This window comes from Aequorivita sp. IT1183 (assembly GCF_058068265.1).
Genome location: NZ_JBYRHS010000002.1, coordinates 151,195 through 208,865 on the forward strand (window position 1 = coordinate 151,195; position 57,671 = coordinate 208,865).

A 57,671-nucleotide genomic window follows, 5' to 3' on the forward strand; every position below is an offset into this window, starting at 1 on the left:
GAATTGTAGCTCTTTTCTCCTATTTATTGGGCGGTCCTTTGGCAGACAGATTCCCTCCGCGTAAATTGATGGGTACGGCTTTAATACTAACCGCTTTGGGCGGATTAATATACGCAGACTCTCCTACTTTTCAAACATTAATCATTCTCTATGGTTTCTGGGGATTTACAACTATTTTCCTGTTTTGGTCGGCAATGATAAAAGCCACACGTGTATGGGGCGGGAGTAAAAATCAAGGAAAAGCATTCGGTTTTTTAGATGGCGGTCGCGGATTGGTAGGAGCGCTCTTTGGGTTATTGGGAGTGTTCGTGTTTTCGTTGTTCGTTTCAGACGCTCAAACAACATTAAACGAGCAAGCAGAAGCTTTTCATTATGTTATTTATGTATCCTCGGCGCTTGTTGCTTTAATAGGGATTATCGTATTCTTTTTTCTGAAAACAAACAAAACGGCAGAAGTTACCACCCTAGATAAAATAACTTTTAAGAATATAAAGTCAGTTCTAAAATTACCTGCAATCTGGCTGTTGATGATTATTATTATCTGTGCATACGTAGGTTATAAAATAACCGATATAATTTCACTTTACGCCAACGATGTAATGCTTTACAGTGAAGTGGATGCTGCCAAAACAGGAACATTTTTATTATTTATTCGGCCCATTGTGGGGGTTATTGTGGGATTTCTTGCAGATCGTTCCCGCGCATCTATTTACTTATGTATTGGTTTTTTACTTTCTATTTGTGGAGCAATGCTTTTTGCTTCAGGAATTTTAGATGAAGGCGCAGATATTTTGTTTTTTCTTTCAATAATCATCACCGCTATTGGTGTCTACTCGGCGCGTGTTCTTTATTTTGCAGTTATGGAAGAAGGCAATATTCCGTTGGTATTAACCGGAACAGCAGTTGGAATAATCTCTTTCATTGGCTACACTCCCGAAATTTTTGCTGGTCCCGTTATCGGGTATTTTTTAGACGCATCCCCCGGAAAGGAAGGACATCAATCAGTATTTTGGATGCTGGCAATTTTTTCTGTCGTAGGATTCGTAGCTTCTTTCATCTTTTATCGAATTTCAAAAAAAGTAGCCCCGGTTTAACTTTCTATTTTTAAAAAGTTGCAGGGATTAATTTGAAAATCGGCATTACTACTGCCCTAGTCAAAAAAATATTTTCTTCGGAATTTACGCTTCATTGTTGGAAATATTCCATAATTTTGGAATAAATCCAAAGCACATGTTTTTGAATTGCCACAGCTATTATAGTTTACGTTACGGAACCCTTAAAATCAGCGATTTGTTGCATTTGGGCCAGCAGAACGGAGCGGCTTCCATGGCGCTCACAGATGTCAATTCTACTTCCGCTTCTTTAGAATTTGTTCGCATTGCTTCAGATTATGGTGTAAAGCCAATTTTGGGTGTAGACTTTAGAAAAGGCGCGCAACAGCAATTTATTTTATTGGCAGAAAACAATGCTGGTTTTCAAAATATAAACGAATATCTGTCAGCTTTTCTTCATCAGCGGGAAAGCACTGAAAATGTAAATATTCCTTCTAAAGCCGAACAAATTGCCAACACATTTGTAATTTATCCGTATGCATCTTTTGAAGGTGAAACACTTTTGGAAAATGAATTTCTTGGTGTAAAGACAGAAGACATTAATTGTTTAAAATTTTCGCCGTGGAAAAATAGGCAAGATAAATTGGTGGTTTTGCAAACCGTGACTTTTCAGAATAAAAAAGGTTTTAATACACACCGATTGCTTCGTGCAATAGATAATAATACGTTGCTCAGCAAACTGCCAACTTCGGAACAAAGTAGTGAAAACGACGTATTTATTTCGGAAGAAAAACTAAAAAAAGCTTTTGAAGAATTTCCGCAAATTATTAAAAACACAGAGCAACTTTTAAAAAAGTGCAGTATTTCTTTCGATTTTTCGAAGGAAAAAACTTGCAACCAAAAATCGTATACTACTAATGAAGATTTAGATTTCCGATTACTGAAAAAATTGGCTTATACGGGAATCCATTACCGCTACAAACGCCCGGGCGAGCGAGTGATGGTGCGGATAGAAAAAGAGCTGGGTGTTATAAAAGAAAAAGGATTTGTTTCCTACTTTTTAATCAATTGGAAAATTTTAAAATACGCTCGCAGCAAAGGCTATTTCTACGTAGGTCGTGGCAGTGGCGCCAACAGTATTATTGCTTATTTGTTGCGAATTACAGATGTAGATCCTGTGGAACTCGATCTCTATTTTGAACGTTTTATAAATTTATACCGAAAAAATCCGCCCGATTTTGATATTGATTTTTCGTGGCAAGACCGCGACGATATTACCAGTTTTATTTTTAAAACATTTAAAAACACGGCGCTTATAACCGTTTATAACACCTTTAAATTTAAAGCTTCGGTACGCGAATTGGGAAAGGTTTTTGGGCTACCAAAAGAAGAAATTGATAAACTTTCTACACAAGATTGCGACTTTAAAACGCTAGACAAGATGTCGCAATTGGTAATTGTTTACAGTCAATACATTCAAGGTTTTCCGAACTATTTGGGAATTCACGCCGGTGGAATCTTGATTTCAGAAAAACCCATTCATCATTACACCGCCACTTTTATGCCGCCAAAAGGCTACGCTACTACGCAGTTTGATATGGTAATTGCAGAAGATATTGGGCTTTATAAATTCGATATTTTAAGTCAGCGTGGATTGGGAAAAATAAAAGATGCTGTGGAAATTGTAAAATACAATCATCCCGAAATACCGCCTTTGGACATTCACGACATAAAACGTTTTAAAAAGGACGAAAAAATAAAAACACTATTGCGCAATGCGCAGGCAATTGGTTGCTTTTATGTAGAATCGCCCGCCATGCGAATGTTGCTCCGCAAACTGCAAGTGGATGATTATTTGGGTTTAGTGGCGGCTAGTTCGGTAATACGACCGGGCGTTGCAAAAAGTGGCATGATGCGCGAATATATTTTGCGCTACCGTTTCCCCGAAAAAAGAAAAGAGGCACACCCCGTTTTACTGAATATTATGCCCGAAACTTATGGCGTAATGGTCTATCAGGAAGATGTAATAAAAGTAGCGCATCATTTTGGCGGCCTCGATTTGGGCGAAGCAGATATGTTGCGAAGAGGAATGAGCGGCAAGTTCCGATCGCGGGAAGAGTTTCAAAAAGTGAAAGATCAGTTCTTCAATAATTGTAAAAATTCGGGTAAAAATGAAACATTCACGGCAGATGTTTGGCGGCAGATTGAAAGTTTTGCTGGCTATGCTTTTGCAAAAGGACATTCCGCTTCGTATGCTGTGGAAAGCTACCAAAGTCTTTTTCTGAAAGCCTATTTTCCGTTGGAATATATGGTGGCTACACTCAACAACGGGGGTGGTTTTTACAGTGTAGAACTTTATGTGCACGAAGCGCGAATGCACGGCGGAAATATTTTGCAACCCTGCATTAACCGCAGTTACGGCGCAACTATTATTGATGGAAAGGATATTTATATTGGGTTCGGGTTTTTACAATCTTTGGAATCAAAACTTATTGAAAAAATAATTGTTGAACGTAACAAAAATGGCGCTTTTGAGAGTTTGGACGATTTTTTAGAACGTGTTTCCATCGGGATGGAGCAGGTAACAATTCTTATAAAAATAAACGCTTTTCGTTTCACGGGAAGAAACAAACGCGAACTACTTTGGGAAGCGTATATGAAAATAAATAAAGTGAGTTTTGAAGAAAATGTGTACACACTTTTTAAACCGAAAAAGATTAATTACAAAACCCCTTCCCTACCGCACACCACGCTGGAAGATGCTTTTGATGAAATGGAACTGTTGGGTTTTCCGCTGTGTAGTCCTTTTGATTTACTCACAAATTCTTCGGAAAATAAATTGCGGGCAACGCATCTTTCCCAACGTATCGGGAAAATAGTAACTATTGAAGGATATTTAATAACAACTAAAAGGACCCGAACGTCTAAAGGTGATTATATGTACTTCGGAAATTTTCTGGACCGAGATGGCGATTTTGTAGATACGGTACATTTTCCGCCGGTTGCCAATCAATATCGCTTCCGCGGAAAAGGAGTTTACAGTATTACCGGAAAAGTAACGGAAGAATTTGACTGTATAAATATTGAAGTTTTAAAAATGGAGCGGCTGGGGATAATTCAAGATCCGAGGTATGCTGCTGAAAAAGGACGTATGACCGCTTCGATGTAAAGACTTAAGACGGTAGGACGTAAGACCGCTTCGCTATAGGACATAATAGTAACAATTAAGAGATTCCCGCCGTAGTTTATCCTGAGCGGTAGTCGAAGGGCGGGAATGTATGAACGACAAAAGAAACATAGTACACATGGATTTGGACACATTTTTTGTGTCCTGCGAGCGCTTGTTAGATAGTAGGTTGATTGGAAAACCAGTGCTTATTGGCGGCACCAGCGATCGTGGCGTAGTGGCTTCGTGCAGTTATGAGGCACGCACTTTCGGGATCCATTCTGCAATGCCGATGAAGTTGGCCAGACAGTTATGCCCCGAAGCCATTGTAGTTCGTGGCGATGCCAGCACCTACAGCAAGTTTTCAGAAAATGTTACCGATGTTATAAAAGAAAGTGTGCCACTTTACGAAAAGGCTTCTGTAGATGAATTTTACATCGATTTAACTGGAATGGATAAGTTTTTTGGTTGCGAAAAATTAGCTTCAGAATTACGGCAGCGCATTATGAAAGAAACTGGACTGCCTATTTCTTTTGGGCTTTCAATCAACAAAACGGTTTCAAAAATAGCCACTGGCGAAGCAAAACCCAACAATCAAATTCATATTATAAAAGGCACCGAAAAACCTTTTCTTTCGCCTTTGGCAGTCAATAAAATACCAATGGTTGGCGAAGTTACTTACCGCGCTTTATGCGATCTAGGCATAAAACAGATAAAAACCATACAGGAAATGCCTGTGGAAATGATGGCGAAAGTTTTTGGGAAAAATGGGCAGACCATTTGGCAGAAGGCTAACGGTATAGACAATACGCCAGTAGAGCAATACACCGAACGCAAATCTATTTCAACCGAGCGCAGCTTTGACCGCGACACCACCGATGTAAAAAAACTGGAAGGTATTATTATTGCAATGGCAGAAAATCTGGTTTTCCAACTAAGGCGCGGCAACAAACTTACTGCCTGCGTAACCTTTAAAATTCGGTATTCAGATTTTCAGACTTATACTATGCAGCAAAAAATACCGTATAGTTCTGCAGACCATAAAATTATTCCAATAGTGATGGGGCTTTTTAAGAAACTATATCAACGCAGACTTTTAGTGCGGATGGTGGGCGTGCGGTTTAGCCATTTGGTGGAGGGCGGATTTCAGATAGATTTGTTTGACGATAACGAAAAAATAATCAATCTCTATCACGCTATGGACAAGATGCGGGACCGTTATGGCGATCGTGCTGTAATGCGCGCTGCGGGAATGGAAGCCAAGAGTATTGGCCGTTGGAATCCTTTTACGGGAGCACCGCCGCCGTTGCTGCCCAATAGACGACGCTGAATTAAAACCAAGTAGGCTCGCGAATTATCGCGTGCATCGAGTTTTCAATGATTTGATTTAAGGTTCAAGGTTCAAGGTTCAAGGTTCAAGGTTCAAGGTTCAAAAATAAAAATTCAGAATTCAGAATTCTTCATTCTTAATTAAATAAGATGCTATCTTTGTTTTTAAAAGAAAATTGAATGGAAAGCATTAGTGTTTTTGACATGTTATCGATTGGGGTTGGGCCATCAAGTTCGCATACCTTGGGACCTTGGCGCGCAGCATTACGTTGGATAGAGGAATTGAAAGAAAAAAATCAATTTGAAGAAGTTGTAGGTATCACCGTAGATCTGTATGGCTCACTGTCACTTACAGGAAAAGGTCACGCCACAGATATAGCAATAATGCTAGGTTTAACAGGGTTCGACCCCGTAACTTTTCCTATTGAAAATATTCAAAAAGAAATTGATTTCATTACTTCTGAAAACAAATTGAAACTAAACAATGAGTTGGATGTTCCATTTTTTCCGAAGGAAAACATAATTTTTAATCGGAAATTTCTCGAGTTTCACCCAAATGGAATGACTTTTAGAGCAACTTTGAAAAACGGTTCTGTAAAATCTTCTTCATTTTATTCAATCGGCGGTGGATTTACTGTAAAAGAAGAAAGAAAGAACAAAAAGATTAAACAAGATAAATTTGCAAAATTTCCATTTCCTATCGAAAAAGGTGCAGAACTTGCTGCATATTGCAAAGCTGAGAATAAAAGCATTTCTGAAATAGTACTCGAGAACGAAAAATCGCTCAGAACCGAAGCCGAAATAAACGACGGTCTAAAGAAAATATGGGATGTAATGTTAGATTCCATGTACGTTGGCGCCCATACCGAAGGCATCCTGCCAGGTGGACTAAACGTAACCCGACGCGCTTTTGAGATGAATAGAAATCTTATTGGTGAACATACTTACAACGGTGCAGATGAATGGGTTGCTGCAATTAGAAATACAGAAGTTAAGTTTAGACAAATATTGAAATGGGTTTCGTGTTTTGCATTGGCAGTAAACGAAGTTAATGCTTCACTTGGGAGAGTCGTAACAGCTCCAACCAATGGTAGTGCTGGCGTAATTCCTGCAGTAATGTTGTATTATATGGTTATAGAAAACCACGACGCTAATTTTGACGATGTGCGCAAATTCCTACTCACTGCAGGTGAAATTGGAAGCATTTTCAAAAAAGGTGCAACTATCTCTGCAGCAATGGGTGGTTGCCAAGCTGAAATTGGGGTATCATCTTCAATGGCGGCCGGAGCACTCTGCGAATTAATGGGTGGAACACCAGACCAATGTTTAATGGCCAGTGAAATTGCCATGGAGCATCACCTAGGTTTAACCTGCGATCCAATTGCTGGTTTGGTTCAAATTCCGTGTATTGAACGCAATGCAATGGGTGCCATAAAAGCCATAAATGCTTGTGAAATGGCACTAGACAGCGATCCGGCAAAAGCAAAAGTGCCACTAGATAAAGTGATTGCAACAATGTGGGAAACAGCAAAAGATATGACATCTAAATACAAAGAAACCAGTGAGGGAGGATTAGCGGTGCAAGTAAACATAAGTGATTGCTAAAATACTTGGATTTGTACCTCGAATAAATTTTATACACATCACTTCTTTCAAAGAATTATTAAAATTCTAAAATCGGTAATCTAAAATCGTAAATTATTACTTTTACCCCTCAATTTCATTCAAACTATGAGCACAGCTAAAAAAGAGTACAAGCGTATTACTACCAAAACTTTGGTGGATATGAAGAAGAAAGGCGAAAAGATTTCGATGCTAACCGCCTATGACTTTACCATGGCAAAAATCGTGGATAGCGCCGGAATAGATGTTATATTGGTTGGTGACTCTGCTAGCAATGTAATGGCTGGCCACGAAACAACATTGCCAATAACGTTGGACCAAATGATTTATCACGCTGCTTCTGTAGTTCGTGCAATTGAGCGTAGTTTGGTAGTAGTAGATTTACCTTTTGGGAGCTATCAAAGCGATCCGAAAGAGGCGCTGCGTTCAGCGATTCGAATTATGAAAGAAAGCGGCGGCCATGCGGTAAAACTTGAAGGTGGAAAGGAAGTAAAAGAATCCATAAAAAGAATTTTAAACGCAGGTATTCCAGTAATGGGCCATTTGGGTTTAACTCCTCAATCCATTTATAAATTTGGAACCTATACCGTTCGAGCTAAAGAAGAAGAAGAGGCCGAAAAACTTATTGAAGATGCTATTTTATTAGAAAAAACGGGATGTTTTGCTATAGTTCTGGAAAAAGTTCCAGCCAAACTTGCCCAAGAAGTTGCAGAAAGAATTAGCATTCCAGTAATTGGTATTGGTGCCGGAAATGGTGTTGACGGTCAAGTGCTAGTAACGCACGATATGATTGGGATGACGCACGAGTTTAACCCGCGTTTTCTTCGTCGTTATTTAGATTTATATACTGAAATGAAAGATGCTTTTAGTAAATACAGTTCAGATGTAAAAAGCGGCGATTTTCCGAATGATAGCGAACAATACTAAAAAAGGAATTTTCAAATTACAAGCACCAAATTCCAAATAAAAATTCAATATTCAATATTCAATATTCAAAAAATCAACTTCGTTTTTTCTAAACTTTTAAACTGCTCCCAATCTCAACAAAAAAAATACATAGTACAAAAAACAATCTTCAGGTTTTGTTTGAAGACAATCATTTAATTGTTGTTAACAAACGTCCTGGCGATATTGTGCAGGGCGATAAAACGGGTGACGCCCCTCTTTCCGAAGTTGTAAAAGAATACATAGCCGAAAAGTACGATAAACCAGGTGCAGTATTTCTAGGCGTGGTTCACAGATTGGACCGACCCACGAGTGGCATTGTTATCTTTGCACGAACTTCAAAAGCCTTAGCGCGGCTGAATAAAATGTTTTCTGAAAGGGAAACCGAAAAAATATATTGGGCTGTAGTTAAAAATGTACCGCCTAAAACGGAGGATACTTTAATTCATTTTTTAAAAAGGAATCCCAAACAGAATAAGTCCTACGCGCATATTAAAGAAGTGCCAGACAGTAAAGAAGCTATTCTTCATTATAAACTTCTGAAAAAACTAGACAATTATTATTTATTGGAAGTAGTGTTGGAAACCGGAAGACACCATCAAATTAGGTCACAACTTTCTGCTATTGGATGTTTTATAAAAGGCGATTTAAAATATGGTTCTGATCGAAGCAATCCCGATGGCAGCATTCATCTTCACGCCAAAAAACTGAAACTTATGCATCCTGTGCAGAAAGAAACCGTCAGTTTAGAAGCACCCACTCCCGATGATTCTATTTGGAATGCTTGCAATTAGATTTTAATTAAATTCTTTTTCAAAGCATAAATAACCAAACCTACCCTATTTTTTATATTAAGCCGCTTAAACAAGTCCTGCCGATAACCATCGATGGTTTTTGGACTCAAATCCATAACATCTGCTATTTCTTTATAAGTCATTTCCGAACAGGCTAATTTCATAAACGTGAGTTCGTTTTCCTTAAAATCTAACATTCTTCCATCTTCGTCTGGGGTGAGTGAATGAAGTAATGTTTCGGCTACTTTTTCAGAATGATAATACCCTTTTTGTAGTAATTCTATTAGTGCCTCGTTCAAAATTTCTGGGTGAATGTCTTTCAATAAATAACCATTTGCACCTTTTCTCAGCATTTTTAGAATAGTTTGCTCATCGTCTTCCATTGAAAGTGCAAGCACTTTTATATCTGGATGACTTACGCCGAGCCAATCTAAAGTTTCGAAACCGTCCATAATTGGCATATTAATATCGAGCAGAATTATTTCGGGCAAAATTTCTCTATCCGCCATTTCTGTCTGCAGTTCCATTCCGTTTTTAGCAATAAAGAGAACGCTGAAATTCGGAAATGAGTTAATTAGCTTGGCTAACGAACGTGCAAGAAGCGAGTGATCATCAACAATTACAACAGTATTTTTGTGGTCGGACTTCATTGTGCTTTTTTATAGGGATACCTCAAATTTAATTGAGTACCCTCGCCTATCTCTGATGTTATAGAATATTCTGCGTCAATGAGTTGTGCGCGACCTTTCATTGTCTCCATTCCAGAACTATCTGTTTTTGCTGAAGTATTAAAACCTACTCCATCATCAACAGCTAAGATATTGAGGGATTGTTCTTTATAATCTAAATGTACGAATAATTTTGAAGCTCTAGCGTGTTTCAAAACGTTTGAAAGGAATTCCTGTAAAATTCGAAATATTATAATTTCGTTTGCATTGTTAATTGGAATTATATCGCCCGTAATTTTCAAGGTTGCATCTAAATACCCCAAACGCTTAAATCTGTCCAATTCTACTTGTAATGATGCCAGTAGTCCGTTCTTTAATATTACATCGTTGTTGAGTACTTTTGAAAGCGAACGTATTTCTTGAACAGTATCTTGTACTAATTTTTTTGTTTCCTGTATTTGCCCGTGAAGGGAAAGTGGGGCCGAATTCATCATAACATTCAACTGTATATTTGCCACAGAAAGTAACTGACCAACATTATCGTGTAATTCCCAAGCTATATTTTTGAGCGTTTGTTCCTGAATTTCTATTTGTGAATCGGCAAGTTCTCGTTGGTACATTTGTTCAGCTTCGAACCGTTCTTTAAGAAATTTATTTTTTCGGCGTTGAAATGCTACAACAAAAAATATGGCAAAAATCGTAAATAACAATAGCATTACGACAATGTAAACTATTAATAATTTTTCTTGGGGAAGTAAGGGTTCTCTTTCTGATAGCATATTAAAAATCCTACAATATAAGTAGCGTATAAAAAATAATTACATCCAAAGATAATCGGCTTATACAATTTGACAAAGCTTGGGTCAACAGAATTGCTGAAATATGAACTATAAATAAATAAAGGGGTAGTGCATAAGTGAAAAAACAAAGCCCCAACAGATATATAAAATGGCAAACTCCTTTGCACACTTAATATTTGATCGCTCTTAAGTAATTCTAAATAGTACAGAGCGATGCTAATGAAAACTAATAACGTTCCAAATAAACGAAAAACAGGCAAAAATATATCGAAAAACTCCTTAGTAAATATAATTTCGAATACACATACTACCATAAAAATTAAGGATAGTATATTGAGAAATACAACAGACTTCTTCGACGTTAAATACCATTTAAAATAATTGATATAAAAAAGATAACTTACAATACCGTATAAGTTATAAATCCAATAATTTTTTTCAAATATTCCGCCTTTTAAAAAAGATAGATACCCGTAATCTACAGTGAAAACACTGTACCAGCCCAAAATTTCTACACATATGGTAATGAAAAGAAAAAGGGTTAAGTAAAAATTTGGCCTTGATTTATTTTTTTTATAATAAATAAAAGAAGCTATAAAAGCTAATAATTCCAATGCATTTGCTACAATTACTGCGGTCATTTACAATAGTTTCTTAAAATAAATAGTGAATTTGAAAGTAAATAAATTGGTCCATTAATTATTTCTTCCAAAGTTGAAAAATTGGAAAAAACAGTTTTAAAAATAAGAAATCTTCAAGCTAGATGTGAAGATAAAATCTCCATTGAAAATTAATAAACGTTTGGAGGCCATCCACCTACAACTGTATTTAATGGTTCAATTTTATAATTATTTGGAGAATCTTGGGCTGTATTAATTGTTGGGGCTAAAAAGCAAGTAGCCTTATTTGCATTAACATTATCATACGCTCCAAAATAAATACGAATACCAGGGTTCATAATATCCTGTAATTTAGATTGTTCCCGTACATAGTCTAGAAACTGCTGCATTTCGGTTAGACTGAAAAGAAACTCACGAGTGTCTATTGAGCCCATAGCGCGTTCAATATCCATTGCGCGCGTAGTTACCCAGTTTTCCTGTAATTGTTTTGCTTTGTCTACGGTGATACAATTTTTTGGTTTTGACATAATTGAAATTGGTTTTTGGTTAATTACCAACGAATGTAGTAAAAACAATCAAAGCAGCACTTTATAGTTATAATATTCAGGGAAAATCCCCCGTGGCTATCAGAATTTTCCTATAGCTGAAAAGGGTTTTTCCTATAGCAAATTCAGGCTAAACCTTTAGCTGCTCAGGTAAAATACTGTTGCATAGTGCGTTATAATTGTTTATATTGCATGTGTTAAATTAAAGTTAATACTTCTCGCTCATGATTTACGAGACACTAGAAATTTTAAAAGATCAGGTTTCAAAATATTTGGAACAAAAAACGGGTGACGCAAGTTTAGTGGTTTTGGAAAACGTGTCGAAATATGACGATCCAGAAGTAAACACGATGAATGACAAAGTGGTGCTTTCACTTTTAAATATTGAAGAAGAAGCAACACTTAAAAACAACCCTAACGTAAAATTTAAAAATGGAGAAACTATTTATAGAAATCCTCCCGTTAATTTAAATATTTACGCACTCTTTTCTGCTAACAGAAGCACTTACACAAACTCGCTTTCTTCCATTTCTTTCATTATTGAATTTTTTCAGTCCAAAAAAATATTCACTCAAATTAATACTCCTTTAAATCCAATAATTCCCGCATTAGATAATATTACGGAATTCCGCTTTATAACTGAACTCTACACGCCAACATTTGAGCAGCTAAATTATATCTGGGGAACATTGGGTGGTAAAGCGCTGCCGTCTGTTCTCTATAAAGTAAGTGTTGTGAAAATTGAAAGCAATGCTCTCTTTGAAAAAGGCACACCAATTACTGTAGTTGCCGGCACCTTAAACAATATAACTTAATGAGTTTCACTACAACATATCGTGTTCTGTTTAATGTAAACCTTTACCATCATTATTTTTTGGATAATGGCAGTACCGTTTTTGATAGTAATTTAGGCTTAAAAGAAATACAACTGGCCAAATATAATTTTGAGGATTTCTGTCAACTAATTCCTTCGGAAGAAACGCAGGAAATATTTAAAGGGAATAAAATCGTTTTTAAAACATTACCCGTTGGATTTACTATTTACGCTAAAGCGGAAGAAACTGCCCCTAACTCCGGCACTTATAAACCTTTTGTAAATCTTTCGCAAACTACCGTATTCAACTTTCTAATTTATGTGAAGGATTCACTTTTTGAAAATTACTCAACAGTGAATTCGAAACCATCAATTCCATATTTCTTCTCAAATACAAAACCCGTTTCGGAAGGAGTTTCTTTTAAATATATTGATTTAGAAGCCACTACCCTACCCGTAGAAAATTTCACTATAAATCAAACTAGCTATAGTGAAATAAGCAAAGGCCTTTCAGAAAAAGAAAAAATAGGACTCTTCGGCATCATTTCATTACAAATGAGCGGAGACGACACCATTCCTTTTGACGGTCGTGCCCGAAACATTCTGAATGTAAATGGAACAATACCAGCAAGCCCCAAAATTTTTAAAATTCAAATTAAAAACCGCAAAACTATTTGGAATTACCGCAGTGCAGTTAATAGTAGCCTGCTTCATTCCACGAATCCCACAAAATTGCCGCTGACTAAAAATGGCATTATTGGGTACAGTTTTGGTGGCCAAGAGCGTCCCTCAGCTTCCCCTTCACGTCTCATCTTTGAAAAAGATGGTGGTGGAAATATAATCAAGACCATTTCAGAAATTTATATTAATCAATAACAAAAACTATGGCAACTACGTACAAAACACCCGGGGTTTATGTGGAGGAAATATCGAAATTTCCACCATCGGTGGCACAAGTGGAAACAGCAATCCCAGCCTTTACAGGCTACACAGAATTAAGTGAAACTTCGGTTCGTAATAAACCAAAACGCATTGTTTCGCTTTTAGAATATGAAACATATTTTGGCAAAGCTCAAAATGAAGCCGCAATTACAGTAACCATTAAAGATACTATCAACAGCGGACCGCCAATTAAGCTTTTGTCTCAACAGTTTAGTGTAGCCATGCCTACTTCAAGTCCTTTTTTGATGTATTACGCCATGCGTATGTATTTTGATAACGGTGGTGGGCCTTGCTACATCTGTTCAGTTGGAGACTATACGGGTGGCACTGTAAGCCAAGTGGCACTTGTTGGTGGTTTGAATGAATTTGAAAAATTTGACGAACCTACATTATATGTCTTTCCAGATGCAATGGCTGTTTCGACTGCAGATAGTTACTATTCACTCATAAATAAAGCTTTGATGCAGTCTCAAAAGCTGAAAGATCGCTTTGTTATAATTGATTCATTCGCAAACAATAGCGATAATATACGCAACACGGCATCTTTGGGTAATGGTGTAGATTTATTAAAATACGGTGCCGCCTATCATCCTTTCTTAAAGACGGTTTATAGCTATGCTTACGCCGATGCAGCTATAACATTGGCTCACAGTATAACCGACGAAACAAACACAGTTTCTACGGGTATTTATGACACAAAAAAACTTGACGAACTTGCAGATAGTCTGGATAGTGATTTCAACTTAATACTTTACAATAAAATAAAAACCGAGCTGGAAAAGCAGTATGTAACGCTTCCGCCTAGCAGCGCAATGGCTGGAATCTACGCTCGTGTAGATAGTAATCGTGGCGTTTGGAAAGCGCCTGCAAATGAATCTGTTAGTGCAGCCGTAGAACCCTCTATTAAAATTACACACGAGGCGCAACAAGATTTAAATATTCATGTCTCTGGAAAATCTATTAATGCCATTCGGTCATTTACTGGGAAAGGTATTTTGGTTTGGGGAGCGCGCACACTTGCTGGTAACGACAACGAGTGGAAATACGTTCCAGTTCGTCGTTTTTTCAATATGGTTGAAGAATCTGTAGAGAAAGCATCTTCACAATTTGTCTTTGAACCCAACGATGCAAATACTTGGGTAAAAATACGCGCTATGATTGAGAATTTCTTAATTCTTCAATGGCGTGCTGGAGCATTGGCAGGAGCCAAACCCGAACAAGCTTTTTACGTGCGGGTTGGTTTAGGCGAAACTATGACGGCAGACGATATTCTAAACGGAATCATGAATATTGAAATAGGAATGGCCGCAGTACGTCCAGCAGAATTTATAGTGCTCAAGTTTTCACATAAAATGCAGGAAGCTTAAATAAAGTCGGCAGTTTTCAGCCGCAGTAAGCAGTTTAATAGAGTAATTATTCAATAACTTAAAACATAGCAAGATGGCCAATACATATCCATTAGTAAAGTTTCATTTCTCAGTTGACTGGGGAGGAACAAACATAGGTTTTACCGAAGTCAGCGGACTAGATGTAGAAACCGAATTAATAGAATACCGTCACGGTGCAAGCCCAGAATACAGCAAAATTAAAATGCCGGGGATGCAGAAATACAGTAACATCACTTTAAAGCGCGGATCGTTTGCAAACGATAATGAGTTTTATCAATGGTGGAACACGGTTAGTCTAAACACCATTGAACGTCGTGACATTACAATTTCTTTGTTGAATGAGGAACACGCGCCCGTAATGGTTTGGAAAGTAAAAAATGCTTTTCCAATAAAAGTTCAGTCTACAGATTTAAAAGGTGATGGCAATGAAACCGCTATTGAAACTTTAGAAATTGCACACGAAGGTCTATCAATTCAAAACGGTGATTAATGAGCACGATATATCCTCCGGTAAGCTTTCATTTTAAGGTTGAATTTAACGGTATTTCTTCACAGGATAAGGACGTTCAGTTCCAATCCGTATTAGGATTATCTGTAGATATTGAAACCGAAGAATTTGCAGAAGGAGGCGAAAACAGATTCAAACATAAATTCCCGATACGATCTAAATTTCCAAACCTCGTTTTAAAACGTGGCATGGTAACAGATTCCGAACTCATAAAATGGTGTCGGAACGCTATTGAGAGTTTTCAGTTTGAACCAGTAGATCTTACCGTGAAATTACTGAATGAAGAACATGAACCACTTGTAACTTGGAATGTAGTACACGCTTACCCCGTAAAATGGGAGGTTGCTGAACTAAATGCCGAAGAAAGCAAAGTGATGATTGAAACCATAGAATTAGCATATAATTATTTTACACTCGTATAAAATGCCAATAGAAATTAAAGAACTGCACATAAAAATAAATGTGAACGGAACCGAGCAGACCAACGCCTCTCCTAGTAAAAATCCTGGAGCAAAGGCGGATGCAATTGTGAAAACTTGTTTGGAAGAAGTAATGCGAATTGATTCTAGAAAAAAAGAACGATAATGAAAGGCGAACTAAAAAAGCTGAAAATAATTGGCTTCAAAGACGATAAGTTTACCGAAAAAGTGGGCGATGGCGAATTTACTTCGTTGTTGAACCCAGAAAAATATACGTTTAAATATAAAATAGAATACACCGAAGCTCAGGGCCAAGGTACAAGCGCTACACAACCCAAATATTTACGCTCCGTTCCCGAGGATTTAGATCTACAGTTTCTTTTTGACCGCACAGGTATAATTAAAGGACAAGACAATAAATTGGGAGATGGCATAGTCGAAGATATTGAAAAATTCAAAAAAATAGTTTTCGATTATAATGGCGATGAGCACAAACCCAATTATTTAATGATAGGATGGGGAACGCTACTATTTAAAGGGGTTTTAGCCGAAATGTCTATTGAATACAAACTTTTTTCGCCCGAAGGCGTGCCGCTACGAGCCGTGGTTACTGCTAGTTTTAAAGGAGTGGTTGAAGACAATTTGCGTGTTGCCCGCGAAAATAACAACTCGCCAGATTTAACACATGTTCGGATGGTTAAAGAAGGTGACACCCTTCCACTTATGACTTTCAGAATTTATGGCGATTCAAAATATTATTTAGAAGTGGCAGCTGCTAATAATCTTGTGAATTTTAGAAGACTGCAGCCCGGACAACAAATTATATTTCCACCCATAGAAAAAGTTTCATAAATGAATAATAGCAGAACAATAGAAACCGCGCGCAGCGCAGATTTAGTGAGCTTCAAAATACTTATTGAAGGCACGGAACTTTCTGCTGTCAATCAAGTAAAAAGTATTTCGGTAGAAAAAGAAATAAATAGAATTCCCTTTGCGCAACTTGTTTTTGTTGATGGCGATGCAGCTTCTCAAAACTTCAGTTTAAGTGAAGAAGATTCGCTTATTCCCGGAAATAAGATTGAAATTAAAGCAGGTTACCACGGTGACGAGGAAACCATTTTTGTTGGAATAATTATAAAACACAGTATTAAAATTCGTGAAAATTCTTCTGTTTTAATTGTTGAATGTAGGGACGAAGCTGTAAAAATGACAATCGGCAGAAAAAGTAATTTTTATCACAACAACGAAGACAGTACTATTATTGAAGAAATTATAGGGAAATACAGCTTGCAAAGCGACCTTGAAGCTACTTCGTATGTTAATAAAGAACTGGTGCAATATCGAACTTCGGATTGGGATTTTATTATGACCCGTGCTCAATTTAATGGTCAGATCTGCGTGGTTGATGACGGAAAGATCAGCATCGCTAAACCAGATCTTTCACAAACCGAAATTGAAACCGTTGCCTTCGGCGCTACTCTGTTAGATTTTGATGCAGAAATGGACGCTCGAAATCAGTTTAATTCTATAACTGCTTTCGGATGGAATCCATCCGATCAAGAAATAGTAGAGACCGAAGCTGCCGATCCAAATCTTTCTTTAAATGGAAATATCTCAGTTTCAGATTTAGCTGAAGTAATAGATCTTGACGACCTAGAATTAAAACACGGAGGAAACTATAATTCAACGCAACTTCAGCAATGGAGTGATGCAAAAAATTTATTTCAACAACTCTCAAAAACCCGTGGAAGAGTGAAGTTTCAGGGAATTGCAAACGCAAAACCCGGAACAATGTTGAAGTTGGAAGGTGTAGGCGATCGCTTCAACGGAAAAATATTTATTAGTGCCGTTCGTCACGAAATAGTAGACGGCAATTGGACAGTAGATGCCGAATTCGGTATAAATCCAGAATGGTTTAGCGAAACTTATGACGTTTCAGAATTACCCGCATCGGGTATTATTCCTGCAGTTAGTGGTTTGCAAATTGGGGTAGTTTCGCAATTAGAATCAGACCCCGATGAGGAAGATAGAATTTTAGTGAAAATACCAATAATAAATAAAGACGAACAAGGTATTTGGATGCGTGTTGCAACTTTAGATGCTGGAAATAATCGCGGATCGGTCTTCCTTCCTGAAATTGGCGATGAGGTAATTGTTGGTTTTTTAAATGATGACCCAAACCACGCCGTAATTCTTGGAATGCTTCACAGTAGCGCAAAACCTTCACCAATTAAGGCTTCGGACGACAATCACGAAAAAGGATTTATTACCCGTAGCGAGATGAAATTAATTTTCAACGATGATAAAAAATCTATCACTATTGAAACCCCGGGTGGAAAGAAAGTAATAATAGATGAAGACGCGGGAGTTATTAAAATAGAAGATGAAAATAGAAATATTATAACAATGGATGACAGCGGAATTGCTTTGGAAAGCGGAAGCGATTTCAGTATAAAAGCAACTGGCGATTGCAATATAGAAGCAGTGAATATTAATCTAAAAGCCGACGCACAATTTAAAGCAGAAGGCAGCGCCGGCGCTGAAGTTTCAACCAACGCCATCGCAGTTTTGAAAGGGTCTTTAGTACAGATAAATTAGACCCCCTAATACCCCGAAGGGGGACTTTTGAACTTCCTGCAAGGTTTAAAAACCTTGTAGGTTTTATAAAATGTAGATAAAAACGGAAAAACAATAAAAATTAGAAATATGCCCGCAGCAGCACGAATAACTGATATGCACATCTGTCCGATGACGAACCCAAACGGAAGTCCGCACGTTGGTGGACCTATATTACCACCTGGGGAACCGACGGTACTTATTGGCGGAATTCCCGCTGCTAAAGTTGGCGATATGGCAACCTGTGCCGGACCGCCAGACTCCATTATTATGGGATCTGCTACAGTGTTAATTGGCGGAATGCCCGCAGCACGTATGGGAGACAGTACCGCACACGGAGGAAGCATAGTTTTAGGAGATTTCACTGTGTTGATTGGTGGATAAGAAATTGAGTCAAGCAAGATTTTCAAAATATTATAAGACTGAGACAGAAAAGATGTCCCAATAAATAATAGAAAAATAAATAATTATGAATACCGAAACATTTTTAGGCGAAGGTTGGAGCTTTCCTCCTCATTTCGACAAAAAAACAGGCCAATTGGTTACAACCACTGGCGTCGTAGACATTAATAAAAGTCTAGAGATTCTGTTGTCAACAAGATTGGGCGAGCGCATTATGCTCCCAAATTACGGCTGTAACTTAGAAGAACTGCTTTTTCAACCTTTGGATGTAACGCTTAAAACCTATATAAAAGAATTAATAACCTCTGCAATTCTCTATTACGAACCGAGAATTGATACTCAAAAAATAACACTAGACACCACAAATGAATTAAATGGTGAAATATTAATAAACATAGAATACATAGTACGCATAACAAACTCTCGAGCAAATATGGTCTTCCCTTTCTATAAAACGGAAGGCACAGAAGTTTAAAAATTATGGCAAAAGACTGCGAAAATAAATTCCTAATAAACCATAAGGGCACCGAACAAACCCAAAGGTCTCTTAACGCCATGCTTCCAGAAAATCTAAAACTGAATGATTTTTCTACTGAAGCTTGGATGGAGTTTGCTTATAATTTTGCCAAGGAAGTAAATTATTTTTCTATAGAAAATGAAACTGTGCCCGCTGGAAATTGGGAATCGTTTTTTATTAAAAAAGAAGAAATCGCAGTATTTCTCGCTAATGCTGAAACCTCAAACAGTCTCTCCCCGCACCTTACACTATTTGTATGTTTTTTGAAGTTGATGGAAATTTCGAAAACACGCTTTAATGCACTTACAAAAAGACATCTCGATTTTTATTACAATGAAATACTTCAAATAGACAAAAAGGCTCCGGTTGCTGATAGTGTTCATCTAATTTTTGAATTGGCTAAGAACATATCAAGTACTAAAGTAGAAGAGCAAACGCTTCTTGAAGCTGGAAAAGATGCTGATGGAAAACGACTTCAATATGCAACGGATAAAGAAGTGGTGTTAAACAAAGCTAAGGTTGCGGCTTTAAAAAGTGTTTATCACCATAGAAAAACGAATAATTTAAACCCTAATGAGCTTAATGGGCTTTTTGCCGCAGCAGTAGTAAATTCAGCAGATGGCAAAGGTGAATCCTTTAAAACCGACGCTAATTGGTTGCCGTTTGGTTATCCTTCCCATTTCAAGCCCAGCTTGCCTTTACAAACACCAAATCTTGGTTTTGCAATTGCTGCCCCAACGCTTAATTTGGCTGAGGGCGTACGTATTATTCAAACAATTTTTAATCTTGAAAAATCGATTCAAGTTTTCAATATTGCACAAATTATTAATTGTATAGAAGTTTACGCTACGGGTGAAAAAGGATGGTTGGGGCCCTTTAAAATTACAGCGTCAGCGGATGGATTTACTTCAACGATTGGAAATAAAGTGGTTCAGCTTTGTGTAAAAATCGATAAAACCGAAAAAGCTATTGTTTCTTATAACAAAGAAATTCACAAAGAAAATTTTGAAACAGATCAACCAATATTTCGGTTTCTGCTGAAAACTAAACAACCTGAGTTTAGTGAAGGTTATAGTTTATATACCGAATTATTTCAGAAAAAAGTAAAAAAGGTAACTGTAAAAGTATCTGTTTCCGAAGCTGAAAAACTTCAGTTAAAAAACGATTTCGGTAATCTAGCGGCCGATAAGCCTTTCTATCCCTTCGGTACACAACCAATGGAACGCTCCGCATTTTATATTGATTATTCGGAAGCATTTAATAAAAAATGGGACACGCTATCAATTCACGCCTCGTGGCTAAACACTCCGAACGACTTTAAAAATCATTATATAGCCTACCGAAGAGACGAAAATAATTTTAATCTCTCGCCAAATCTGTATTATAAAACTCTGTATTACAACTTTAATGTAGGAACCAAAGTATATGCAAAACCGGCTGGATTAACTTTCGGCCCAACTGTAAGTCCAAGTAATCTTTACGTTACCGGAAACGATTATTTTAAGGCAAAAGTTTCGGTTGAAAATAATGAAAACCATGTTAGTGTAAATAATACTTTTCCGCTTTTCACCAAAAATGGAAGTATTTTTGAAACTAATCTTTCCCTCAATAATGCGAATTATACTACCGGTAAAAACGGCCCCATAAAACTGTCTTTAAATCAATCGTTCTTGCACGCTTTGTTCCCAAAAGTATATGCACTAGCGCTTACGACCGAAGAAGATACCGTGCTCCCAAATGAGCCCTACACTCCTATTATTGAAAAAATTGAATTGTCTTATACTGCCAGCCAAGAAGTTGTATTTGGAACTTCGCAAACCGCCAATCTCGAAAAAATAATGCTTTTTCACGAGCATCCTTTCGGGCAAGCCGCAACTTCCAAAACTTTATTACCAACGTACTGTGCGGGTGGCGAACTTTATATAGGCCTTGAAAATACCGAAGCACTTCAACAAGTTCAGCTTTTGTTTCAATTATTGGAAGGTACCGAAAACCCTTTATCCGAAAGTTTCACTTCCACTGAAAAGGTTTCATGGGCGGTGCTTTCAGATAATTCGTGGATGGAACTTTCAAGTGAATATCTAATAGGAAACACGACGGATAATTTCTTAAAAACAGGAATCGTAACAATTACTATTCCCCGGGAAGCCACAAATACTAACACACTACTACCTTCGGGATTGGTTTGGCTTAGAGCGAAAAGTCCCAAGCATTTCGACATTGTTTGCCGATTTATCAATATACACGCTCAAGTTATAACTGCCACTTTTGAAGACAATGGCAACGAGCTTTCTCATTTAATAAATGGTTTGCCCGCTGGCGTAATTAGCAAACTAACGGAGCGCGATTCAGCAATTAAAACGGTAACTCAGCCCTATAATTCATTTGGGGGGCATCCTGAGGAAAGTGATGAAAGTTACTATCGCCGTGTAAGTGAGCGAATTCGTCATCGCGATCGTGCCATTTCCTTATGGGATTACGAACATTTAATTCTTGAAAAATTTCCTGAAGTTTATAAAGTGAAGTGCCTAAATCACACTAAAAAAGAAGATTATCACAACCCTGGAAATGTAACCGTAGTTGTGATTCCGGATATTCAAAATAACAATGCCTTCGATATTTTTCAGCCACGATTGAGCACTGCAAAGCGCAACGAAATTCAGAATTACATAAACGAGCTGAATACATTTTTTGTTTCGGCAGAAATAATCAACCCAAATTATGAAGAAGTTGAGGTCTCGCTTAGCGTAAAATTCAATGTTGGTTTCGACGAAAATTTTTATACAAAACAATTGGAAGAAGACATTAAAAAATATCTATCCCCTTGGGCATTTTCTGAAACTGCTGTGTTGAATTTTGGAGTGTCTTTTCACAAAAACAAACTTATTTCCTATTTAGAAAACCAGCCTTACATTGACTTTTTAGAAGATGTAATTGTGAAACACAGAATCTCGGTAACAGCTGCATATGTTGAAAAAACAAATGTTTTGCCATCAAGCCCGAAAGCAATTTTAGTGTCGGCAAAAAAACATTTTGTAACGCCGGTCCAATCAAAATGTAGTGTTCAAACCCCTAAAAACCCCACGGTATGTCTTCCGTAAAAACATATAGCTCCATTGCGAAGAATACTTCCAGCTTGGACGATCTCGACTTTGATTTTCTTCGGAAAAAAGGGATTGAGTATATCGAAGCTTTGGGTAGCGAATTGTGGACGGACTACAACGCGCACGATCCCGGAATCACCACTTTGGAGGTTTTATGTTACGCAATTACCGATTTGGGCGCCCGTCTATCTCTTCCGTTGGAAAATATTTTGGCCGAAGAAAATGATCCCAGTTTTTTAAACGAACAATTTCTAACAGCTGAAAATGCACTGCCCATAAAACCTGTAACAGCGCTAGATTATCGCAAACTATTCGTTGACATTGAAGGTGTTAAAAACGCTTGGCTGAAAAAGCACGAAAAGAAAGTTTTTGCCAATTGTAAAGAAAATAAGTTATCGTATAAACCATTTAATATACAGGATAAGTATAAAAAGGAATTTATTTTAAATGGATTGTACGATGTTTTAATTGAATTTGATGAATTAGACATAGAACTTTTTAATACGGAGACAAAGCAAAAAAATGAAATAAAACGGCTGAAAAAAGAAGTGAGAACTATTTATCACGCGCATAGAAATCTTTGTGAAGACGTTGTTGGCATCGATGAAGTTGAAAACCATCCCGTAGCAGTTTGTGCCATTATAGAGCTAAAACCTGAAGCCGACGAAGACAAAGTACAAGCCCAAATATTATATACCATTGACGAATATCTTTCACCTTCCCTCCGCTTCTATTCGTTGAAGGAAATGCTGGCGAAAGGTTACAAAACTGATGAAATTTTTAACGGACCGTTGCTAAATAATGGTTTTATAGATAGTAAAGAATTGAAGAAAACCGAGCTTCGAAGAGAAGTGCGGTTGACAGATTTGATAGATTTAATCCAAAAAATTGAGGGTATTGACGTTATCCGCGATATTACAATCAACAATTGCGACGGCAAACCCGAAACCAAAAAAATCTGGAACCTGTGCATTCCAGCCGGTAAAAAGCCGAAACGTTGCGACAAAAGTTCATTCAGCTATTACAAAGGGTTTCTTCCGCTAAACATAAATAAAAAGGCGGTTGATGATTATTTGAAAGCTATTTACGATGAAATTGAAGCAAATATTCTCGATATCGCCTCACAAAAAAAATCCTTAGAATTGCCTGTTGGCGGATATTCTGGCGTGGGTGATTACAGTTCTATCCAAAATGATTTTCCGGAGGTTTACGGCGTTGGTGAACTGGGAGTGAAAAGCACAGCGACTACTGCGGACCGTGCCAAAGTAAAACAATTGAAAGCCTATTTATTATTCTTTGATCAAATCTTCGCAAGTTACTTTGCGCATCTTAAAAATGTGAAAGATATATTTTCAATAAATGGCGAATTGGATAAAAGTTATTTCACTCAAGCGGTTGAAAATGTAAAAGATCTTTCGGAATTGGTCTCGGCCAATTATACCACCGATGAAAATATAACCGACCTTTTGTTTTCAGACCTTGATGATAAAGTGGTGCGCAGAAATCAAATTCTTGATCATTTACTTTCCCGTTTTGCAGAAAACTTTAGTGAATATGCTTTTTTGATGAAGCAATTATACGGCAACAATACAGATGCTGCAGTTATTAAGACCAAAGAGCGTTTTCTGCAGCAATATAATATGATAGGCTGTGAGCGTCCGCTGAGTTTTAATTATTACGAGCAGGAAGCAGAAGATTTGTGGGACACGGGAAATGTTTCAGCATTTCAAAAGCGAATTGCACTTTTGAGCGGCAACCCAAATTTTTTCCGAAGAAATTTTTCTGACGATCCTTTGGAGATTTATGAGGAAATTGACACCGACGGAGTTATTGAATACCGCTTCCGTTTTCGAAGTAAAAACAAAAATATCCTTTCGTCATCTAGTAAACATTACCACAATTTAGCTTCGCTTTACAAAGAAATTTTGGACATAAAAAACTACGGACAATTTGCTGAAAACTATGAAATAAAGGTAAACAAAGCTAGTAAGTTTTATTTCAATCTTACTAATCCAAATGTTCCAGACCCAAAAGACGAAGACCATGTAATTGCGCGGAAAATTTCTAGTTTTTCAACACAATTGGCAGCTGAAACTGCAATTGCGCAGACAGTTCAATTTATCAAAACACTCGATTTTAACGAAGGAATGTATGTAATTGAACATATTTTACTTCGCCCCGATGTAACGATAAATACCGCTCCAGAGAACACTTTTCTACCAATCTGTACGGAAAATTGCGAAGGCTGTGAAGGTATTGATCCTTATTCTTTTCGAGTTTCAATTGTGTTGCCGGGCTGGACCGAGCGTTATAGCAATGTTGATTTCAGAAGATTTTTAGAAAATTTAATTCAAAAAGAACTTCCGGCTCACATTATGGCGAAAATCTGCTGGATTGGCTATCCAAAAAGTTACGACACCAAAGGTGAAGAAAACGAAATGGTGGAGCTTGAAGAAGCCTACAAAGATTGGTTACTCACCAAAACCGATATGGGCCAAAAACAACCCAACTCAAAATTGAAACGATTCATTAAAATTATGAGCAGCCTGCATACAATTTACACGCAGGGCACACTCCACGATTGCGATGACGATGAAGAACAACAAGATATTATCCTAGGCAGGACCAACCTGGGGAAACTTTAAATACCAAAGTTATGAGCACTAAATTATTGGAAATAACTCCACAGTACCGCTCCTTCGTGGACGATCAAGTACTGACCTCCGGGCAGCTAAACGAATTTATAGAATATTTTGAGGATCAAGACCGACTTACGCGCGTATGCCTTGTGGGTGTTGGCGTGGCCTGTGGTTTTAAGGTTTCGGTTAACAATCAAAAAACGCTTGTAACAATTACCCAAGGTTGCGGTGTTACTACCGATGGCGACCTTTTAAAGCTTCAGAAAAATATAAAAGATTCTTCTGAGACTTCTATTGTTTTGGAAAATATAAAATATTCGCATTTTCGCGATTTTGAGGATGATAAAGCAAAATACAAACATTTCAAAAGTGATAACAACGCCATTGATTTGTGGGAATTAATTCCGCAGGAAAAAGTAGATGTGGAAGAAGGTCCTCTCCCTATCAACTCACAATTGTTAAATAACAAAGTTGTGGTGCTCTATCTGGAATGTTACCCAAAAGAAGCAGATATCTGCACAACTACAAATTGCGATAATCAAGGGCAGCCAAACATTCAAAATCTCCGAGTACTCCTTATTAACAGGGAAGATGTTGAGAATATTGTAAACCCAAAAGATGGTATTTTCACCAAACACGATGTTTATGAAGCCTTTACGAATCTGCCGCAAACCGCCGTACCAAAAGTAATATTGAATGACAGCAATTCCAATTCCTATTCAAAATTAGCCGCTGCGTACAAAGCGGTAATTAGTTCAACAAAAAAACCTTTGCACACTGCACTTGAGCAATTGTTTCAAGGTTTTTCAGAAATTTTGGATATTAAAGATGGTACTTCAAATACCGTTTTGAATCAAATTAATAATCTGGATGATTTCAATAAAAGTGAAAAAGTTCAGTATCGATATGATTTGGTGCGCGACATCAGCGATACTTATAATGAGTTGGCTGAAATACTGTTGAAATTAAAAACCGAATGCTGCCCAAATATTGAAGCATTTCCGAAGCATTTGTTGCTCGGTATGCTTACTTCGGAAGAGATTTATCCTGAATTACGCCACGATTTTTATCATTCGCCCACAAATAGCGAATACGCAAAGTATATAAAAATGGCGAAAAGTTTGATGTATCGTTTGGTTGTTATTTTGGACAATTTCAACCTTTCCGATGAAAAAGAGCTTGATATTACCCCATCAAAAACATGCGGTAATTTAGGCGAAAAAGCGATTCCAATTTATTATGAAACGGATGCCGAAATGTTAACTGCGTGGGATTTCAATAAAACCGAAAACTACAAACAACGTTATAATTTAAGCTATCACAAAGAAAATCTAGCGCCAAATAGTTGGGTTAAAAACCCATTAAACTTTGAATTGGATTGTAACGATTTTTATAGAATTGAAGGCCATTTGGGGCGTGCCGCGCAAGACAGTCGCAATACCATCAACAATCTGAAAACCACGCATGCCTTAGATTTTGATTGTTTGCTTTTTGATCTTCAAAGAGATGCGCAGGCATTTACTTCCTTTATTCGAGAAAACCCGTCTATCGTTCATAAAGCAGGGGTTCCAAAAGGTGGCACATTTGTAATTGTTTCAGAAAAAGAACAGGTTATGGCAGATTTCTGTCTTGCAACCAAAGTAAATAATGCTACCAATGGTGGATGCTGTTCCTTGATGGAATGTACCTATCCGTGGATAAGTTCATTAAAATATATGAATAATCTTTCGCGAAGCCTAAAAGGAAAGCAAAGTAGAAACAAGCCAATGCCGCAAAATTATGTGCTGCAGGTAATTGAGTACAAAATTAATGGAGAACCAATAATTAATAGAACTACCACGATTACAATTCCGTTAGAAAAAATATTTTTGAGAAGAATCCACGCCGTAACCGAAGCTTTAAACAATAAGTTTGATAAAGGAGTGGTATTTGACTTTAATGAAAACCAAAAGCGTTTAGTAATTACCCGCGCCAAAGAAGATACTTATATCATCCGACTGCGTGAAATTTCGATGGCGAATAATAATGCAATTTACACTTATAGCAACAACGGAATGTTCCGAAACAATTTGGTGTTTAGACCAGATGCTATGCGCTGCCGCGATTTACGTAGCTACCGTGAATCTTTTTATCAAAAACTGCAGGCTCAGATTGCTCCAGTAAATAAAGACGATGATTACGGAAGATACGATGAAAAGTGGGCAAAATGGAGCAAGTTAACCGAACGATTAATTTCAAACCCCGTGATAGCTCAAGCTGGATTAACCCGTATGATTACTTCTCAAGAAATGTTGCCACAAGAGACTCGAAATTTGGTGCAAAATATTAAGAGGGATTTTCAGGCACAAAGCAATGGCGTAGACCTTCAGTTCCGTTTAGACGGCGATTGGGTAAATGGCACTTGGGTGAATAAATTTATGCTGGACCATCATAGAAGAAACAGAAAAAATACACACGACGTTATTGTGCTATTTGTAAACCTGCGAAAATATCTTCACAATGAAACTGGAATAACAAAACTGTCTATTTACATAACAAATCTTGGGTATTCTCAAGTTCTGGATGCAGTAATTGCGAAACACAAGACTGTTGCCGACTTCTACTTTGGAACACCAACGGGTGAAAATGCGATAAGATTATGAGAAACTCGCTGAAAATAGCGCAAAAAAAGAAGGGTATCAGTCGGTAAAATTGTACAATCCGAATGATACCCTTATGGGTCTAACAAGAAAGGAACTAAGAACTAAAGAAAGACAAAAGAACATCGAAAGAAAACCTCGCGAAAGAACTAAAGTACTAACTATAAAAGAACGAAGCACTAACTGCAAACAACCCAGTAATTCATCTCTGAATCGAAATGTAAATATAGGTCTAAAAATCTAAATAACAAATGGTTGCAAATAAAAATATCATTAAAAAAGTGAAAATTGGGGTGAATACCTCCTCCATTGACTTTGGTATGCAGCTAAAAGATAGTTTGGATGTTTTTTTTAAGGAAGAAATATTTCCAGAAATGAATACTTATTTCAATTCTATTCAAAAAAACAATTCAAATATTATTCGTTTCGATACGCTTTCAATAGAAATATCTATGGATGAAAATGGTTCTCTGATTGACTTAAAGCCTTTAATTATCAAGGAATTAAAAAATATAATAAAAATTGAAACCATTATAGAAAGTAAAACAAATAGTGTAAAAACCTCCACTTCTGCACAGAATGAAATAGAAGCATTTTTCTCCTTCATCGAAGATGGTATAATGCCGTGGTGGTTTGAAGAAAAATCAAATTTTTGGAACGATTTTTTTCAAAATTTAGAACCTCACAAAGCATTCTCGAAAAAATTAAAAACACTTTTCGAAAGACCAGAAGTACGAAAAAGATTGGTTTATCAATTTGATGATAAGCAGCTGTTTAAATTAGCTTCTACAATAAATGGCGCTACATTATCAGTAAGCTCAGAAAATAGAATTCCGAAAGAAAATAGGGTGCTATTTTGGGAAACGGTTTTGTACTATTCGCTTTACCACAAAGAGGAAAAGGTTATAAGAATTTTGCAGAAAGTTCCCTATAAAAATGCAGATAAAATATTAGGTGTTTTCAACGAGATTTTTGGGTTAAAGATTTCTATTAGTCTCGATGATTTTGTGAAAAACGAATCCGAAAAACCTATTTCTACTGAGACACAAAATTCTAAAAAAGCTATAAATTCCCAGGAAAAGGTAGATTCAGAAGTTTCTGTGAAAATTGAAAAAATGGTAAATGAAGGCATTTTGGTGAAAAACGCGGGGTTGATTCTGCTCCATCCATTTTTGAAAATGTTTTTCCAAAGACTGGAATTTCTTTCAGATAAACATATTAAACCAGAAAAAATAGATGAAGCTTTACACACTTTACATTATTTGGCCACAGGCCAAGAACAACCGTACGAACACGAACTAGTATTCGAAAAATTTCTCTGCCACGTCCCTACTCACCAACCTGTGAATCGACATATTTCACTAACAAAAGAGCAAAAACTTGCGTGCGAAATATTATTAGAGGCCGCGCTCAATCATTGGACCGCGTTAAATAGTAATTCAACTGAAATTCTTCAAAATGAATTTTTACAAAGAGAAGGTAAACTCACTGTTTCAGAAGAAAAACAAAATCTTTTCATTCAACGAAAAACGCTAGATATATTACTGGACAGACTCCCTTGGAATATTCATTTTATAAAACTTCCTTGGAAAGAAAAGATACTTTTTGTGGAATGGTAAAACGAACGTTATGAAAATATTCAAAAAAAATACAAGCGCTTCGGCAAAAGTTAATAGTACCAATACTGTAATAAGTAATGTGCCATTTTTTCCCATTCAAAAAAAATTGTCAATCGGAAAGGCTGATGACGCTTATGAAAAGGAAGCAGATGCGGTTGCGGATAAAATTGTCCAGCGTTCCGAAATTGGCCAATACAGTGCTCCCAACACATTTTTCCCCGCCACTCAATTACAACAAAAAACTCTTGGAGAGTCAATAACTCCAGTTGACCAACTCACAGGTATTGAAGAAGAAAACCTTCAGAAAAAATGTGAAAACTGCGAAGAAGAAGAAAACATCCAGAAAAAAACTTCTGCAAACCAAGACTCTGCTCCTTCAAATTTAGAAGGAATTATTCAGAGCAATAATGGCAGTGGAAGTCCATTGAATGATAATTCAAAAAGGGAAATGGAAGAAGGTTTTGGCACGGATTTCAGTAATGTTAGAATACATACTGATTCCACTTCCATTCAACTAAGCCAAGGATTAGGAGCGCAGGCGTTTACCAGTGGCAATAATATTTACTTTAATGCAGGAAAATTCAATCCGGCCTCTAAGGAAGGAAAACATTTATTGGCCCACGAACTTACGCATACCCTACAGCAAAATGGTGTAGAACCTATAAATAAAAGTATACATACGCAGAAAAATAACAATGCGCTACAATTACAAATAGAAGCAGAAACAGCTGCTACCGCTGAAGCGTGCACTGGTTTTGAAGAACAAATTAGACTAGCTAAAGAAACTGCTGCACAGTGGGTTTCGGCTACTAGGCAATGGTTTTCAAATTATGAAAGATTAATAAGAACAAGGGCTCCACGATCTGGTAGACCTTCAAGAATTGGCCCCGAAATTTTCAGAAATTTTCAGCTGCTCGATGAAAATTTTCGAATTTCAAGAAATCTAAGGATTGAAATTCCAACTTCAGCCTTTACGGAGTATACTTCAGACCAATTCGTTGCCTTATTTAATGCCTCATCAACGGTTCGTAATAATTTTTTAAATATGGATGTAGCTTCGCAAACTGCAATGTGTTTTAATGCTACTTGCCCCACTGGTAGAATTGGCACCGAGGTTTTTGGAAGTGCCTTTGCAGGTTCCGGCGAGTATACCCTCAATACCCAATGTTGGAGTCCACTATTGGAAAATTTGCGGGCTGGGGTGGTTCTTCACGAATGCTTTCACAGTAGCTTTTCAGGTTTTTCTGGTGATACCTATTCGTTTGAATCGAGCTACCCTGGAGGCAGTGCGTTAACGAATGCAGAAAGTTATGCCATTTTTGCTTCTATCATTGGTGCAAATTCGTCCTATAGATCCATTGTTTTAGAAGATGTACACATATCAGGTTCTGTTACTAGTGAGGCTGAGGTGGAAACTTCTGAAACAACCCCTGATGAATAGACAGTAGTATAAAATAATTAAAAATTTGCCTGAAGGCAAAATCCATTCGAAGATTGAATGCATTAAAATTGATGCTTCATAAAAACAGATTTAAAATAAAAGCAAAGTTTATTCACTACAAATTTTTAAAGCATACTTATGGCAAAGGCACAAGAAGTAGAACTAAAACAAATATTTAATTTTTTAGAATCGCTAATTTTATGGCGAATCAGAAATAACGCTGCCGATTTTGATACAAAAGCGCCTATTCTTGAATTAAAGAATTTAGGAAAATCAAAATTGGGTAGTTTTTTGAAGGAAGAAAACCTATCTAAAACCGAAGTTGTAGTGCTTCTTTTAGCAGTAGCACCTTCGTTTTCGCCTTCCTTTTTACAGGATACGGTTTCAAAAGAATTTCCGAGCGGAACTGATTTTGTGCAATTTGGTGGTGTAAAAGGCCAAAATCATCGCGGATTTCTTCCCACCGGTGAAACAGCCCTATTTATTTTGGGAGGGACCAATTTCTCACAAAGAATTCAATGCATGCATCTCTTTTCGGAAGAACATTTGTTCAATAAAAAAGACATTCTCTATCTCGAAACCGTCCCTTCCGGAGAACCGATGATGAGTGGAAAATTAATTCTTTCACCTGAAATTATTTACAAACTTACGACGGGCGAAGTTCCCGCTCCCAAATTGAGTACTCAATTCCCAGCGGAAAAGTTGGAAACACAATTGGAATGGAACGATCTTATTTTAAGTGAAAAAACGTTACAGCAAATTCAAGAGTTGGAAATTTGGCTTCAGCACAACGACCAATTATTCAACGATTGGGGAATGGGTAAACGTTTAAAAGCTGGGTATCGCGTGCTTTTTCACGGACCACCCGGTACCGGAAAAACACTAACGGCGAGCCTTTTAGGCAAATACACAAAAAAACCTGTTTATAGAATTGACCTTTCAACAGTAGTTTCAAAATACATTGGTGAAACCGAAAAGAATCTCTCTAACCTTTTTAATAAAGCAGAAAATAAAGATTGGATTTTATTTTTTGATGAGGCTGATGCTATTTTTGGAAAACGCACCAATGTTCGCGATGCGCACGATAAATATGCAAACCAAGAGGTTTCTTATTTATTACAACGTGTGGAAGCACATCCGGGATTGATTATTCTAGCATCAAACTTTAAGGATAATATTGATGAAGCCTTCACCCGCAGATTTCAATCCATTATTTCGTTTGAGATGCCGGGACCAAATGAACGAGCAAATATTTGGAAGACAAATCTTCCCGAAAAATTAGAAATTTCAAAAGAAATTGATTGGGAAGCTGTTGCAAAAAAATATGAACTCACAGGTTCAAACATTCTGAATATCATTCAATTTTGTTCCCTAAAAGTTTTAAGTGAAAAAGGCGAAACCTTAACTGCAGAAATTTTACAACAAGGAATTAGACGAGAATTTTTAAAAGAAAACCGCACGCATTAAATTACTTTTTATGTAATGTATTTAAAGCATAAATAGCGAAACTACCCAGCCAATGGCTGCCTTCATAACTATCGCCCACAAGATTTGAGTATGAATATGTCAAATGTTCATTCGCTAAATTTTGAAGGTGTTTGTATTTTGGAAATTGCTTCGCCAAGCCATAAAAAACCCAAGCTCTACTAAAATTAAGACCATCCAAATGCACGAGTTTGCCATCGGTGCGATCGCTCACCTCCCCTACTTTTAAATGATAATTTTCATCTGCCAGCTGCGGTAAAAAGGAATCCATCCAACTAATAAATTCTTCCGAAGAAAGTATGCGTCGCATAATATCAACCTCTTCCAAACAAGGTGAAAGGAAATCGTAACCGCTGGGTTCCCAAGTTATCGGACAGTTTTCGTCTTCGAAATAAAAATCGCGCGCACGCTTTACAATTAATTGTTTCAATTCTACATCGCCAACAGCTTCGGCATAATCAAAAGTCAAAGTGAGTCCGAAGGCAGTATTAGTGTGCTCTCCAACGCGGATTGGGTAATTTAGTTTTGGCAAAAATTCTTTATAACGAAGCACGATAATATCGGCTAACGGTTTTAGATTTTGCTCTAATTCTTGCGCCATCGGGTCGTTCCAATTGTGAAGTTCTTCAGAAAGTTTCAATAGCCACGCCCAGCCATAAGTTCTTTCAAAAGATTTATTAATTGGCTTTTCAAAAAATGCAACTTCAATTGCGACATTTTCAGTCGTGATTTTTTGTGTGAGTAAATTTCGAACATCATTCGCCTTGTCCATTTCTGGAAATTGCTTTAACAAACTTACCATAGACCAATAACCGTGTACCGCACTATGCCAGTCAAAACAGCCATAAAATATAGGATGCACAGCGATAGGCTCCACTAAATCTGCTTCGCTTTCCAACGTTTCGCCAGGTTTGTACGGATATGCTGTACCAACGCAATGAAGCGGAAGCTTTATTAATTTATTGGCTTCGGCTAAAGTGAAGGACGGTGCTGAGAATTTCTGAACTGAAAGTGCTTCATCTAAAGCAATTTCAGAGTTTTCCTTTTGCTGATTCTTACAACTAAAGAGAAGTAATATTGAGAAAGTTAGAAAGTAAATGCTTTTCATAAAACAGTTGGGTTTGGATAAAGATACAGAAATAAAAAAACCACGAATACACGAATGGAAAACCAATTATTCGTGTATTCGTGGTTAAATTTTACCAGTGAAAAATCTACAATTTCACGTCTTCAAGTTTAACTTCTTTTCCATTTTTATTAAGAAGTTTCACTTCGTCGAAGCCCATAGTTTTGAATTGCGCAAATTGTGTGGCTGCATCGCCCACGACTAAATAAGCCATTTTGGAAGCATCCAAATATTTATTTGCAAGTGCTTTGTGTTGTTCCAACGTCATATTACGCACTGTAGCCTCTTCCTTTTCAATGTAATCTGCTGGAAGGTCATACTCGTTAATTTCCTGTAGCATTCCTAAAAGTGAACCCTGTGTCTCGAAACGACGTGCGTTAGATTTTATAAGTGCGTTTTTAGTGAATTCAAGATCTTCAGCTGAAATTCCGTTTTTGTAATTTGAAATTTCTTCTTTAAAAATAGCTACTGATTCGCCAGTTGTATTAGTTCTTACACTTGAAGAAGCGGTAAATGTGCCAGGCAATTTACTTCCGCTAAAACCGGTGCGAGCGCCGTACGTATATCCTTTTTCTTCTCTTAGAATTAAATTCACATTTCCTGAAAAAGAACCACCTAATTTATAGTTCATCACTTCGGCCGGATAAAAATCTGCATCAGTGCGCGGCATAGAAATATAACCTATGCTAATAACAGATTGTTTTGCATTCGGGATATCCACAAAATAAAGTGAAGCTTTATCGCGATTATTAGATGCTGGAAATTTAGGTATAGTTACTTCCTTTGAAGCCCAACGCTCTTCCAAGCCTTTTAAATCTTTTAAAACGTCAGCTTTGTTTATTTTACCAACTGCCTGAAATGTACTAACTGAAGGTGAAAAATTACTATTGTAATATTGCTTCAATTCGTTCATAGTAATTGCTTTCACAGATTCAACAGTACCAACGGTTGGGTGACTGAAAATATGATCGTCGCCATAAAGAATTTTATTGTAAACACGATCTGCAACTACATTCGGATTTGCATCAGAGCGCTCAATTTGGTTTATAGTTTTCGTTTTTATACGTCCCAATTCCTCTTCGTCCCAACGTGGTTCCATAAGAATTTCGGTAACCAGTTCCATCGTTTTATCGAAATTTCTAGTAAGTGTATTTCCACGAATTACGATAGATTCGTTAGTTGTGTACATATTTATGCTTGCTCCCAAAAGATCGATAGCCTCTTCCAATTGCTCAGGAGTTTTATTGGCTGTCCCTTCCATCAAAATATCGCTCATTAAATTGGCAACTCCATTCTTTTTAATATCGTCAAGCAAATGACCGCCTTCAATAACTAAACTGAAATTTACCGTTGGAATCTCATTTTGTTCAATACCCGAAACTTTTAAACCGTTTCCTAGTTTTGCATTCCAAATTTCAGGAATTGCAAGTTCTGGAGAATTACCTTGAGTTGGAGCCGTAGAACGATCAAAACTTGAAGGTGTTTTTACAATTTCCACAGCTGTTTCTTCCACAGTTTTGGCAATGTTTTCTTTTATTTCTTCCTCTACAACATTTGCTTTTACAGAATTTACGGTAATAAGTTCAAGTTGCCCTTTAGGCACAAAACTTGTCATTACGTATGGTTTAGCTTTAATATATTTGTTGTAAACTCTAATAACGTCTTCCTTAGTTACTTTTTTAATATTTTCAATATCTTCAGTTATAAAACCTGGATCGTTCGTAAATACATTATATCTCGCCAATTGAAAAGACTTTCCTAAAACACTACTAATTCCGTTATAGAATTGAGTTTCTAAACCTGCTTTTATTCTTTCGATATCGCGATCTGTAACACCATCTTTTTCAAAAAGTACAAAGGCTTCATTAATTCCACTTTCAATAGAGTCTAAATCAACACCATTGTTGGCGGTAATTGAAATATGAAAGCTACCAGCTAATTCACTTGAATTATTATAAGCAGTTGTGCGGGCAGTAAGATCTTTCTCCTTAACCAAAACTTTATATAAAGGTGCTTTTTTTCCTTGTGAAAGAATTTCGCCTAAAAAGTCTAAAGCATAAGCATCCTCGGTATATTGTTGCAATGTTGGCCACACCATATTAAGTTGCGGTGCTGTGGCAAAATTATCTTCGTGGAAAAGTCTTTTCGTTTCTGAAAGTGTTACTGGTTGCGGAGTTAGTGGCGCAACCTCTTGACGGCGCTTAATTTCGCCGAAATATTTTTCAATCATTTGCTTAGCTTCTGCAGTTTCAAAATCTCCTGCTAAAACCAAAGTGGCATTATTAGGTCCGTAAAAACGATCGTAAAATTCTTTTACATCTTCTACGGTTGCATTTTGCAAATCTTCCAATTCGCCAATTACTTGCCAATTGTAAGGATGCCCTTCTGGGTAAAGATTTTTATCTATCACCCAACCTGTATGTCCGTAAGGATTATTATCTACGCGCTGGCGTTTTTCATTTTGAACCACTTCCTGCTGATTTTCAAAAGCAGCTTCGGTTACGGTGTTAATTAAAAATCCCATACGGTCGCTCTCAAGCCACATTACAGTTTCCATTGCGTTTTTTGGAACAATTTCGTAATAAATAGTTCCATCTTTCCAGGTTCCACCATTTAGTGTTCCACCGGCATCTTGAATTGTTTTAAAGAATTGGTCTTGCGGTACATTTTCAGATTCTTGAAAAAGCATGTGTTCGAACAAATGGGCAAACCCAGTTCGACCTGTTTTTTCGCGATTAGAACCTACGCCGTACTGGATGGCGAGTGACACGATAGGATCGCTTTTGTCTTGGTGAAGAATAACATCGAGACCGTTTTCAAGCTCATATTTTTCGAATTCTACCGAAAGCTTGGCATTATCTACTGAAGCTGATTCTTGATTCGTTTTACACGAAAAAACAACTAATGATGTGATAGCCATCGCTAAGACACCCATTTTAATGGAATTTTTAATCATATGGAAAGGTTTTTTTTAAGAAAGTTTTAAAGATACAATGAGAAGTGAAGTAAAGTCTTAAAAATAAGTTAAAACGAGGTTGGAAATATTTTAGAATCTGCCTACAATAAACCTATCCAAACCAATATTATAAATCAATATGGGTAACTGCCTAACATATTTCCTCTTGGAGAATAATTTGCCACAAAAATATAGAAACCATCTTCGCATTGTGCAAAACCAATACCTACTTCGGTCGTAGATTTCCAAATCATTTGTGTGTAATGGTTGAAGTTAAAATTGCTGTAAGTATAGTTGTCTTTTTCTTTATACCACGATTTAGATGCATCCAAAGCAGTAAAAACAAGACCACCGCCCCCATACAGGTTTTCACCAACAGCGGAATTTCCGCTGTGACTAAAGGAACAATTGTCTTGCGCCAACATATCGGCGTGTTTTTGGGCGATAGAAGCCAAATCAGTACTCCATTTTAAATTCGGAACTCCTACTTCATTTCTTGCCATATTATGATGCGCTAGAAACTGAGTCGCCATTTCCATTGAAACTTCACTGCCTGTGGAACTACTATCGTTTTGAATAGTCTCAAAAAGTATATCGTCATCATTAGAAAAAATAGTATCGTTTTGAGCAACGATAAGCTGAATCGAAAAAAATACGCAGAGAATTAGAATTAGATTTTTCATGAATACAAAAGTTAAGGGTTAGTTAGGTTTCAGTTTAATTCAAAATAAGAAATTGAATTCTGAATCCCTTCAAATATACTGAGAAACAGGGCTATATTTACTGTGTATAAGCACGTAATTTTATGACTGTGAAATAATTAAGCGTGTTGTATGAATTAAAAAATCACCCAAACCAGCCATCCCGATCCAAACTTCTATATTGAATTGCTTCAGAAATATGGTTGCCATTTAATGTTTCAGTAGCCTCCAAATCTGCTATAGTTCTGGCTACTTTTAGAATTCTATCGTACGCACGGGCGGAAAGATTCAAGCGTTCCATGGCAGTTTTTAAAAGGGCTAGCGATGCTTCATCGAGCTTGCAGAATTGACGGATTTGCTTCACACCCATTTGAGCATTGTAATGTACTTTTTCAAATTCGGTAAAACGTTCAGACTGAATTTTTCTAGCCTTAGTAACCCTTTCACGAATAACAATGCTGGACTCGCCACGACGTTCATCACTTAATTTTTCAAAAGGTACAGGGGTTACTTCAATATGAATATCAATTCTATCCAAAAGTGGTCCCGAAATTTTACTTAAATACCGCTGCATTTCTGCCGGTGAAGACATAACTGGCGCATCGGGGTCGTTAAAATAACCACCGGGACTTGGATTCATACTTGCTACGAGCATAAAACTTGAAGGATAGGTAACTGTAAATTTTGCACGCGAAATGGTAACATCGCGATCTTCCAAAGGCTGCCGCATTACTTCCAAAACACCACGTTTAAATTCTGGCAATTCATCCAAAAACAGAACGCCATTGTGTGCCAAACTAATTTCTCCAGGTTGCGGGTATTGCCCACCGCCGACTAATGCGACATCGCTTATAGTGTGGTGAGGGCTTCGAAACGGACGCGAAGTCATTACTCCTCCCCTTTCCATAGTTCGGCCAGCGACGCTATGTATTTTTGTGGTTTCTAAGCTTTCTTGAAGCGTCATTGGCGGCAAAATACTTGGCAGCCTTTTCGCCAACATAGTTTTTCCTGAACCGGGCGGACCGATTAAAATTATGTTGTGACCACCCGCGGCTGCAATTTCCATACAACGCTTTATTGATTCTTGCCCTTTTACATCCGCAAAGTCGAATTCAGGATGCTCTAAGTGGTTGTAAAATTCAGCTTCAATATCTACTTCAGTTTTTTCGAGCGGAATATTTTCGTTGAAAAAATCTATTACTTCTTTTATATTCTCAATGCCAAAAACCTCGATTCCTTCAACTATGGCAGCTTCTTTTGCGTTTTGCTTCGGAAGAATAAATCCTTTAAAACCCTCTTCTTTGGCTTTTAATGAAATTGGCAAAGCGCCCCGTATTGGTTGCAGGTTTCCGTCCAGAGAAAGTTCACCCATAATTATATAGTCTGAAAGTGGATTTAATTCTACAATTTGCCCTGTAGCTACAAGTACTCCCATTGCCAAAGTTAAATCGTAAGCAGAGCCTTCTTTTCGAAGATCTGCGGGCGACATGTTCAAAATTAATTTCTTTCCCGGAATTTTGTAGCCGTTGTTTTGTAGCGCTGCGGCAATTCTATAGTTACTTTCTCGAATTGCATTATCGGGCAGACCAACCAAATGGTACCCTACACCACTATCTACATTTACTTCTACCGTAATTGTAGTGGCCTCTACACCAAAGACTGCGCTTCCGTAAACTTTTGTAAGCATAGAAATTTATATTATTAAAGTGGCAGGGGAGATTATTGAAAGAAAGGTAACAATTTTTTAACTAATAAGATTTCAAAAATAGAATTGGTTGCATATGAAAAGTAGGAAACAAGGAAATATCCTGATTTTTTCTAGGAAAATTCCTTTTGAAAAAACAGGTTTTAACCTATTGAAATTCAGGTTTTTAACATAATATTATGTGAAAGTATTTTTTAAATTTGCTGACAATGAAACATTAGATTGTTTCACTTTGAGGAATATTAACTAAATACAAAAACACTATGTTCAATCAAATTTCAAAAAATTCAAAATGGATATTAGCTTTTAGTTTCGTTTTGATTTTCAGCACAATTTCCTTTTCAGGAAGCCGCAAAATTGGCGGTTACGTAGATCAGGCCGAAAGCCGGTTTGTAAGAAATGTATGGAATTTTATCAAAAATTTCCAAACTCCAAAGAGCATTGGAGCACACAGTTGGCAATATGAACAATATTATTGGGCAGAGCCGTATGAATTTACCACCTCGCATCGTAGTTATGTAGATGCGATGGATTTAGCTTATGTGGCCGGACACGGTAATTATTTCTATATACAGACCAATCAGAGTTTGGGGTTGGGTGTAGATTTAAGAACCGTACCGCAATATGGAAACAGTGGGGACGATCTTGAATTCCTAATAATCGAATCATGCTACACGGTTTCATCCAGACCCGAAAAAACCAATTGGTGGAGCGATTACAATGCGATGTTTGGAGGTTTACACCAATTAGTTGGTTTTCATACCCTAAGCCATTCCGACAACGGGATTCCAAATAATTATGCGGGCAAGCTTAAAAATAATGGAGCCGTTTGGCAATCGTGGTTTGACGCGGTAAACGAAGAGCGTTTCTGGATTTTTAATCCTTCCTATTATGATCCACAATATGGCAGTAACTATCCATATCCTGGCTTGGCAAGCGTAATTGTTGGCCAAGGTTGCGCAAACGATAGATTGGGCTCCTATGCCAGCGATCCGGCCCCTGGAACAGGAGGAATGTACACCTACTGGCAATATTAATAACTACCATAAAAATATACTATTATGAAAAACACATATAAAACAGCGCTATTTACAATAGGAACAATATTGATTTCAATATTGACTATGTCCTCGTACGTAAATAATAAAACTGCACCTAGTAAAGAAAGAGCCATTGAACCGTATGCATATCAAAATCTTATTACTTATCAAGAGGGCGATATGTATATTTATACCACTTCGGCAATAAAACCCGAGAAAGTGAAAAGGTTTCAAACAGCTGCGGGCAACAAGATGGAAACAAAAGGTTTGGTTCCCTCATCTGAAAAAGAAGTAGTGGCTTTTAGTGAAAAAGATCCCTCTGCTTTTTACGAACAGGATTTAAAATCTGGCACCCTATCTTTTAATAAAGGAATGCAAGGATATTATATGAATTCAAAAATCCAATTGCCAACACAGGAAAAAGCAAAGGATATTTCCCTATCGTTTATTAAAGAAATTGGACTTGCTCCAGACGATATGAAGGAATTAAAAATGATTCATGCCGGAGGTTTACGTGCTTCTGCAGCAAACACCGAAAATGTGATAGATGTTCTACGAACCATTACCTATGGCCGCATGTTAAACGGAGTGCCTGTTTATGGCGCTGGTTCCAAAATTATCGTCCACGTAGGCAATAATGGTGAGATTGTTGGCTTAAACTCTAGATGGAAGAACGTTGAACAAAGCAGAGCAAAAAATGTGGATAAAGGTTCTTTAAAAGATGCCAAACAAGCGGAGATGGAAATGCAACGCCAACTTACCAAAGATTACGGTACAAATGCGAAGTTTAAAATTAGGGATATGTATCTGGCCTATTACGATGGCGGTAATAATTATATTCAACCTGCTTATTTCTTTCAGGTAGATGTAACCTTACCTAAGGTAAAAGAAAGTCCAGAAATTACCTTTGACTATTTAGGTATTATTGCAGGACTTTCAAACCCACCCGAAGCAATTGTACCAGCGCAGGAATCTCCCGAAGCACAAAGAATGATTAAAAAATCTTCTTTGAAAGGATCACGTATTTCTAATGAAAAAAACAAAAGCGACGTAGATTAATAATCCATTCCGTTAAAAATCAACCTAAAACTATCAGGTTACTCAATAGCTAAAACCTATTTTTTGTAACTTGATAGTTCTTTTATAAATCCTTTATTATGAAAAGTCAAAACAAGTTATTCATCTGTTTCGTGTTGTGTACTGTAAGTTTATTTCTGTTTAGTTTTTCAGGCTGCAACGATAGAAAACAACAAACTGAATCTGTGGAAATTCCACAAACACCAGAAGCACCCGAAGGTTACGAACAACCAAAAGCTCCAGATTCCATTCCGCTAAAAGATTTGGGAACGGACTGTTATGAAAAAAACACAAAAACCTACAAAATCTCGTGTCCAGATTTATACGATCCTGTTTGTGGATGCGATAATAAAAATTACAGTAATAGCTGTGAAGCAGAGCGAGCAGGAATAAAAAAATGGACTAAAGGAAACTGCAAATAGTCAAAAAAACCGCTGCTTTATTTTTTATTCAATTTTGAAATAAGATTTTTTGTAGAGGCATTTGCAACGTTTTCTAATTGATGGTTTTCAATTGCATTTAATGTTCCTTTTGCAACCGTTTTCCCTAGCTCAACACCCCATTGATCGTAGCTGAAAATATTCCAAATAACGCCTTGCACAAAAATTTTGTGTTCATAGAGTGCTATCAAACTCCCCATGTTTTTAGGGGTGAGTTTTTTTATTAGGAAGGTTGTAGTTGGTTGGTTCCCTTCAAAAACTTTAAAATTGTTCTCTACTTCGCTTCCAGAAGTTCCCTGCATTAGGGCTTCAGTTTGTGCAAAACAATTTGCCAATAATTTATTTTGGTGGTCTTCATTTCCATAAAGTGATTCTGCAAAAACAATAAAATCAGCCGGAATCAACTTTGTTCCCTGATGAGTTAGTTGAAAAAATGCGTGTTGCGCATTAGTACCTGTGCTTCCCCAAATTATATTACCTGTTTGATAGTTTACAAAATCGCCATTTCGGTCCACACTTTTGCCGTTGCTTTCCATAATTGCTTGCTGAAGATAGGGCACAAACTTGGTCAAATATTGTGAATACGGAATTATTGCCTCAGTTTCAGCTTTAAAAAAATTATTGTACCAAACCGAAAGTAGTGCAGTGAGTACCGGAATATTTTCGTTGAATTCAGTATTCTTAAAATGAAGATCCATTTTATTTGCTCCTTTCAGTAAATCCTCAAAATTTGAATATCCCACAGCGCAACACACGGAAAGACCAACAGCGCTCCATAGTGAAAAACGACCGCCAACCCAATCCCACATTGGGAATATATTTTCTTTAGAAATTCCAAAATTTGCCACTGCTTCAAGATTTGTGGAAACCGCAACAAAATGTTTTGCAATGTCTTTTTCGGGAGCATTTTTCAAAAACCATTCCCGAACGGTGTTAGCATTCGTAAGGGTTTCCTGCGTTGTAAATGTTTTTGAAACAATTATAAATAACGTTGTTTCTGGGTTTACTTTCTTTAAAATTTCTTGAACATGGTCGCCGTCAACATTGGAAATAAAATAAGTGTTCAAATGATTTTTGTAGAATTGAAGCGATTCCACAACCATATCTGGACCCAAATCGCTACCACCGATGCCAATATTTACAACATCTGTAATTTCCTTTCCAGTATAGCCTTTATGGTTTCCGCTGATAATTTCTTCGGAAAAAAGTTTCATTTTATGAAGGGTTTCCTTCACTTCTGGCTTCATATTGTCGAAATCCCTAAGAGCCGTATGAAGCACCTCTCTATTCTCGGTTCCGTTTATTTTTTCACCAGCAAATTGCGCTTCAATAGCTTCTTTCAGCTTTACTTCTTCGGCCAATTGTAAAAGCAAATCGAAGGTGGTTTGTGTAATTCTGTTTTTTGAAAAATCGATGTAAAATTCTTCCCATTCCACTGAAAACCGTTCCGAACGCAAGGTATCTTCTGTGAAAAGTTGCTGCATTTTCACATTTTCCATTTCAGAAAAATGGACATCAAGCTTCTTCCAGGATTCAGTTTTAGTTGGATTTATTTTTGGAAACATCTACTTTTTCTAGATTTTAGATTTACGTACTGGGATTTTCAATTTTTCTCTTGTAATGATCTATCAACCCGTCAATCGGTCTACGTACAATATTACCCAATTCCAGATGATAAGGTTTCATACAATCGCGGATAATATCTTCAGAAAAGTGAGCAATGGAACCAATAAAATGGATTGGCACGTTTTGAGCTTCTTTGAAACAAAGAATTCTGTATTCAATAAATTTCAGCATTCCTTCGCTGATGAGTTTGTAAAAATATCCGTTTACTTCTTCCGAAGTGAAAATAAATTCAGCAAAAGAAGCCAAATAAGTGTTCGGGTTCGGCTTTTTATATAGGTTCATTTTTATGGTATCGGGATCCAAATCAAAGCGACTCTCAAAACTTTTAACCAATTGGGCGGGCATTTTATTGTAAAAATAATCGCGAATTAACCGTTTTCCGAAGTAATTTCCACTTGCTTCGTCCATTAAAACATAGCCAAGCGAGGCTACAGTAGTATGTATTTCTTTACCGTCAAAATAACAACTATTACTGCCAGTACCTAAAATACAAACAATACCAGGTTCGGAAGTTGCAGCATAAACCGCGGCAACTGTATCTTCTTGAACCAATACTTTGGCATTCACGAAAATTTCAGCAATAGCATCGGTTAAAGTTTTATTTGGAGTTTTTGTGCCACAACCTGCGCCATAAAAATCTACTTGCTCAACTTTTTCGAAAATGCTTTGGAGATCATTATTTTCACGAATACGAATGTATAGTTCCTCTTGCGGAATTACCGCTGGATTTAGACCAAGGGTTCTCGTTTTTAAAACTACTTCGCCTTTAGAATCCAACAAAACCCAATCGCACTTTGTTGAGCCACCGTCTGCTATTAAAATCATAAATTATATGCTTGCGACATGAGCAGCCAAATCAATCAATTTTGAAGAATAGCCATATTCATTATCATACCAAGCCACTAACTTAAAGAAATTATTGTTAAGTGCAATGCCTGCGCCAGCATCAAAAGTGCAGGTATGCGGATCAGACACAAAATCTTGTGAAACAACGTCGTCTTCGGTGTAGTTTACAATGCCTTTATATTGCCCTTTGGCAGCATCCTGAAATAACTTTTTAATATCCTCATAGGTTGCTGATTTCTCAGTTCTAACTGTTAAATCTACTACGGAAACATCTGTAGTAGGAACTCTAAAAGCCATTCCAGTTAACTTTCCATCCAGTTCAGGAATTACCTTCCCTACTGCTTTAGCCGCACCGGTTGCAGCCGGAATTATATTCGACAAAGCACTTCTGCCGCCACGAAAATCTTTCTTCGAAGGTCCATCAACGGTAAGTTGTGAAGCAGTTGTTGCGTGAATAGTTGTCATTAAAGCTTCTACAATGCCCAAGTTATCGTTGATTATTTTCGCCAATGGCGCCAAGCAATTTGTAGTACAAGACGCATTTGAAACTATGGTATCTTCAGCTTTAACTTCATTGTGGTTCACGCCCATTACAAACATAGGAGCCGTTTTAGAAGGTGCAGAAATAACCACTTTTTTTGCTCCAGCTTTTAAATGTGCGGAGGCATTATCCTTTTCAATGAAAATTCCTGTGCAGTCTATTATTATTTCAGCTCCAACAGCATCCCATTTAAGATTCTCGGGATTTTTTTCTGCGGTAACTCTGATTATTTTATCGTTTACAAGTAGGTGGCCATCTTTTACTTTAACCGTTCCGTCGAATTTTCCGTGGACGGAATCGTATTTCAAAAGGTAGGCAAGATGATCTACATCTAACAAATCGTTTATAGCAACTATTTCAATATTTTCTCTTTGGGAAGCAATTCTAAAAGCTATTCTTCCTATTCGGCCGAAGCCATTAATTCCAATTTTCGTCATTCTATTTTCACTTTTTTAAATTGAAATTATATCGGCAACGCGAATTAATTCCAAATCTATTTTATGTTTTGTTTTTACTGTGTCCGTAAACAATACCGAAGTAATTTTGTTATGGACAATACCAATCATTACATTATTCTCACCACGCAAAAGCGCGTCTACGGCACCAACGCCGAGTCTGCTGGCTAATACCCTATCGTAACAACTGGGAGAACCTCCTCGTTGAATATGACCTAATACAGTTACTCGCACTTCATAACCCACTAAGTTTTCTTCAATGTATTTTGCAAGTTCAAAAATGTTTTTACCAATTTTATCCCCTTCAGAAACGACTATTATACTTGAGGTTTTGCCGGATAGTTTACTTCGGTGCAAAGATTCAACCAAACGATCTCTTCCCATGTTTTCCTCGGGGATAAGTATCTCTTCTGCGCCTCCACCAATACCTGCATTTAGAGCGATATCGCCAGAATCCCTTCCCATTACTTCTACTAAAAACAATCTGTTGTGTGAATTTGCTGTATCGCGAATTTTATCAATCGCCTCAACGACTGTATTTAGTGCGGTATCATAACCAATAGTGAAGTCAGTTCCGTGGATGTCGTTATCGATAGTTCCGGGAATACCTACAATTGGATAATTAAATTCATCCTTAAAAACTGAAGCTCCAGCAAAAGTACCATCGCCGCCAATAACTACGAGGGCGTCAATATTTGCTTCTTTTAAATTTTTGAATGCTTTTTTTCTACCTTCTGGAGTGCGGAAATCCTGAGATCGGGCAGATTTTAAAAAGGTACCGCCACGATTAATAATGTTTTTTACCGAACGAGCATCAAGCGATTTAAAATCACCTTCCATTAAACCTTCATATCCTCTAAAAACACCAACACATTCTAGTTTATGGTATGCGCAGGATCGCACAACAGCCCTTATTGCTGCATTCATTCCAGGAGCGTCGCCACCGCTAGTAAGGACGCCAATTTTCTTAATTGTTTTGCTCATTGTGGTAAAGCTAAGTTTTTAATATTATTCTTCCAATATTAAAAAATTACTATAACGTTTTCGGTTAATAACTAATAAAAAAAGCCCGCGATTGGGTTTTTCCATTATTTCTCTAATATTAAATATTCCCAAGGAGCAAATGAATATTCCTGATCCTTAGCCATATTGATGGTTTCGTTGCTTATTAAATTTTGAAATGTTCCTGAAATATTTAGCTTAAATTTTAAAGGTTCTTTTGATAAATTCGCTAAATAGATTATTTCACTTTCACCTTTTTTTCTTCGGAAAGTTAATACATTGGCGTCATTTGAAGTTGTTATTCTTTCAAAAGAAGCTGCATTTTTTCCACCTTCCAAAGCGACTTTGGTAGCTTTAAGTTTTCCTAATTTCTCAAGTAAAGGCCAGGCTTTTCCTTTTGTTTTTGGGATACTGTCTTTTTCAAAAAATAAAAGTCTGTGATTAAGATCATATTCTTGACCGCTATAAATTAGAGGCATGCCGGGCATAGTGTAAGTTAAAGCAAGCATCGCATCGCTGGCGTTGCCCATTCGTTCTTTTACAGTTCCGTTCCAACTATTTTCGTCGTGGTTGGTTATGAAATTCATCAAGATATCATCCTTTTCATACAATGAATCGCGCTTTTTAATATACGCATCAAAAGCAGAGACATCTTTTTTGCCTTGCGCAATTTCATTCATAACATGATGTGAATCCCACCCATAAGCCATATCGAATAAATTTTCTTTTAAAAGCTCGGGCTCCCAAGCTTCTGCTAACATAAAAATATCTTTTTTGGAACGAAGTTGCGGAATAGCTTTCTCCCAAAATGCAGTTGGCACGGAGCCTGCAACATCGCATCGAAAACCGTCAATTTTTTCGGTGGTGATCCAATATTCCATATCCTCAATCATTTCTTTTTGTAAGCCTTCATTGGAGTAGTCCAGATCTGCAACGTCTTCCCAACCCACAGAAGTACCATCATCATTTAACGGATCAGTAATTTCACCTTTAGAATTTTTCGTGTAATATTCTGGATGCTCTTTTATCCAAATATGATCCCAGCCCGTATGATTTGGCACCCAATCTAAAATTACATACATTCCATTTTCGTGTGCGGTATCAATTAAAGTGCGTAAATCTTCCATCGTTCCAAATTCGGGATTCACTTTCGTATAATCTGTTACGGCGTAATAACTGCCCAACATTTTATTGCGTTGCACAGAATCTTCAATCTTGCTTGCAAAATCACCGCCAGTAGCTTTCCTTTTTGTTTCCGAAATTGGAAAAATAGGCATCAACCAAATTATCTTCACATTTAATTCTTTCAGTTTCGAAATGTCCTTTGTGAAGGCGTTAAAAGTTCCTTCAGCAGAATATTGCCTAATATTCGCTTCGTAAATAACGGCGTTTTCCAAAACCGAATCGTTTATTGGCGGAAGACTATCTTTTACAATTGCTTCGGTTGAAGCATTCATATTTTTGTTTTCGTTTTTACAGGCTGCAAATAGCGAAATGACTGCCAGTGCTATAATTATTTTTTTCATCAATTGAACTTTATTTGGTTTGAATTATCTTGAAATCGTTAAATGGAACTGAAGTGTTTTCATAAACGAAATCCGCTTTCGATTTATTAAAAATAATAGTTACCGTTTCATCGAAATAGCTTCTTTTTATAATCATAATATTCTCGTCGGCGCGTACAATTTCGGTGTTTCCGTATTGCAAAGCCATTGAATTTCGGCGTAGTTTCACCAACTCTTCCACTCTCTTTTTAAGATTTTTTTCGTGGGAATCAAGTCCTTCAAACTTCATCATTTTTCTATTATCCGGATCGCCAGCGCCAATGCTTCCGTATTCATCTCCGTAATAAATACAGGGAATTCCAGGAATTGTAAGGTTGAAAGCTTGCAGCATTGCCAACTTATTATAAGCAGTTGTATCGCTCATTTTAACCTCTCGGGTCCAACCAGCTTTTTTGGCATCTTCGTCAAAACGTAAATCTCCAGAAGCGTAGGTAATAAATCGGGCTCGATCTTGATTTCCGGTGATATTACCCATTTCATTATGGTAACCATAATATTTTAAACCTTGTTGCAAAGTATTTGAAAGCCTATCAAATGACGCGTCTGTTGCAAATGCATTTATAGAAGCATCATACAAATTGAAGTCGAATTGGGCATTTAGCATTCCTGTATTTATATAACTTCTTATCAATTCAGGGCTGCCGTAAGTTTCACCTATTTGGAAAATAGGTCTGTCTGTACGCTCTTTTACCTTTTGGGTTAAAGTTCGCCAAAATTCAAGTTGAATGTGTTTTGTGGCATCGTGACGGAACCCATCTAAATCGTAATTAGTTACCCAAAATGCCGCAGAATCTGTCATTTTATCAACAACTTCAGGCTTACTGAAATCTAAAGTTGGCATAAAAGTATCAAACCAAGTAGTTAATCGGTGGTCGTCCCAGCGCTCAGTATTCAATGTTCCATCTGGCAAATACAACTCAGTAGCCCAATCTGGGTGCTCTTTGTAAAGCGGATGTTCTTTGTGAACGTGGTTTGCAACATAGTCTAAAATTACATTCAACCCTTTTTCGTGGGCGGCTGCAATTAGTACTTTGAAAAGCGCTTCATCTCCAAAACGGTAATCAATTTTAGAACTGCTCGTAGGCCAATAACCGTGATATCCGGAAAATTTTGTGAGCGGATCTGGCCAAAGACCGTAAGCTCCTTCTGGGTTTTGGGTAATTGGCGAAAGCCAAATTGTATTGATACCGAGATCGGTAAAATAACCTTCATTAATTTTATCTAAAACGCCCTGCAAATCACCGCCGTAATAGTTCGCTTTTGGCAAAATGCTATCGTTAACTACTTTTTTGGTGTTTTCAGGATCTCCGTCACGGAAACGATCTACCATTAAAAAATACATTATTTGAGAATGAAAATCGGTTCGGGTTAATTTTGAAGCATCTGTAATTACTTTTCCGTCTTCAAGTGGAATTAATAAATCGTTCGTTCTTCCAAATGAATTGGCCCCATAAACCCGAACATAATCTCGTTTGTTTCCAGTTTTGGGAATTTTCACCGAATAGGAATCTCCTTCACTCTTTACATTTTCGGAAGAAAGCAAAACATTATCCAAATAAACCAAAACATTAGTAAGCGGTTTTGTTGAAGAAAATGAAAATCCGTTTTCAGTAACTTTTTTAGTTTCAAGTACCGCTAATTCAGCTTCGTTTGTTGGTATGGAAAGCAAAGAATTTGTGCCTCCCATTCCATTCGATGTAGTTTTCGAATTTGCCGGATCGGGCATTTCCTTGCCGTTATTAATTATAATATATTGATAATCGCCGCCGGAAACGGTGGTTTCAAATTTCCAATTACCATCGGAATACTTCATTTCAATAGGTTGCCAGCTATTGAATTCACCCTTAATTTTTAAATCTGAATACCTTTTTTCATTATCTGGAATTGTAATAGCAACCGTTTGCTTTTCACTTTTAAAAATAGGAATATCATTGGCAACTCCTTTAACCCAAATACGAATATTTGAAGCATACGGTGTGGAATCTGCAGTTTGAATTTTCAATAAATTGTTCTCCTTTTGAAGTTCAAATTTTAAAAAATTGTTGCTTTCCACTGAATCGATTTCAGAAACTTTCAGAAAGTAATCAGATAACAAAAGGGTGTCTTCAGCATTTTTCAAATACATTGGAGTAGCAGTTCCTTTTATAACCGATGCCTTCCAATTGTTATTTTCTTCCTTCTTGTTACAGGAAATAATCGAAAGAAAAAGAATGCCAAAAAAGAGGATGTTTTTCATAGTAATCATTATTTGATTTCAATAATCATTGAAGTTTTTGCTGGAATTGTAATTTGTGTTGCTAAGGAAATTTCTTTGTCAGAAATAATATCTCTGCCCGTTTTAGAGCCCTTCAATCCTTCAGAAAATCTTTCTGGCGCAATTGATTTTGGTTGATCTGAATTATTTAAAACAACCATCACGGTTTCTGAATCATTATATCGAAAATAGACGTAAACATTTTCTTGCGGCAGATAATGAAGATATTTGCCAGTGTGCATCACACTTTTCGACTTTCGCCAGTTGAGAACCTTTTTTAAAAAATTGTAATACTCATTTTGAGTTTCAGTTCTTCCTTCTTTTTTAAATGCGTTTTGAGCATCAACTGCCCAGCCACCCGGAAAATCTTTACGGATATCTCCATCGCCTTTTTCGCGAGTTCCTGTCATTCCTATTTCATCGCCGTAGTATAATTGCGGGATTCCGCGAACGGTTAAAATAAGCGTCATCGCCAACTTATATTTGGCGATATCTTCCTTATAAATTTGATTAATCCGTTCCGTATCGTGATTGCCCGCAAACACTAAAACATTATTGATGTTTGGATATAAAAAATCGTTGGTAAAGTTGTCATAGGCACGTTGCATACCCGTATCCCAACCTTCATTTTCAGAAAACATAGTCATAATTCCATCGTGCAACGTAAAATCCATTACTGAAGGTAAATTTGAGTTGTAATCCTGTAAAGCCGCGATTTTACTATCCTTTTGCCAATAAGCAATCTGCGCTTGGTTATGCATCCAAACTTCACCAACAATATTGAAATTTGGGTATTCGTCCATAATTGCCTGAGTCCAATTTGCGATTCCGTCTTTGTCGTTATATGAAAATGTATCAACACGAAGCCCATCCAAACCAGCAAATTCAATCCACCAAATCGCGTTTTGAATCATATATTTTTGAAGCAAAGGATTAGCCTGATTCATATCCGGCATGGTTACATCAAACCAGCCATTCATACAATTAACAGCATCTATTTTAGAAGCATTTAAATCGAATTGCGTACTCATATGATAATTACTGCGTTTGAAACCATTTTCCCCTTCAGGCCAATAGTGAAGCCAATCTTTGGAAGGCAAATCTTGAACAATCCAATGCTTGCTACCCCAATGGTTGGTTACGTAATCCATAATTAATTTCATGTCTCTTTTATGCATTTCGTCCGCCAATTTTTTATAATCGGCATTGCTTCCGTAACGCGGATCAATTTTATAGAAATCGCTCTGAGCGTAGGTATGGTAGCTATATGTGGGCTCATTGTCCTCTAGCATTGGCGTACTCCACAGCGCAGTAACACCTAAGTCTTCGAGGTAATCCAAATTGTCAATAATTCCTTTAATGTCGCCACCGTGTCGTCCGCCGGGATTGCTTCGGTCTGCTTTTTCTGCCATTTCTTTTACAGAATCATTCTCTGGATTTCCGTTGGCAAAACGATCGGGCATTAAAAGATAAATTGCATCAGAAGCATCAAAACCTTTACGTTGGGCAGAATTATTCTCGCGTTGTTTCAACTCATATTTATAGGAAAATTGAGTTTTACCGTTTTTTTGAAATTTTAATTGAAATATTCCAGGAGTTACATTTTTAGTATCAACCGTAATAAAAACATAGTTAGGGTTTTCAACTTTCTCAATTCTTAGAATTTTTAGGCCTTCAACCGAAACTTCAAAGTTTTGAATGTTTTTTGCATAACAAAGAAGTTCAAGTTCACTGTTTTTCATACCACTCCACCAAAATGGAGGCTCCACTTTTGGAGTTTGCGCCAATAGATTTATGGTGAAAAATAAAATTATAGCACTTAAATAATACTTCATAATTAAACAGTTATTTCTGTATTTGGTAATATGACAATGGGCTTTTCATTAACGAAAATTTGCAATTCAGAATCTCCTTCTAAGGTAAATTTATGGGCCGTGTGCGATACACAAACTGTTATAATATTACCTCGAAAATTTATTTTGAATTTATACTTTTCCCACTGTTTTGGAATTTGAGGAGTGAAGGAAAGTGTTCCATCCACAACACGCATTCCGCCAAAACCTTCCACAATACTCATCCAAGTTCCAGCCATACTCGTAATATGACAGCCTTCGTGAACTTCCTTATTATAATCATCAAGATCTAATCTAGACGTTCGCAAATAGAACTGATACGCCTGTTCCATCCTGCCCAGTTTTGCAGCCAAAATACTATGTACACAAGGCGATAGTGATGATTCATGAACGGTTAAAGGTTCATAATAATCGAAATTCTTTTTAAGTTCTTCTGTTGAAAAATGATCTTCGAAAAAGTAAAATCCTTGCAACACATCGGCCTGTTTTATATAGGGTGAACGTAAAATTCTGTCCCAAGACCATTTTTGGTTTATAGGTCTTTCTGCATCGCTAAGCTCTGAAACTGGCTTTAGTTCTTTATCCAAAAAACCATCCTGTTGTAAATAAACATCGAGCTTTTCTGAATAAGGGAAATACAAGTTTTCCGAAACCTCTTTCCACTTTGAAAGCTCAGCTTTTGAAAGCTTTGTTTTGTTCAAAACACGAACATAATCGCTATCATATTCCTTTTCCAAAATTTGAATATTCTCTAGCGTATATTTAATACACCACGCAGCAATATAATTTGTGTACCAGTTATTATTTATATTATTTTCATATTCATTCGGGCCAGTAACTCCCAAAATTACAAACTTGTTTTTCTCTTTTGAAAAAGTTGCGCGCTGAAACCAAAAGCGGGCAATACCAATCAATACCTCAATTCCTTTTTGAGCTATATATTCAAAATCGCCTGTAAAGCGGTGATAATTGAAAATAGCAAAAGCAATTGCGCCGTTTCTATGGATTTCCTCAAAAGTTATTTCCCACTCATTATGACTCTCCTCACCATTCATAGTTACCATTGGGTAAAGAGCCGCACCATTTGTAAAACCTAGCTTTGCAGCGTTTTCAATGGCTTTTTCTAAATGGCGGTAACGATACGCCAATAAATTTTTGGCTACACTATAATTTTTGGTTGCCATATAAAATGGGATGCAATAAGCTTCTGTATCCCAATAAGTGCTTCCGCCGTATTTCTCGCCAGTGAAGCCTTTTGGACCAATATTTAGTCGGGAATCCTTCCCTAAATAGGTTTGATTTAACTGAAAAATATTGAATCGAATTCCTTGTTGCGCCTTTATATCGCCTATAATCTCAATATCTGCCATGTGCCAGATTTTCGCCCAAGCTTCTTTTTGAAGTTCTTTCAATTTTGAAAACCCGAGAGACATCCCTTTGGCGATAATTTCTTTAGCTACATTATTTAGATTTTCATTATCATGATATAACGAAACGGTATATCCAGCATATTTTTGAAGAACAGCAGTTTCACCTTCGCTAACCTTAACTCTATATTGATATGCAACTTTTTTGTCAGTTTGTTGCTTCAACGGATTGGCATCAATTTCCTTTGAATTCAGAAACAATTTAGACCCCATAAACGTAGAGATATTGAAATCTGTTTTCATTGTTCGCGATCTAATAAAAGCGCAATTATTTTCTGTAGAAATTTGTAAAGTATCCCAAAATTTATCATTCCAATTGGTATCCTGATTAGTTATACCAGCATCCAAATAGGGTTCAAAAATAATTTCGACATCTTCATTCAGCGGAACAATTTCATAATTGATAATTCCTAATTCATCAAAATCTAATGAAAGTATTCTGGTACTTTCAACCTTAATTTCCACTCCATTTTGAAGGGTCGCATTAAAAGAGCGCAGGTAAAAGCCCTCTTTCATATTCATTTCACGACGGAAGTTTGAGATAGATTTACATTTATTAATATCTAAAGTTTCACCATTTATTTTTACCGAAATACCTATCCAATTAGGCGCATTCAATACTTTGGCAAAATATTCTGGATAGCCGTTTTTCCACCAACCCACTCGGGTTTTATCAGGATAATAAACCCCCGCGATATAACTTCCTTGAAAACTGGGGCCAGAATAATCCTCTTCAAAATTAGCACGCTGACCCATGACACCATTGCCAAGACTGAAAAGACTTTCGGACGATTGTACTCGGGTTTTATCAAAACCTTCCTCAATTATTGACCAATTGCTTGGTTTTATATAATCTTGATTCATTATAATTCTAAATTCTTTTAACGTTCAATTAATTGTTTCAAAAAAGTGGAATCCATTTCAGTAAAATTTCTGAAAACGTAATCTGCTTCTTTTAAGATTTCTTTTTCTCCAATACCAATACTTATCATTCCTGCAATATTTGCAGCCTCTATACCAGCCAGCGAATCTTCAAAAACAATACAGTCTTTGGGTTCAATATTTAAATGTTTCGCCGCATTTAAAAACACTTCGGGATCAGGTTTTGCTTTTGAAACATTAGTACCGTCTACAATTACTTTAAAAGCATCCAAAAGATTCACCTTTTCAAGAATTGCCCGAGCGTTTTTACTTGCCGAACCGAGTGCCAATGATTGATTATTTTCCTTCAAATAATTCAAAACTTTTACCACATCTGGTAAAATTTCAGAATCATCCATTTTTGAAATATAATCGAGGTAATCTTGATTCTTTTCAGCCATTACCCTATCAAAATCGGTTTCAGATAAAACGATATTTCCCAACGAAAGAATTTTCTCTAACGAGGCAATCCTACTAACGCCTTTTAACTGTTCATTTTCCACTTCTGAAAAAGGAATATTTTGACTATCTGCCAATTTTTTCCAAGCTAGGTAATGGTATTTTGCAGTATCTACAATAACACCGTCAAGGTCAAATATGAAGCCTTTTTGATTATTCATTTATATTTATTCGTTTTTGAGTTTTTACGCGAAGCGTTAGTATTCCTGCAAGTATCATAGAAAAGCCTCCTATAATAAGTGCATATATTGGTTCACTATTAAAAAGGTTTTTGACAATAAAACCAAGGATGGTTGCTGCAACAATTTGTGGAATTACCACGAAAAAATTAAAGACACCCATATAATAGCCCATTTTGGCAGCCGGAAGCGATCCCGAAAGCATAGCATATGGAATAGATAAGATACTTGCCCAAGCAATACCAACTCCTACCATTGCTAGTAAAAGACCAACTTTATCGCTTAAAAAGTAAATTGAAATTAGGCCTAAACCACCCATACAAAGTGCAAATAAATGGGTGAATTTATTACTTGTTCTTGCTGCCAAAACTGGTAGCAAAAATGCTACGGCCGCTGCAACACCGTTGTACACGGTAAACATAACCGGCACCCAATCTGCTGCGTCGTTATATATTTTTGAAGTAGTATCATGCGTGCCAAAAACGTGGCCTGTAACCGCCTGAGTGGTATAAATCCACATGCTGAAAAGTGCAAACCACGAAAAAAACTGTACCCAAGCCAATTGTTGCATCGTCTTTGGCATGTTCAATAAATCTGTTATAATTATGGTAAAACCATTTCGTGTTTTTTGCTTCCGAAGTTGCGAAACAATAATAAAAAGGATACCCGCTACTATTAAACCTATAAAGAGGATGTAGAGTGTTTTGTCTAAGTTTTCTAGATAAAGAAAAGTTGTAGCCCCTAAACCTACAATCAGAAAGGTTAAACCAATTAAAAATTGTTTTTTTATATTTTCCTCCAATTCAACACCTTCTAAAACAGCCTGTTTTGAAGCCATTTTAGAATGTTCAAATGCTTCTAATTGTTCGGGTGTGTATTCTTTGCTTTTAAAGACCGTCCAAAGTACTGCAAAGAGAAAAACAATTCCACCCACATAAAACGACCATTTTACCGATGGCGGAATAATGCCTTCGGGCGCCGTATTATCCAAACCAATCCAATTAGTGAAGACATAAGGCAATAAAGATCCCACAACGGCTCCAACCCCAATAAAAAAGCTCTGCATGGCAAAACCTAAAGTGCGTTGGCGTTCTGGTAAATTATCACCCACAAAAGCACGAAATGGCTCCATAGAAATATTTATGGACGCATCCATAATCCATAAAGTACCTGCCGCAATCCAAAGTGTGGGAGAATTCGGCATTATAAAAAGTGCAATAGATGAAAGTATGGCACCAACAAGAAAGTAAGGTCGCCTTCTTCCCAAACGTGTCCACGTTCGGTCACTAAAATACCCAATAATAGGTTGAACAACTAGACCTGTAACAGGAGCCGCAATCCAAAGAATTGGAATTTGGTCCAAGCTCGCGCCCAGTGTTTCAAATATTCTTGAAGTATTAGCATTTTGAAGGGCGAAGCCAAATTGGATGCCCAAGAAACCGAAACTCATGTTCCAGATTTCCCAAAAACTTAATTTAGGTTTTTGCATATCGATAACTTTTGGTCTTTCGATAAGCACTGCGACTTATCAAAACATTTTTATGGGAAGTAAAAATATAGTCTCGATAGTCTAAGGGTGTAAATATATAAATTTTTATATATGCGAACGTTAAATTTTAGAAGTTGATTCTCTTTCTATTAATTCTGTTTCAATAATTACAGTTTCAAAATCGTTTTCAACGTCTTCATTTTCAATTCTATTGATGAGCAAATGAGCAGATTTTTCACCCAATTCTTTTCCGTGTTGACTAACCGTACTTAGACTTGGATTGGAATATTTAGATAATAGACCATCTGTAAAACCAATTACTTTAAGAGATTTCGGAATTTCTTTACCTAATTTCCTAGCTACATTCATTGCGGTAATGGCATAAATTTCATTCACAGCAAAAATTCCGTCAAGTTGTGGATTTTCAGATAAAAACCGCCCCACTTCTCTTTCCAAAGCTTCCATTTGATTTTCGTCATTCACATCATCAGAAAGTTTTAAAATGAAATTTTGATTCATCGGAATATTTCTTTCTTGCAACGCATTTTCATAGCCGCTGGTGCGAAGCTTTCCAACATTTACGTGGTCTTGTGTAGTTATTATTCCAATGTTTTTACACTGCATATCTAGCAATTTCAGCACAGCTTTACGAGCAGCTTCCACATCATCCACAATCACTTTGTCGCATTTTACTTCACTAATCGTTCGATCAAACATAACTATTGGCATCCCTTGATCTATTGTCTCGGTAAGGTGATGGTAATCTTTCAAACGCTGTGTTTCCTTTGAAACACTCAAAATAAAGCCATCAATACTACCATTGGCAAGCATTTCCATGTTAATCACTTCTTTCGTAAACGATTCGTTTGAAAGACCAATAATAACATTGTAACCGCGCTCATTTGCAACTTTCTCAATTCCACTAATTACAGTGGTGAAAAAGTGGTGAACAATTTCAGGGATAATAACCCCAATAGTTTTTGTTTTTCGGTTTTTTAAGCTGAGCGCGATGTTGTTTGGCTTGAAATTGTAAAGCTTAGCGAAGGCTTTAATTTTTTGACGGGTATTGTTACTTATTTCAGGATTATCACGAAGCGCTTTTGAAACAGTTGAAACTGAAACATCTAGCTCTTTAGCAATCTTTTTAAGGGTTAATTTCTGCACGTTTTGGTATCAATTATTAGTTCTAAAGGTATTAAAGAATATTTAAAATTGCTGCTTTAGAATTTTTAATCCCTCAAAAAAGAGCCTTTAGAATGCGAATAATGTTAAATAAGATAAACTTATCAACACGAAAACGTTTTCGTAAGCCCAAGTGTTAAAGAAACGTTATGATATGATGTATTTTCTGTTAAATTTGGAGCAGGAAGTAAAAATATAATCTTATAAATCATTCTAAATTAACAATTTAAGCTAAAATGAAAAAAATCATACAAAGTTTATTATTCCTTCTTATACTCTTTCCTTTGGCGGCTATTGCCCAAAGTGTATCGGGAACGGTCTCAGACGGCACGTCTAACTTACCGATACCAGGTGTAAATGTTATTGTAAAAGGAACAACAAATGGGGTAACGACCGATTTTGATGGAAAATATACTATCAAAGGTCTTACTACTGGCGCAGTTTTAACATATTCCTATATAGGTTACACACCTCAGGAGGTAACATATACTGGTCAGCCAACTATAAGTATTGGTATGCAAGAAGACACATCTATACTGGACGAAGTAGTTTTAATTGGTTACGGTTCTACAAAAAAACAGGACGCTACCGGTGCTGTTCAGAAAGTAAGTGCAGAAGATTTCAATAAAGGATCTATTGTTTCGCCAGACCAACTTCTTTCGGGAAAATCTGCCGGTGTACGTATTACCACTAGCGGTGGTGCGCCCGGTGAAGGTTCCGAAATTAGGATTCGTGGTGGTTCATCGCTTTCC

General features: G+C 36.9%; 44 protein-coding genes (2 of these 44 only partly in view). 26 read left to right on the forward strand and 18 right to left on the reverse strand.

Going from position 1 to position 57,671, the window contains the following annotated elements:
• From AC3RVF_RS03505 to AC3RVF_RS03530, 6 genes are all read left to right on the forward strand, one after another.
• Window positions 1–1,094, forward strand: the 3' portion of a protein-coding gene (locus AC3RVF_RS03505) for an MFS transporter (protein WP_489691096.1). 172 nt of this gene lie to the left of the window's left edge; 1,094 of the gene's 1,266 nt are visible here — the last part of the coding sequence; the start codon falls outside the window, past its left edge; it ends in the stop codon at window positions 1,092–1,094.
• 136 nt (window positions 1,095–1,230) lie between these two features.
• On the forward strand, window positions 1,231–4,221 hold the full coding sequence (locus AC3RVF_RS03510; protein WP_489692771.1) for a DNA polymerase III subunit alpha: 2,991 nt from the start codon (window positions 1,231–1,233) through the stop codon (window positions 4,219–4,221).
• A 109-nt stretch (window positions 4,222–4,330) separates the two neighbouring features.
• Complete coding sequence (gene dinB / locus AC3RVF_RS03515) at window positions 4,331–5,548, forward strand: DNA polymerase IV (RefSeq protein ID WP_489691094.1); 1,218 nt, start codon at window positions 4,331–4,333, stop codon at window positions 5,546–5,548.
• Window positions 5,549–5,727: 179 nt separating this feature from the next.
• Window positions 5,728–7,152 (forward strand): L-serine ammonia-lyase, encoded by a 1,425-nt coding sequence (locus AC3RVF_RS03520; protein WP_489691093.1) that lies wholly within the window; start codon window positions 5,728–5,730, stop codon window positions 7,150–7,152.
• 126 nt (window positions 7,153–7,278) lie between these two features.
• A complete protein-coding gene (panB, locus tag AC3RVF_RS03525) occupies window positions 7,279–8,097 on the forward strand; it encodes a 3-methyl-2-oxobutanoate hydroxymethyltransferase (RefSeq protein WP_489691092.1) in 819 nt (272 codons plus the stop codon).
• Window positions 8,098–8,252: 155 nt separating this feature from the next.
• Window positions 8,253–8,909: an RluA family pseudouridine synthase gene (locus tag AC3RVF_RS03530; protein ID WP_489691091.1), complete on the forward strand. Its 657-nt coding sequence runs from the start codon at window positions 8,253–8,255 to the stop codon at window positions 8,907–8,909.
• Here the strand turns inward: AC3RVF_RS03530 and AC3RVF_RS03535 are convergent.
• The 3 genes from AC3RVF_RS03535 to AC3RVF_RS03545 form a co-directional block, all read right to left on the reverse strand.
• Window positions 8,906–9,559 (reverse strand): response regulator, encoded by a 654-nt coding sequence (locus AC3RVF_RS03535; RefSeq protein ID WP_489692772.1) that lies wholly within the window; start codon window positions 9,557–9,559, stop codon window positions 8,906–8,908. The genes AC3RVF_RS03530 and AC3RVF_RS03535 overlap by 4 nt on opposite strands.
• Window positions 9,556–10,197 carry a sensor histidine kinase gene (locus AC3RVF_RS03540; RefSeq protein ID WP_489692773.1) on the reverse strand — a complete coding sequence of 214 codons (642 nt, stop codon included), beginning with the start codon at window positions 10,195–10,197 and terminating at the stop codon, window positions 9,556–9,558. Before AC3RVF_RS03540 ends, AC3RVF_RS03535 begins: the two co-directional genes overlap by 4 nt.
• Window positions 10,198–11,167: 970 nt before the next feature.
• Complete coding sequence (locus AC3RVF_RS03545; protein ID WP_489691088.1) at window positions 11,168–11,524, reverse strand: hypothetical protein; 357 nt, start codon at window positions 11,522–11,524, stop codon at window positions 11,168–11,170.
• Between the two features lie 242 nt (window positions 11,525–11,766).
• Between AC3RVF_RS03545 and AC3RVF_RS03550 the strand changes: the two genes are divergently transcribed.
• From AC3RVF_RS03550 to AC3RVF_RS03625, 16 genes are all read left to right on the forward strand, one after another.
• Window positions 11,767–12,357, forward strand: coding sequence for a Pvc16 family protein (locus AC3RVF_RS03550; protein WP_489691087.1), 591 nt, complete (start codon window positions 11,767–11,769; stop codon window positions 12,355–12,357).
• Window positions 12,357–13,232, forward strand: coding sequence for a hypothetical protein (locus tag AC3RVF_RS03555; RefSeq protein WP_489692774.1), 876 nt, complete (start codon window positions 12,357–12,359; stop codon window positions 13,230–13,232). Before AC3RVF_RS03550 ends, AC3RVF_RS03555 begins: the two co-directional genes overlap by 1 nt.
• An 8-nt stretch (window positions 13,233–13,240) precedes the next feature.
• Window positions 13,241–14,665, forward strand: coding sequence for a phage tail sheath family protein (locus AC3RVF_RS03560; RefSeq protein ID WP_489691085.1), 1,425 nt, complete (start codon window positions 13,241–13,243; stop codon window positions 14,663–14,665).
• 73 nt (window positions 14,666–14,738) lie between these two features.
• Window positions 14,739–15,176 carry a phage tail protein gene (locus AC3RVF_RS03565; RefSeq protein WP_489691084.1) on the forward strand — a complete coding sequence of 146 codons (438 nt, stop codon included), beginning with the start codon at window positions 14,739–14,741 and terminating at the stop codon, window positions 15,174–15,176.
• Window positions 15,176–15,616 (forward strand): phage tail protein, encoded by a 441-nt coding sequence (locus AC3RVF_RS03570; protein WP_489692775.1) that lies wholly within the window; start codon window positions 15,176–15,178, stop codon window positions 15,614–15,616. The genes AC3RVF_RS03565 and AC3RVF_RS03570 overlap by 1 nt, the downstream gene beginning before the upstream one ends.
• Before the next feature lies 1 nt (window position 15,617).
• Window positions 15,618–15,779, forward strand: coding sequence for a DUF5908 family protein (locus AC3RVF_RS03575; RefSeq protein ID WP_489692776.1), 162 nt, complete (start codon window positions 15,618–15,620; stop codon window positions 15,777–15,779).
• Window positions 15,779–16,465 (forward strand): CIS tube protein, encoded by a 687-nt coding sequence (locus tag AC3RVF_RS03580; RefSeq protein WP_489692777.1) that lies wholly within the window; start codon window positions 15,779–15,781, stop codon window positions 16,463–16,465. Before AC3RVF_RS03575 ends, AC3RVF_RS03580 begins: the two co-directional genes overlap by 1 nt.
• On the forward strand, window positions 16,466–18,211 hold the full coding sequence (vgrG, locus tag AC3RVF_RS03585; RefSeq protein ID WP_489692778.1) for a type VI secretion system tip protein VgrG: 1,746 nt from the start codon (window positions 16,466–16,468) through the stop codon (window positions 18,209–18,211).
• Window positions 18,212–18,319: 108 nt separating this feature from the next.
• The gene (locus AC3RVF_RS03590) at window positions 18,320–18,613 is read left to right on the forward strand and encodes a PAAR domain-containing protein (protein WP_489692779.1); all 294 of its coding nucleotides are present in this window, start codon (window positions 18,320–18,322) and stop codon (window positions 18,611–18,613) included.
• An 85-nt stretch (window positions 18,614–18,698) separates the two neighbouring features.
• Window positions 18,699–19,106 (forward strand): GPW/gp25 family protein, encoded by a 408-nt coding sequence (locus AC3RVF_RS03595; RefSeq protein ID WP_489691078.1) that lies wholly within the window; start codon window positions 18,699–18,701, stop codon window positions 19,104–19,106.
• A gap of 5 nt (window positions 19,107–19,111) precedes the next feature.
• Window positions 19,112–22,249, forward strand: coding sequence for a baseplate J/gp47 family protein (locus tag AC3RVF_RS03600; protein ID WP_489692780.1), 3,138 nt, complete (start codon window positions 19,112–19,114; stop codon window positions 22,247–22,249).
• Entirely contained in the window at window positions 22,237–24,897 is a 2,661-nt protein-coding gene (locus tag AC3RVF_RS03605) for a hypothetical protein (protein ID WP_489691076.1), read from the forward strand. The genes AC3RVF_RS03600 and AC3RVF_RS03605 overlap by 13 nt, the downstream gene beginning before the upstream one ends.
• Window positions 24,898–24,908: 11 nt before the next feature.
• A complete protein-coding gene (locus AC3RVF_RS03610) occupies window positions 24,909–27,533 on the forward strand; it encodes a hypothetical protein (RefSeq protein ID WP_489692781.1) in 2,625 nt (874 codons plus the stop codon).
• A 248-nt stretch (window positions 27,534–27,781) separates the two neighbouring features.
• On the forward strand, window positions 27,782–29,149 hold the full coding sequence (locus tag AC3RVF_RS03615) for a contractile injection system tape measure protein (RefSeq protein ID WP_489692782.1): 1,368 nt from the start codon (window positions 27,782–27,784) through the stop codon (window positions 29,147–29,149).
• A gap of 10 nt (window positions 29,150–29,159) precedes the next feature.
• Window positions 29,160–30,590 carry an eCIS core domain-containing protein gene (locus AC3RVF_RS03620; protein WP_489692783.1) on the forward strand — a complete coding sequence of 477 codons (1,431 nt, stop codon included), beginning with the start codon at window positions 29,160–29,162 and terminating at the stop codon, window positions 30,588–30,590.
• Between the two features lie 138 nt (window positions 30,591–30,728).
• Window positions 30,729–32,057 (forward strand): ATP-binding protein, encoded by a 1,329-nt coding sequence (locus tag AC3RVF_RS03625; RefSeq protein WP_489692784.1) that lies wholly within the window; start codon window positions 30,729–30,731, stop codon window positions 32,055–32,057.
• Between the two features lies 1 nt (window position 32,058).
• On the opposite strand, the gene AC3RVF_RS03630 is transcribed toward AC3RVF_RS03625, so the two are convergent.
• The 4 genes from AC3RVF_RS03630 to AC3RVF_RS03645 form a co-directional block, all read right to left on the reverse strand.
• A complete protein-coding gene (locus tag AC3RVF_RS03630) occupies window positions 32,059–33,183 on the reverse strand; it encodes a DUF2891 domain-containing protein (RefSeq protein ID WP_489691071.1) in 1,125 nt (374 codons plus the stop codon).
• A 106-nt stretch (window positions 33,184–33,289) separates the two neighbouring features.
• On the reverse strand, window positions 33,290–36,157 hold the full coding sequence (locus AC3RVF_RS03635; RefSeq protein ID WP_489692785.1) for a M16 family metallopeptidase: 2,868 nt from the start codon (window positions 36,155–36,157) through the stop codon (window positions 33,290–33,292).
• Window positions 36,158–36,291: 134 nt separating this feature from the next.
• Window positions 36,292–36,840 (reverse strand): CAP domain-containing protein, encoded by a 549-nt coding sequence (locus tag AC3RVF_RS03640; RefSeq protein WP_489692786.1) that lies wholly within the window; start codon window positions 36,838–36,840, stop codon window positions 36,292–36,294.
• Between the two features lie 163 nt (window positions 36,841–37,003).
• Window positions 37,004–38,545, reverse strand: coding sequence for a YifB family Mg chelatase-like AAA ATPase (locus tag AC3RVF_RS03645; protein WP_489691068.1), 1,542 nt, complete (start codon window positions 38,543–38,545; stop codon window positions 37,004–37,006).
• Window positions 38,546–38,826: 281 nt separating this feature from the next.
• On the opposite strand from AC3RVF_RS03645, the gene AC3RVF_RS03650 reads away from it, so the two are divergent.
• The 3 genes from AC3RVF_RS03650 to AC3RVF_RS03660 all read left to right on the forward strand — a co-directional run bounded on the left by AC3RVF_RS03650 (window position 38,827) and on the right by AC3RVF_RS03660 (window position 41,102).
• Window positions 38,827–39,600 carry a DUF6345 domain-containing protein gene (locus AC3RVF_RS03650; protein ID WP_489691067.1) on the forward strand — a complete coding sequence of 258 codons (774 nt, stop codon included), beginning with the start codon at window positions 38,827–38,829 and terminating at the stop codon, window positions 39,598–39,600.
• Window positions 39,601–39,624: 24 nt separating this feature from the next.
• Window positions 39,625–40,662, forward strand: coding sequence for a hypothetical protein (locus AC3RVF_RS03655; RefSeq protein ID WP_489692787.1), 1,038 nt, complete (start codon window positions 39,625–39,627; stop codon window positions 40,660–40,662).
• 98 nt (window positions 40,663–40,760) lie between these two features.
• Entirely contained in the window at window positions 40,761–41,102 is a 342-nt protein-coding gene (locus AC3RVF_RS03660) for a Kazal-type serine protease inhibitor family protein (RefSeq protein ID WP_489692788.1), read from the forward strand.
• A gap of 17 nt (window positions 41,103–41,119) precedes the next feature.
• Here AC3RVF_RS03660 and pgi read toward each other — a convergent pair whose 3' ends face one another.
• The 11 genes from pgi to AC3RVF_RS03715 all read right to left on the reverse strand — a co-directional run bounded on the left by pgi (window position 41,120) and on the right by AC3RVF_RS03715 (window position 56,901).
• Window positions 41,120–42,685: a glucose-6-phosphate isomerase gene (pgi, locus tag AC3RVF_RS03665; protein WP_489692789.1), complete on the reverse strand. Its 1,566-nt coding sequence runs from the start codon at window positions 42,683–42,685 to the stop codon at window positions 41,120–41,122.
• Between the two features lie 22 nt (window positions 42,686–42,707).
• The gene (locus AC3RVF_RS03670) at window positions 42,708–43,571 is read right to left on the reverse strand and encodes a BadF/BadG/BcrA/BcrD ATPase family protein (protein WP_489692790.1); all 864 of its coding nucleotides are present in this window, start codon (window positions 43,569–43,571) and stop codon (window positions 42,708–42,710) included.
• A 3-nt stretch (window positions 43,572–43,574) separates the two neighbouring features.
• Entirely contained in the window at window positions 43,575–44,570 is a 996-nt protein-coding gene (gene gap / locus AC3RVF_RS03675) for a type I glyceraldehyde-3-phosphate dehydrogenase (RefSeq protein WP_489692791.1), read from the reverse strand.
• A 15-nt stretch (window positions 44,571–44,585) separates the two neighbouring features.
• Window positions 44,586–45,572, reverse strand: a complete 987-nt coding sequence (pfkA, locus tag AC3RVF_RS03680) for a 6-phosphofructokinase (protein ID WP_489692792.1) — start codon at window positions 45,570–45,572, stop codon at window positions 44,586–44,588.
• A 104-nt stretch (window positions 45,573–45,676) separates the two neighbouring features.
• Window positions 45,677–47,116 carry an alpha-amylase family glycosyl hydrolase gene (locus tag AC3RVF_RS03685; protein WP_489692793.1) on the reverse strand — a complete coding sequence of 480 codons (1,440 nt, stop codon included), beginning with the start codon at window positions 47,114–47,116 and terminating at the stop codon, window positions 45,677–45,679.
• A gap of 10 nt (window positions 47,117–47,126) precedes the next feature.
• Window positions 47,127–49,391 (reverse strand): alpha-amylase family glycosyl hydrolase, encoded by a 2,265-nt coding sequence (locus AC3RVF_RS03690; protein WP_489692794.1) that lies wholly within the window; start codon window positions 49,389–49,391, stop codon window positions 47,127–47,129.
• A gap of 8 nt (window positions 49,392–49,399) precedes the next feature.
• On the reverse strand, window positions 49,400–51,244 hold the full coding sequence (locus tag AC3RVF_RS03695) for a glycoside hydrolase family 13 protein (protein WP_489691058.1): 1,845 nt from the start codon (window positions 51,242–51,244) through the stop codon (window positions 49,400–49,402).
• 2 nt (window positions 51,245–51,246) lie between these two features.
• The gene (locus AC3RVF_RS03700; protein ID WP_489692795.1) at window positions 51,247–53,553 is read right to left on the reverse strand and encodes a glycoside hydrolase family 65 protein; all 2,307 of its coding nucleotides are present in this window, start codon (window positions 53,551–53,553) and stop codon (window positions 51,247–51,249) included.
• Between the two features lie 17 nt (window positions 53,554–53,570).
• A complete protein-coding gene (gene pgmB, locus AC3RVF_RS03705) occupies window positions 53,571–54,230 on the reverse strand; it encodes a beta-phosphoglucomutase (RefSeq protein ID WP_489691056.1) in 660 nt (219 codons plus the stop codon).
• Window positions 54,223–55,737, reverse strand: a complete 1,515-nt coding sequence (locus AC3RVF_RS03710; RefSeq protein ID WP_489691055.1) for an MFS transporter — start codon at window positions 55,735–55,737, stop codon at window positions 54,223–54,225. Before AC3RVF_RS03710 ends, pgmB begins: the two co-directional genes overlap by 8 nt.
• Before the next feature lie 120 nt (window positions 55,738–55,857).
• Window positions 55,858–56,901, reverse strand: coding sequence for a LacI family DNA-binding transcriptional regulator (locus AC3RVF_RS03715; RefSeq protein WP_489691054.1), 1,044 nt, complete (start codon window positions 56,899–56,901; stop codon window positions 55,858–55,860).
• Between the two features lie 254 nt (window positions 56,902–57,155).
• On the opposite strand from AC3RVF_RS03715, the gene AC3RVF_RS03720 reads away from it, so the two are divergent.
• Window positions 57,156–57,671 carry the beginning of a SusC/RagA family TonB-linked outer membrane protein gene (locus tag AC3RVF_RS03720; RefSeq protein WP_489691053.1) on the forward strand. 2,397 nt of this gene lie beyond the right edge of the window, so only the first 516 of its 2,913 coding nucleotides appear in the window; it begins with the start codon at window positions 57,156–57,158; its stop codon lies beyond the right edge, outside the window.

Coding starts and splice junctions, on each gene's coding strand:
- AC3RVF_RS03510 (WP_489692771.1), top strand. CDS start 1,231: ATGTTTTTGAATTGCCACAGCTATTATAGTTTACGTTACGGAACCCTT.
- dinB (WP_489691094.1), top strand. CDS start 4,331: ATGAACGACAAAAGAAACATAGTACACATGGATTTGGACACATTTTTT.
- AC3RVF_RS03520 (WP_489691093.1), top strand. CDS start 5,728: ATGGAAAGCATTAGTGTTTTTGACATGTTATCGATTGGGGTTGGGCCA.
- panB (WP_489691092.1), top strand. CDS start 7,279: ATGAGCACAGCTAAAAAAGAGTACAAGCGTATTACTACCAAAACTTTG.
- AC3RVF_RS03535 (WP_489692772.1), bottom strand. CDS start 9,559: ATGAAGTCCGACCACAAAAATACTGTTGTAATTGTTGATGATCACTCG.
- AC3RVF_RS03540 (WP_489692773.1), bottom strand. CDS start 10,197: ATGTACCAACGAGAACTTGCCGATTCACAAATAGAAATTCAGGAACAA.
- AC3RVF_RS03545 (WP_489691088.1), bottom strand. CDS start 11,524: ATGTCAAAACCAAAAAATTGTATCACCGTAGACAAAGCAAAACAATTA.
- AC3RVF_RS03550 (WP_489691087.1), top strand. CDS start 11,767: ATGATTTACGAGACACTAGAAATTTTAAAAGATCAGGTTTCAAAATAT.
- AC3RVF_RS03555 (WP_489692774.1), top strand. CDS start 12,357: ATGAGTTTCACTACAACATATCGTGTTCTGTTTAATGTAAACCTTTAC.
- AC3RVF_RS03560 (WP_489691085.1), top strand. CDS start 13,241: ATGGCAACTACGTACAAAACACCCGGGGTTTATGTGGAGGAAATATCG.
- AC3RVF_RS03565 (WP_489691084.1), top strand. CDS start 14,739: ATGGCCAATACATATCCATTAGTAAAGTTTCATTTCTCAGTTGACTGG.
- AC3RVF_RS03570 (WP_489692775.1), top strand. CDS start 15,176: ATGAGCACGATATATCCTCCGGTAAGCTTTCATTTTAAGGTTGAATTT.
- AC3RVF_RS03575 (WP_489692776.1), top strand. CDS start 15,618: ATGCCAATAGAAATTAAAGAACTGCACATAAAAATAAATGTGAACGGA.
- AC3RVF_RS03580 (WP_489692777.1), top strand. CDS start 15,779: ATGAAAGGCGAACTAAAAAAGCTGAAAATAATTGGCTTCAAAGACGAT.
- vgrG (WP_489692778.1), top strand. CDS start 16,466: ATGAATAATAGCAGAACAATAGAAACCGCGCGCAGCGCAGATTTAGTG.
- AC3RVF_RS03590 (WP_489692779.1), top strand. CDS start 18,320: ATGCCCGCAGCAGCACGAATAACTGATATGCACATCTGTCCGATGACG.
- AC3RVF_RS03595 (WP_489691078.1), top strand. CDS start 18,699: ATGAATACCGAAACATTTTTAGGCGAAGGTTGGAGCTTTCCTCCTCAT.
- AC3RVF_RS03600 (WP_489692780.1), top strand. CDS start 19,112: ATGGCAAAAGACTGCGAAAATAAATTCCTAATAAACCATAAGGGCACC.
- AC3RVF_RS03605 (WP_489691076.1), top strand. CDS start 22,237: ATGTCTTCCGTAAAAACATATAGCTCCATTGCGAAGAATACTTCCAGC.
- AC3RVF_RS03610 (WP_489692781.1), top strand. CDS start 24,909: ATGAGCACTAAATTATTGGAAATAACTCCACAGTACCGCTCCTTCGTG.
- AC3RVF_RS03615 (WP_489692782.1), top strand. CDS start 27,782: ATGGTTGCAAATAAAAATATCATTAAAAAAGTGAAAATTGGGGTGAAT.
- AC3RVF_RS03620 (WP_489692783.1), top strand. CDS start 29,160: ATGAAAATATTCAAAAAAAATACAAGCGCTTCGGCAAAAGTTAATAGT.
- AC3RVF_RS03625 (WP_489692784.1), top strand. CDS start 30,729: ATGGCAAAGGCACAAGAAGTAGAACTAAAACAAATATTTAATTTTTTA.
- AC3RVF_RS03630 (WP_489691071.1), bottom strand. CDS start 33,183: ATGAAAAGCATTTACTTTCTAACTTTCTCAATATTACTTCTCTTTAGT.
- AC3RVF_RS03635 (WP_489692785.1), bottom strand. CDS start 36,157: ATGATTAAAAATTCCATTAAAATGGGTGTCTTAGCGATGGCTATCACA.
- AC3RVF_RS03640 (WP_489692786.1), bottom strand. CDS start 36,840: ATGAAAAATCTAATTCTAATTCTCTGCGTATTTTTTTCGATTCAGCTT.
- AC3RVF_RS03645 (WP_489691068.1), bottom strand. CDS start 38,545: ATGCTTACAAAAGTTTACGGAAGCGCAGTCTTTGGTGTAGAGGCCACT.
- AC3RVF_RS03650 (WP_489691067.1), top strand. CDS start 38,827: ATGTTCAATCAAATTTCAAAAAATTCAAAATGGATATTAGCTTTTAGT.
- AC3RVF_RS03655 (WP_489692787.1), top strand. CDS start 39,625: ATGAAAAACACATATAAAACAGCGCTATTTACAATAGGAACAATATTG.
- AC3RVF_RS03660 (WP_489692788.1), top strand. CDS start 40,761: ATGAAAAGTCAAAACAAGTTATTCATCTGTTTCGTGTTGTGTACTGTA.
- pgi (WP_489692789.1), bottom strand. CDS start 42,685: ATGTTTCCAAAAATAAATCCAACTAAAACTGAATCCTGGAAGAAGCTT.
- AC3RVF_RS03670 (WP_489692790.1), bottom strand. CDS start 43,571: ATGATTTTAATAGCAGACGGTGGCTCAACAAAGTGCGATTGGGTTTTG.
- gap (WP_489692791.1), bottom strand. CDS start 44,570: ATGACGAAAATTGGAATTAATGGCTTCGGCCGAATAGGAAGAATAGCT.
- pfkA (WP_489692792.1), bottom strand. CDS start 45,572: ATGAGCAAAACAATTAAGAAAATTGGCGTCCTTACTAGCGGTGGCGAC.
- AC3RVF_RS03685 (WP_489692793.1), bottom strand. CDS start 47,116: ATGAAAAAAATAATTATAGCACTGGCAGTCATTTCGCTATTTGCAGCC.
- AC3RVF_RS03690 (WP_489692794.1), bottom strand. CDS start 49,391: ATGAAAAACATCCTCTTTTTTGGCATTCTTTTTCTTTCGATTATTTCC.
- AC3RVF_RS03695 (WP_489691058.1), bottom strand. CDS start 51,244: ATGAAGTATTATTTAAGTGCTATAATTTTATTTTTCACCATAAATCTA.
- AC3RVF_RS03700 (WP_489692795.1), bottom strand. CDS start 53,553: ATGAATCAAGATTATATAAAACCAAGCAATTGGTCAATAATTGAGGAA.
- pgmB (WP_489691056.1), bottom strand. CDS start 54,230: ATGAATAATCAAAAAGGCTTCATATTTGACCTTGACGGTGTTATTGTA.
- AC3RVF_RS03710 (WP_489691055.1), bottom strand. CDS start 55,737: ATGCAAAAACCTAAATTAAGTTTTTGGGAAATCTGGAACATGAGTTTC.